Origin of the sequence: Sphingomonas glacialis, assembly GCF_006439055.1 — a bacterium.
Taxonomy (GTDB): domain Bacteria; phylum Pseudomonadota; class Alphaproteobacteria; order Sphingomonadales; family Sphingomonadaceae; genus Sphingomonas; species Sphingomonas glacialis_A.
This window is the reverse complement of the sequence record NZ_RCZC01000004.1, coordinates 112257-169927: the sequence shown is the minus strand read 5'-3', so window position 1 is coordinate 169927 and position 57671 is coordinate 112257. Positions and strand designations below refer to the sequence as shown.

Annotated in this window: 53 protein-coding genes (2 of these 53 cut by a window edge); 26 read left to right on the top strand and 27 right to left on the bottom strand. The window is 63.5% G+C overall.

Annotated elements, in window-relative coordinates; translation table 11 throughout:
- Positions 1 to 610: the 5' portion of an efflux RND transporter periplasmic adaptor subunit gene (locus EAH76_RS15360; protein ID WP_206667883.1), read on the bottom strand. The gene continues 578 nt to the left of window position 1, outside the view; the window shows 610 of its 1188 coding nt (coding positions 1-610); it begins with the start codon at positions 608 to 610; its stop codon lies beyond the left edge, outside the window.
- Between the two features lie 537 nt (positions 611 to 1147).
- On the opposite strand from EAH76_RS15360, the gene EAH76_RS24865 reads away from it, so the two are divergent.
- Positions 1148 to 1384 (top strand): helix-turn-helix domain-containing protein, encoded by a 237-nt coding sequence (locus EAH76_RS24865; RefSeq protein WP_140851160.1) that lies wholly within the window; start codon positions 1148 to 1150, stop codon positions 1382 to 1384.
- A 652-nt stretch (positions 1385 to 2036) separates the two neighbouring features.
- On the top strand, positions 2037 to 4892 hold the full coding sequence (locus EAH76_RS15350; RefSeq protein WP_161989057.1) for a sensor histidine kinase: 2856 nt from the start codon (positions 2037 to 2039) through the stop codon (positions 4890 to 4892).
- Positions 4893 to 4948: 56 nt separating this feature from the next.
- On the opposite strand, the gene EAH76_RS15345 is transcribed toward EAH76_RS15350, so the two are convergent.
- Positions 4949 to 5632, bottom strand: a complete 684-nt coding sequence (locus EAH76_RS15345) for a helix-turn-helix domain-containing protein (RefSeq protein WP_161989056.1) — start codon at positions 5630 to 5632, stop codon at positions 4949 to 4951.
- Between the two features lie 159 nt (positions 5633 to 5791).
- On the opposite strand from EAH76_RS15345, the gene EAH76_RS15340 reads away from it, so the two are divergent.
- The 4 genes from EAH76_RS15340 (at position 5792) to EAH76_RS15325 (ending at position 8582) form a co-directional block, all read left to right on the top strand.
- Positions 5792 to 6412 (top strand): response regulator, encoded by a 621-nt coding sequence (locus EAH76_RS15340; RefSeq protein WP_206667882.1) that lies wholly within the window; start codon positions 5792 to 5794, stop codon positions 6410 to 6412.
- Positions 6413 to 6780: 368 nt separating this feature from the next.
- A complete protein-coding gene (locus EAH76_RS15335) occupies positions 6781 to 7137 on the top strand; it encodes a hypothetical protein (RefSeq protein WP_140851156.1) in 357 nt (118 codons plus the stop codon).
- A gap of 328 nt (positions 7138 to 7465) precedes the next feature.
- On the top strand, positions 7466 to 7795 hold the full coding sequence (locus EAH76_RS15330) for a hypothetical protein (RefSeq protein WP_140851155.1): 330 nt from the start codon (positions 7466 to 7468) through the stop codon (positions 7793 to 7795).
- Between the two features lie 25 nt (positions 7796 to 7820).
- On the top strand, positions 7821 to 8582 hold the full coding sequence (locus EAH76_RS15325) for an ATP-binding protein (RefSeq protein ID WP_140851154.1): 762 nt from the start codon (positions 7821 to 7823) through the stop codon (positions 8580 to 8582).
- A 92-nt stretch (positions 8583 to 8674) separates the two neighbouring features.
- Here the strand turns inward: EAH76_RS15325 and EAH76_RS15320 are convergent, their stop codons facing one another.
- The 10 genes from EAH76_RS15320 to EAH76_RS15275 form a co-directional block, all read right to left on the bottom strand.
- Positions 8675 to 8890 carry a hypothetical protein gene (locus EAH76_RS15320; protein WP_140851153.1) on the bottom strand — a complete coding sequence of 72 codons (216 nt, stop codon included), beginning with the start codon at positions 8888 to 8890 and terminating at the stop codon, positions 8675 to 8677.
- A 99-nt stretch (positions 8891 to 8989) separates the two neighbouring features.
- Positions 8990 to 9364 (bottom strand): DUF302 domain-containing protein, encoded by a 375-nt coding sequence (locus EAH76_RS15315; RefSeq protein ID WP_161989055.1) that lies wholly within the window; start codon positions 9362 to 9364, stop codon positions 8990 to 8992.
- Positions 9365 to 9429: 65 nt separating this feature from the next.
- Positions 9430 to 9690, bottom strand: coding sequence for a hypothetical protein (locus tag EAH76_RS15310; protein WP_140851151.1), 261 nt, complete (start codon positions 9688 to 9690; stop codon positions 9430 to 9432).
- 498 nt (positions 9691 to 10188) lie between these two features.
- On the bottom strand, positions 10189 to 11571 hold the full coding sequence (locus tag EAH76_RS15305) for a dihydrolipoyl dehydrogenase family protein (protein ID WP_140851150.1): 1383 nt from the start codon (positions 11569 to 11571) through the stop codon (positions 10189 to 10191).
- A gap of 68 nt (positions 11572 to 11639) precedes the next feature.
- The gene (gene zwf, locus EAH76_RS15300; RefSeq protein ID WP_140851149.1) at positions 11640 to 13118 is read right to left on the bottom strand and encodes a glucose-6-phosphate dehydrogenase; all 1479 of its coding nucleotides are present in this window, start codon (positions 13116 to 13118) and stop codon (positions 11640 to 11642) included.
- Positions 13115 to 15205: a transketolase gene (gene tkt, locus EAH76_RS15295; RefSeq protein ID WP_140851324.1), complete on the bottom strand. Its 2091-nt coding sequence runs from the start codon at positions 15203 to 15205 to the stop codon at positions 13115 to 13117. Before tkt ends, zwf begins: the two co-directional genes overlap by 4 nt.
- A gap of 264 nt (positions 15206 to 15469) precedes the next feature.
- On the bottom strand, positions 15470 to 15988 hold the full coding sequence (locus tag EAH76_RS15290; protein ID WP_206667881.1) for a hypothetical protein: 519 nt from the start codon (positions 15986 to 15988) through the stop codon (positions 15470 to 15472).
- Positions 15989 to 16340: 352 nt separating this feature from the next.
- Positions 16341 to 16784: a MarR family winged helix-turn-helix transcriptional regulator gene (locus tag EAH76_RS15285; protein WP_140851147.1), complete on the bottom strand. Its 444-nt coding sequence runs from the start codon at positions 16782 to 16784 to the stop codon at positions 16341 to 16343.
- Positions 16785 to 17330: 546 nt separating this feature from the next.
- A complete protein-coding gene (locus EAH76_RS15280) occupies positions 17331 to 18353 on the bottom strand; it encodes a FecR family protein (RefSeq protein ID WP_161989054.1) in 1023 nt (340 codons plus the stop codon).
- Positions 18350 to 18862: an RNA polymerase sigma factor gene (locus tag EAH76_RS15275; protein ID WP_161989053.1), complete on the bottom strand. Its 513-nt coding sequence runs from the start codon at positions 18860 to 18862 to the stop codon at positions 18350 to 18352. Before EAH76_RS15275 ends, EAH76_RS15280 begins: the two co-directional genes overlap by 4 nt.
- Positions 18863 to 19448: 586 nt before the next feature.
- On the opposite strand from EAH76_RS15275, the gene EAH76_RS15270 reads away from it, so the two are divergent.
- The 3 genes from EAH76_RS15270 to EAH76_RS15260 all read left to right on the top strand — a co-directional run bounded on the left by EAH76_RS15270 (position 19449) and on the right by EAH76_RS15260 (position 26481).
- Positions 19449 to 21749 (top strand): TonB-dependent receptor, encoded by a 2301-nt coding sequence (locus EAH76_RS15270; protein ID WP_140851144.1) that lies wholly within the window; start codon positions 19449 to 19451, stop codon positions 21747 to 21749.
- Complete coding sequence (locus EAH76_RS15265; RefSeq protein WP_140851143.1) at positions 21746 to 22495, top strand: hypothetical protein; 750 nt, start codon at positions 21746 to 21748, stop codon at positions 22493 to 22495. Before EAH76_RS15270 ends, EAH76_RS15265 begins: the two co-directional genes overlap by 4 nt.
- A 965-nt stretch (positions 22496 to 23460) precedes the next feature.
- Positions 23461 to 26481 (top strand): sensor histidine kinase, encoded by a 3021-nt coding sequence (locus EAH76_RS15260; RefSeq protein ID WP_161989052.1) that lies wholly within the window; start codon positions 23461 to 23463, stop codon positions 26479 to 26481.
- On the opposite strand, the gene EAH76_RS15255 is transcribed toward EAH76_RS15260, so the two are convergent.
- Positions 26468 to 27100, bottom strand: coding sequence for a response regulator transcription factor (locus EAH76_RS15255; RefSeq protein WP_140851141.1), 633 nt, complete (start codon positions 27098 to 27100; stop codon positions 26468 to 26470). The genes EAH76_RS15260 and EAH76_RS15255 overlap by 14 nt on opposite strands.
- Before the next feature lie 276 nt (positions 27101 to 27376).
- On the opposite strand from EAH76_RS15255, the gene EAH76_RS15250 reads away from it, so the two are divergent.
- Entirely contained in the window at positions 27377 to 28051 is a 675-nt protein-coding gene (locus tag EAH76_RS15250) for an AraC family transcriptional regulator (protein WP_140851140.1), read from the top strand.
- Between the two features lie 95 nt (positions 28052 to 28146).
- Here the strand turns inward: EAH76_RS15250 and EAH76_RS15245 are convergent, their stop codons facing one another.
- Positions 28147 to 29037: an NmrA family NAD(P)-binding protein gene (locus EAH76_RS15245; protein ID WP_140851139.1), complete on the bottom strand. Its 891-nt coding sequence runs from the start codon at positions 29035 to 29037 to the stop codon at positions 28147 to 28149.
- Positions 29038 to 29439: 402 nt separating this feature from the next.
- On the opposite strand from EAH76_RS15245, the gene EAH76_RS15240 reads away from it, so the two are divergent.
- The 11 genes from EAH76_RS15240 to EAH76_RS15190 all read left to right on the top strand — a co-directional run bounded on the left by EAH76_RS15240 (position 29440) and on the right by EAH76_RS15190 (position 40057).
- Positions 29440 to 29982: a carbonic anhydrase gene (locus tag EAH76_RS15240; protein WP_140851138.1), complete on the top strand. Its 543-nt coding sequence runs from the start codon at positions 29440 to 29442 to the stop codon at positions 29980 to 29982.
- Positions 29983 to 30148: 166 nt separating this feature from the next.
- A complete protein-coding gene (locus EAH76_RS15235) occupies positions 30149 to 31054 on the top strand; it encodes a LysR family transcriptional regulator (protein WP_140851137.1) in 906 nt (301 codons plus the stop codon).
- 223 nt (positions 31055 to 31277) lie between these two features.
- Positions 31278 to 32156 (top strand): NAD(P)H-binding protein, encoded by an 879-nt coding sequence (locus tag EAH76_RS15230; protein ID WP_140851136.1) that lies wholly within the window; start codon positions 31278 to 31280, stop codon positions 32154 to 32156.
- A gap of 86 nt (positions 32157 to 32242) precedes the next feature.
- Positions 32243 to 32989 (top strand): SDR family NAD(P)-dependent oxidoreductase, encoded by a 747-nt coding sequence (locus EAH76_RS15225; RefSeq protein ID WP_140851135.1) that lies wholly within the window; start codon positions 32243 to 32245, stop codon positions 32987 to 32989.
- A 129-nt stretch (positions 32990 to 33118) separates the two neighbouring features.
- Positions 33119 to 33568 carry a hypothetical protein gene (locus EAH76_RS15220; RefSeq protein WP_206667880.1) on the top strand — a complete coding sequence of 150 codons (450 nt, stop codon included), beginning with the start codon at positions 33119 to 33121 and terminating at the stop codon, positions 33566 to 33568.
- Between the two features lie 33 nt (positions 33569 to 33601).
- Entirely contained in the window at positions 33602 to 34267 is a 666-nt protein-coding gene (locus tag EAH76_RS15215; RefSeq protein WP_140851134.1) for a glutathione S-transferase family protein, read from the top strand.
- 84 nt (positions 34268 to 34351) lie between these two features.
- Entirely contained in the window at positions 34352 to 35323 is a 972-nt protein-coding gene (locus tag EAH76_RS15210) for an MBL fold metallo-hydrolase (RefSeq protein ID WP_140851133.1), read from the top strand.
- A 431-nt stretch (positions 35324 to 35754) separates the two neighbouring features.
- Entirely contained in the window at positions 35755 to 36063 is a 309-nt protein-coding gene (locus EAH76_RS15205) for a hypothetical protein (protein WP_140851132.1), read from the top strand.
- A 430-nt stretch (positions 36064 to 36493) separates the two neighbouring features.
- Entirely contained in the window at positions 36494 to 37783 is a 1290-nt protein-coding gene (locus EAH76_RS15200) for a glycoside hydrolase family 130 protein (RefSeq protein ID WP_140851131.1), read from the top strand.
- Positions 37784 to 37980: 197 nt separating this feature from the next.
- Positions 37981 to 38877, top strand: a complete 897-nt coding sequence (locus tag EAH76_RS15195) for a hypothetical protein (RefSeq protein ID WP_140851130.1) — start codon at positions 37981 to 37983, stop codon at positions 38875 to 38877.
- 742 nt (positions 38878 to 39619) lie between these two features.
- Positions 39620 to 40057 carry a DUF1304 family protein gene (locus tag EAH76_RS15190; RefSeq protein WP_140851129.1) on the top strand — a complete coding sequence of 146 codons (438 nt, stop codon included), beginning with the start codon at positions 39620 to 39622 and terminating at the stop codon, positions 40055 to 40057.
- A 3-nt stretch (positions 40058 to 40060) separates the two neighbouring features.
- On the opposite strand, the gene EAH76_RS15185 is transcribed toward EAH76_RS15190, so the two are convergent.
- The 9 genes from EAH76_RS15185 to EAH76_RS15145 form a co-directional block, all read right to left on the bottom strand.
- Positions 40061 to 41668 carry an MFS transporter gene (locus EAH76_RS15185; RefSeq protein ID WP_140851128.1) on the bottom strand — a complete coding sequence of 536 codons (1608 nt, stop codon included), beginning with the start codon at positions 41666 to 41668 and terminating at the stop codon, positions 40061 to 40063.
- A 48-nt stretch (positions 41669 to 41716) separates the two neighbouring features.
- Positions 41717 to 42586 (bottom strand): alpha/beta fold hydrolase, encoded by an 870-nt coding sequence (locus tag EAH76_RS15180; protein WP_140851127.1) that lies wholly within the window; start codon positions 42584 to 42586, stop codon positions 41717 to 41719.
- A gap of 317 nt (positions 42587 to 42903) precedes the next feature.
- Complete coding sequence (locus EAH76_RS15175) at positions 42904 to 43299, bottom strand: RidA family protein (RefSeq protein WP_140851126.1); 396 nt, start codon at positions 43297 to 43299, stop codon at positions 42904 to 42906.
- On the bottom strand, positions 43299 to 43754 hold the full coding sequence (locus EAH76_RS15170) for a hypothetical protein (protein ID WP_347233107.1): 456 nt from the start codon (positions 43752 to 43754) through the stop codon (positions 43299 to 43301). Before EAH76_RS15170 ends, EAH76_RS15175 begins: the two co-directional genes overlap by 1 nt.
- Positions 43755 to 43939: 185 nt before the next feature.
- Positions 43940 to 44920, bottom strand: a complete 981-nt coding sequence (locus EAH76_RS15165; protein WP_140851124.1) for a hypothetical protein — start codon at positions 44918 to 44920, stop codon at positions 43940 to 43942.
- A 398-nt stretch (positions 44921 to 45318) separates the two neighbouring features.
- The gene (locus EAH76_RS15160; protein WP_140851123.1) at positions 45319 to 46140 is read right to left on the bottom strand and encodes an alpha/beta fold hydrolase; all 822 of its coding nucleotides are present in this window, start codon (positions 46138 to 46140) and stop codon (positions 45319 to 45321) included.
- 539 nt (positions 46141 to 46679) lie between these two features.
- Entirely contained in the window at positions 46680 to 47270 is a 591-nt protein-coding gene (locus tag EAH76_RS15155) for an arylesterase (RefSeq protein WP_140851122.1), read from the bottom strand.
- A 359-nt stretch (positions 47271 to 47629) separates the two neighbouring features.
- On the bottom strand, positions 47630 to 48160 hold the full coding sequence (locus tag EAH76_RS15150; protein WP_140851121.1) for a DUF6438 domain-containing protein: 531 nt from the start codon (positions 48158 to 48160) through the stop codon (positions 47630 to 47632).
- Entirely contained in the window at positions 48157 to 48582 is a 426-nt protein-coding gene (locus tag EAH76_RS15145; RefSeq protein ID WP_140851120.1) for a hypothetical protein, read from the bottom strand. The genes EAH76_RS15150 and EAH76_RS15145 overlap by 4 nt, the downstream gene beginning before the upstream one ends.
- Positions 48583 to 49018: 436 nt before the next feature.
- On the opposite strand from EAH76_RS15145, the gene EAH76_RS15140 reads away from it, so the two are divergent.
- From EAH76_RS15140 to EAH76_RS23975, 5 genes are all read left to right on the top strand, one after another.
- Positions 49019 to 50527, top strand: a complete 1509-nt coding sequence (locus EAH76_RS15140) for a PAS domain S-box protein (protein WP_140851119.1) — start codon at positions 49019 to 49021, stop codon at positions 50525 to 50527.
- A gap of 121 nt (positions 50528 to 50648) precedes the next feature.
- Entirely contained in the window at positions 50649 to 50906 is a 258-nt protein-coding gene (locus EAH76_RS15135) for a GlsB/YeaQ/YmgE family stress response membrane protein (RefSeq protein ID WP_140851118.1), read from the top strand.
- A 64-nt stretch (positions 50907 to 50970) separates the two neighbouring features.
- Positions 50971 to 51588, top strand: coding sequence for a general stress protein (locus tag EAH76_RS15130; RefSeq protein WP_140851117.1), 618 nt, complete (start codon positions 50971 to 50973; stop codon positions 51586 to 51588).
- Positions 51589 to 51608: 20 nt separating this feature from the next.
- Positions 51609 to 51917: a hypothetical protein gene (locus EAH76_RS15125; RefSeq protein ID WP_140851116.1), complete on the top strand. Its 309-nt coding sequence runs from the start codon at positions 51609 to 51611 to the stop codon at positions 51915 to 51917.
- 151 nt (positions 51918 to 52068) lie between these two features.
- Entirely contained in the window at positions 52069 to 52413 is a 345-nt protein-coding gene (locus tag EAH76_RS23975) for a low affinity iron permease family protein (protein WP_161989051.1), read from the top strand.
- Between the two features lie 177 nt (positions 52414 to 52590).
- On the opposite strand, the gene EAH76_RS15115 is transcribed toward EAH76_RS23975, so the two are convergent.
- From EAH76_RS15115 to EAH76_RS15100, 4 genes are all read right to left on the bottom strand, one after another.
- On the bottom strand, positions 52591 to 53421 hold the full coding sequence (locus EAH76_RS15115; RefSeq protein ID WP_140851114.1) for a class I SAM-dependent methyltransferase: 831 nt from the start codon (positions 53419 to 53421) through the stop codon (positions 52591 to 52593).
- Between the two features lie 77 nt (positions 53422 to 53498).
- The gene (locus EAH76_RS15110; protein ID WP_206667894.1) at positions 53499 to 55043 is read right to left on the bottom strand and encodes an aldehyde dehydrogenase (NADP(+)); all 1545 of its coding nucleotides are present in this window, start codon (positions 55041 to 55043) and stop codon (positions 53499 to 53501) included.
- Between the two features lie 175 nt (positions 55044 to 55218).
- Entirely contained in the window at positions 55219 to 55845 is a 627-nt protein-coding gene (locus EAH76_RS15105) for a response regulator transcription factor (protein ID WP_140851112.1), read from the bottom strand.
- Positions 55842 to 57671, bottom strand: the 3' portion of a protein-coding gene (locus EAH76_RS15100; RefSeq protein ID WP_140851111.1) for a sensor histidine kinase. 84 nt of this gene lie beyond the right edge of the window; 1830 of the gene's 1914 nt are visible here — the last part of the coding sequence; the start codon falls outside the window, past its right edge; its stop codon occupies positions 55842 to 55844. Before EAH76_RS15100 ends, EAH76_RS15105 begins: the two co-directional genes overlap by 4 nt.

Genomic DNA, 57671 nt, shown 5'->3' with positions numbered 1-57671 from the left:
TGCCCCGGGTGATGATCGCCTTCGACACCCTTCCGGCTACGGGCGAGACCACCCGTGTGAACGACAGGTTGAGGCGGGCGGTGTTGAGCGCAGCGCGAGCGGCGCCTACGTCAGCACTAGCCGACGCGGCCTCCGCACCGAGCCGCTCGAACTCGCCCTGGGAGACGGCGTTCTGATCGATCAGCCGCTTGCCGCGGGCGGCGTCAGACTTCGCGAGCACCTGCTTTGCCTCGGCACGCCGAAGCTCGGCCGCCAGCCGTTCGACCTCGTCGCGGTACGGTCGCGGATCGATCTGGAACAGCAGCTGCCCCCTGCCGACCCGAGCGCCCTCGCTGAACGAGATGGCGTCCACGAAGCCGCTGACGCGGGGTCGGATCTCGACGCTGTCGACCGCCTCGAGGCGGCCGGTGAAGTCATCCCACTGTCGAAGTGGCCGCATGATCACGGTCGTCGCCGTCACCGCGGGCGGTGGCGGCGGCGGGGGCGGCGCCGCGGCACCGCATCCCGACAAAAGCGCCGGCCACGCGATCAGGGAGGTCACGCCCGAATAGCGCTGAAGGCTGTTCATCAGCCATGGAGCACGAGCCCGTTCCTTCAGAAATTTTGGCATTCTGGCTTCCCCGGTCATGTAATCGGATCGGAGCCATTGCTGGTTGTCCGGTTACAAGAGGATCGGCCGCCGAGGGGCTATCTACAATTATACGTGCGTGTAGCGGGCTTCCAGGCCTCGTCCCTTCCGACCAATGAAACCCCACCTCAGTTCATTAGATCGATAGCATCCAACCCGTCAGCCAACTTGACCGGCTCATCGAGCAGGTGACGCTATTATCGGCCATCAGTCGCTGGAACTGCTCGCTGGTATATTGGGCGAATTCAACCGTTTGTCGCAACGCTTCGAAAATGGAGGCGAGCGATGGGTATCAGAAAGCGACGATCGAACCGGTGCACACGATCACAACTGCGGTCGCCGGGGAGTCCCCCGGTTGCCAATCGGCATGAGAATGCAATGTTCTGGGAGTATGTTGCTGCCGGGATGAGCAGCAAGGCAGCAGCAGTAAAGGCTGGAACGTCACAACCGGTTGGGGGCCGTTAGTTTCGGGAGGCGGGCGGGATGCCGCCCGCGGAGTTCACGCGCTAGGCGAAACTCTTGTCGGGTAGATATTTGTCCTTGGCAGAACGCGAAGAGATCGCGTTGCTGTTGGTCCAAGGGCACGGCGTGTGCGAGATCGCGCGTCGGCTCGGTCGAGCTCCTTTGACAATCTCCGGCGAGATCCAACGAAACGCGGCGACGCTTAGTGGCATGCCGAGCAGGCGGCGCGCCGTCCCAAGGTTGCCGCGCTCGCGGCCAACGACACGCTACGCCGCTGGGCCGAGGACTGGTTGAGCGGAGCCATTGCCAAACCCGGTGACGTGCCCGTCACCGGCCCCACGGTATCGTGGAAGGGGCGGCGACATGGGCCTCGGCAGAACCGGCGCTGGTCAAAGGCATGGAGCCCGGAGCAGATTGCAAGCCATCTGCACATCGACTTTCCGGACGACGACAGGATGCGCGTCATTCACGAGGCCATTACAGGCGCGCGGGGCAAAGGTAGCCCCTACTCTCTCCGCTTGCGCATCTCTATTTCGATTGCACTCCGCTGGAGCGGATCCGGCGGAACCCGGTCAACAGCTCGGGTATCGCCACCTCGTCAAACCTGAGCGCGGTGATGCCTCCGGCATGCTACCACAGCGCTCAGGCGCTTCGAAAAACGACTAACGCTCGTCTGCAAGGTTCAGGCGACAACTCGCATCGGCTAGGCTAACCCTTCAGCCAGATGATTCAGCATCGTAGCAGTCGGAGACGGGAGTTGAGAGCCATCGGCCCGATCTGTTGCACGCGCCTTGCCACCTTGGCGCTCCTTCTAGTCGGAGCGCCTGCGTCTGCACTCGATCCCACCTTTCGGGTCGATCAGTTCAAGCATACGCGTTGGAGCACGGAAGATGGCGCGCCGAATGCCATTTCTTCGGTTATTCAGTTCCCCGACGGTTTCCTATGGTTGGCGACAAACAACGGCACCTTTCGCTTCGATGGTCTTTCGTTCGAAAGGCTCAAACTGCCAGACTTCCTCGAAGGCAAGGGCATCACGGCCAACATCCGGGCTGCCGACGGCACCCTCTGGCTCGGTTGCCGTGATGGAACCATCGCCGCGTTCAAGGAAGGCCGCTGGAAGGACACCCACATGCCGCGGGGCCCGGGGCCCCGTAATCAGGTGACTAGCCTGATCCAGACCCGTGACGGGAAGATCTGGGCCGCTTTCGGTCGCTCGTCCAACGGTTTGGCTTGGTTTGGGGTCGGCGCCTGGCACATACAAGCTGCGAGCTACGGCCTGCCCAACGGCTTCGTCACGGCGCTTGCGGCGACAGGTGACGGTAGGCTTTGGGTGAGCTTATCAGGCACGGTCCAAGTGCTCGATCGTGGCGCCCCGCGCTTCGTCAGTAGCGGGGACGAGCTACGCGGCTACCCTGCACTCGCCACCGATCAATCAGACCGCGTCTGGATCTCCGATGACCTCGGGACGCGACCGAGCGTCGCTAACCCTGGTCTGCCGTCAAGGATCCGCTTCTACCGGACGCCGGCGTTCAAACGGAAGCCACGATCGTTCTTCGACCGCGATGGAACCCTTTGGGGCTTCACGCCAACGGACGGAATGTTCAGGATACCGAAGCCCCGTCTTGGCGGTCCTTCCGGCGACGATCTTGAGCCGGTCCAACGTTATTCCGGGCACGACGGGCTGGCCTCCGACAGCATCCAAGATGGGTTCGAGGACCTTGAAGGTAACATCTGGGTCGCAACGCCGCTCGGACTCGAGCGCTTCAGAGCGAGCTCGATAGCCATCGAGCCTTCGGTGAAGCCGCGGGCTGAAGACGAGCTGTCGATGCACGTCGACCACGCGGGCGCGGTGTACTTCGCCGGTGCAAACGGCCTCCACCGGGCTAATCCCGGAGCGGCGCCTGCACTGATCCGTCCAGGACTGTTCAACGCCGGATGCACGTCTCCCGTCGGCGAGTGGTGGAGCCCAAGCGGCACGTCAGGGCTCCTGAAATTCTCGCACGGGCGGTTCACCGAAGCGGCCGGGCCCGCGCTGCCCTCCCCGAAATCAAAGCTCTCGGACGGACTATTCGCCTGTTCGTGGTCAAACGAAGGGGCTTTATGGGCGGCGGCTGGTGAGCAAGGCTTCTTCCATCAGAAGGACAGAGTTTGGTTCCCGGCTAGGCTGCAGGACCCGTCCCTCTATCCGGCGGTCAGCCTCTATCCTGATGATCTCGGCCGGGTGCTCGCCTACAATCACTATGGCGATCTGACGAGAATCGATGGACAGAACAGGACGACGCTCATCGCGGGCGGGCGTCATAAACTCGCGAACATCACATCCTTCGCTCCGGTGGGCGACGCTGTCCTCATCGGCAGTGATGCAGGCTTGTCGAAGTGGGCCTCTGGCAAGCTCTTTACGATTTCGCAGGAACGCATTCCCACGATCAGCGGGATCAGCGGAATCGTCAGTTCACAGGGACAGACTTGGCTTCAGACGCGCAACGGCATCGCCCGTGTTCCGACTTCCGACCTCGAACGGGCATTCCTCCGCCGCTCGGCTCCGATACATGTGCAGATGTACGACTTCGCAGATGGCATGCCGAGCCTACCCAACACCTTCGGCTTTCATGGGTTGGCGCTTGGTGGTGACGGGCGGGTGTGGATCGCGACGCGAGGAGGGGTGGCATGGATTGATCCCAAGCGGCTCCCGTTCAATCATCAGTCTCCGCCGATACAGATCCGAAGTCTCCATGCGGGAGGAGTTTCGTTCGACGCGTCTCCGAATCTCAGACTTCCCAGAGGCACACGCGACCTTCAAGTCGATTTCGCCGTGCTCAGCCTCACAAATCCAAAGAGAAACCAAGCCCGGTACCGCCTTGTCGGCGTGGACGCAGGTTGGGTCGATGCCGGTCTCCGGCGGCAGGCGTTTTACACGAACCTCGCGCCGGGGATGTATCGCTTCGAAGTCATCGGTTCGAACAATGACGGCATCTGGAACCGTACCGGTGCGGAGATGAAGATAACCATACCGCCGACGTTCTTTCAGTCGCGATGGTTCACGGCTCTCGTCTCAATCGCCTTAATCCTTCTCGCATGGGCGCTTTACTCCATCCGGGTCCGCCACGTTGCCTCTCAGATCACCTCCAGACTGGCCGAACGCGCCTCGGAGCGAGAGCGCATATCGCGTGAATTGCACGACACACTTCTCCAAGGCGTCCAAGGCATGCTCCTGCGCTTCCACGTTGCGACGATGAGGATACGATCGGAGCCAGAGGCGAAGAGCGAACTCGAAGCGGCGCTGACACGCGGCGAGCAGATTATCGAAACTGCTAGAGAGCGGGTGAAGGGTCTTCGATACCTCGACAGCCCGACAGGCTTTCGCGACGCAGTTGTCGGGGCGGTGGCGGAGCTCGAGATCCCGGCCGGGCTCGACATCGAGATACAGGTCGATCAGGCCACGCCGCCGCCGAACGCCCTTGTGGCGGACGAACTCGCCCGGATCGCATCCGAGGCTCTGAGAAACGCCGTCCTCCACGCCGCAGCTGCCCGGATCTCCGTCCGCCTCACGGCATCATCGAGCTGGATCACTCTGAGGGTCGTCGACGACGGTGTCGGCATCTCCGAAGTCGTCCTCGAACGCGGCGAGAAGCCGGGACACTTCGGCCTCATCGGCATGAGGGAACGTGCCAGTCGGATCGGCGGCAAGTTCGCTATCCAAAGCGCTCCAGACCGGGGCACGGAGGTAAGCGTCACCGTGCCCATTCGACGAGCGCTCAGGGAGCGGGGTCGATGGTGGCGGCTGCTCCTTCGAAGACCTTAAGGAAGCTATGCGACGCCGACGCCGCAAGCGCAGTCCACCCGTTCCAACTCCTCAATTCAGTTGCCGCCCGGCCCGCTCAGCGGCTGCCCGGGAAGCGCCGCGGCGTTCTTCTTCCATCTAAGCGGTGACGCGCCAGTGAAGCGCCTGAAGGTGCGTGTGAGATGGGCTTGGTCCGCAAAGCCGCAGCACCTGGCGATCTGGCTGAGCGAGACGGAGGATCGAAGCAGCAGGTCCTGCGCCAATGCGAGTCGTCGGCCGATCACGAACTGATGTGGGGATTGCCCCGTGGTCCGTTTGAACTCTCGGCAGAAATGCGTCCGGCTAAGATTGATCGCCCTTGCCATGTCGTCGATCGCGATCGGCTCGCCTAGATGCTTATCGATATAGGCGACGATCGTCGCAATCTGCTTCGGCTGCAACCCACCTTTTCCGTCTCGCTGTTCCAAGTCCGTCCCAGTTCGTGTGCAGGCGAAGACCAGCGCGTCGATCCTCCTCAGGCATTCTCGTAGACGCCGAGGGTCTCCGTCGAGTCCGTCACGAACCTCGATCAGAAGGCTCTCCAGGGCCACACGTTCGGCCCGCGCCTCGTCGGTCGGTTCTCCCCGGCCGACATCACCTCGCCAAGTGACGATCCGCCGCGGAATGATCGCCGGGTGCGCCCCGGCGCGAACATCTCCGTATTCGGCGCCGCGCGGCAAGGGATCCAAGTTCTCGTCCAATCCGATTTGTTCGGGCGACATTACGATATGAACCACCGGTCGGCTTAGACCCATCTGGTGGTGGCCAGAGACACCTAAACGGGTATTGCCCGTGGCACATTTGTTCTATTGAGACTGACGTTGATCCTCTGATTGGAGGGGATCTCAGCCGGAGTGGCGCACAGCATGGCAGGCGATCCTATGGCCGCCATACGCATCTTACTTGCGGACGATCATCCGGTTTTGCGCGACGGAGTGTGTGCGCTGATCGGAACCCAGCCGGACATGCAAATCGTAGCCGAAGCCGCGAATGGCTTCGAGGCGGTCGATCGCTACACCGAGCTGCGCCCGGACGTTGCACTCATGGATCTGCAGATGCCGGGTATGAACGGCCTCGCGGCGATAGAGGCGATCCGAAAGGTCGATCCGGGCGCTCGAATCGTCGTGCTCACGACGTACTCCGGAGATGCGCAAGTTCTCAAGGCGCTAAAAGCCGGCGCAGCTGCCTACCTGTTGAAGAGTGCTCTACGCAACGAGATGATCGGCGCGATCCGATCGGTTCATGTCGGACGCCGCCACATCCAAACCGAGGTCGCGCACAGCATCGCCGAGCACGCAGCCGACGAATCCCTGAATGCGCGCGAGATCGAAATCCTTCGGCTGATCGCCGAAGGGGATCCAAACAAGGCGATCGCACTCAAGATGTCGCTCGCCGAAGACACCATCAAAGCGCACATTCGTAACATCTTCACAAAACTCTATGTCAGCGACCGGACTCACGCAGTCACCACAGCCGTACGCCGCGGCATTATCGAGCTCTGAAGTTGAGCATCTGAGCTCCGTCCAGCGCGACGGAATGTGGCCAGCATCGCCGGGATGCTTGTCAACAGCATCAGACAGCCAGGGTTGTGCCGTCGAGGGCGGCCCTACGAACTACTATGGTTCGAATCTTCAATAACAAATGGAGCGATTCATCAATCGAAAAGCTCTCCGCTCGCGTAGATTAGTGGCAGTGGCGCCCGGCCCTCGAACATCGGCGCGAGGCGGTCGTAACCCTTGACGGAGAAGCGCTAGGTGCAGACGGGATCCGCATACCATTGGATAGGTCGGGCGGTCACACTTCGGCTTCTCACGTCTAAGATCCGCGGATGTCGTGCTGGCGCTGACAAACGGATGTTCGGCGGATCGTCATGAAAGAGACCAGTCAGGCAGGAGACGCCACGGCGGATTGGCTCCACGACATTGGCGGCGATCGGGCAAGCCTGAGGCACACGTGTTGGATCGCCAGTCTGCACCTGGCAGCATGCACGCGGTGGTTGAACGAAGCCCCCTGTTCCATCGAGGAGGCGGCCTCGACGCTTGCAGACGTGACGGAGATCCTCCGGGCGGTTCAGTCGAAACTGGCAGGTCGGGACCGGGTCGTCTCCACTGCCCCGGCAACGTTGCCAGACGGGCCTTTCGAAGCAACGCTGCTGGAACTGCATCATCGCCATGCCACCCTCGCGTTCGGGCTCGCCGGCCTTTCGCAGTCGATTGCCGCTCTCTAGAATATCTTGGCTGGTACGGCGGTCCCGCAACGCCACACGAGGTCGCTTATGATCTTGCGCCGGTGTCGTTCGCGTTATCTCACCTAGCCTATTCACTTACTGTCCGCCGGACCTTCCAGCTGCCGAAACGCCAAGTGTCCGTTGTGTCGAGGTAGGAGGTTGAATCAGATGTCACCCGGTCTAGCACACCGGCGATACATCTCGTTGTTCCGCGTCGTACTAAGCGGCTGCGTGTAAGATACCGACGTATAATGGCAGCCGCTCCGCGATAACCGCATGAAACTCCAGGGCGGCGTCCTTCCGGGATCGCCTGCAGAGGAGATCCAGCATGTCCGGCCAATCCACAAACCGTGCAGATACTTTTCCTATCACCAGAATTCTCGCGATCGGAAGCGTCGCTCCGGATGTCCATGCGGACGACGTGCAGCGCACAATGCCCGACGAAGTACGGGACACGGTAGCGCTCTATCTCGATGGGACGATAGACCAATGGTACGCGCGGCATGGCGGCGGCGTCCTGTTCCTCCTCAACCTCAACGACCTCGATGCAGCGGCCCGAGTGCTTGCAACGCTCCCGCTCGCGAAGGCCGGTCTCATGAAGTTCGAACTGACCGCGCTGGGACCGCTGTTCCCGCTGAACGGGTTGCTGCGGTCCTGAGCGGCCGCGCGTGGAGAGTACACTCATGGACGAGCGCCCCGAAGGAACACCGTTTCGCGCGATCCTGCTAGATGCGACGACGCCCACCGATCAGTCATGTGACGTCGAGACTCCGGTCGGCAAGGACGCACGCGAACTAGCCCATGATCTCAACAACGTGTTGCAGATCATCGCCGGCAACCTCCAGCTCATCGCCCTGGATGTGGAGGGGACGCCGGCAGCAGCGAGGATCGTCCGCGCATTCGGCGGTCTCGACCATGGCGTCAGGCTCACTGCCATGCTGCTCGACCGCTGTCGCAAGGAGGGCGGCATAGCGTCGGTCGACGAAGTGGTCGACAGCCGCCGCCTCCTCGACATCGTACCGCTGCTTCAGGACGCCGTCGGCGCTGCGGTGGCGATCGACGTCGACATCCCCACGGACATATGGCCGGTCAAACTCGATTTCGGGCGGCTTCAGAATGCGCTGCTCAATCTCGCCATCAACGCTCGCGATGCCATGCAGGGGCGGGGCCGGATCGTGCTCGCTGCTCGAAACGCACCCGGGGGCCCGTGCCCAAGGGGCGACAGGATGATCATCACTCTCGAGGACAACGGCGAAGGCATCCGCCCCGACTTCGTTGAAAAGATCTTCGCGCCCTTCTTCACCACGAAGGCGACGGGAACAGGGCTCGGGCTGGCCATAGTCCGGGAATTCGGACGGGCATCGCGTGCAGACATCGCAGTCGAGAGCAGTCTGGGCGTAGGCACCGCCTTCCACCTCTCGTTCCCCCGCACCGCGAAGCCCTAACCGCCGCACGATGCGACCACCCAAACCTCACACCGTCCGCGGCGAACTCCGATGGCGGCAGCCTCAAACGTATCGCTCGGTCAGAGTCGGGTTCATCGCGAGACACGGTGGATCGAGATCCGCTCCATGCCGCAGAGGGAGCAGACCTGTCTTAGCCGCTCGAAGCCGTTCGAACCGGCAAGTTCCCGAATGCGCTGATGCGTGTGGGCGGCATCCGCAAGCCTGAGGGTGCGACCAATGCAATCATCGCAGACCGGCTCGGGCGACAGTCGGACGATCAGCTTCTCGACATCATCGCGCTCGGTCATTCGCCTGCGATCCTCCGTCCCGTACGTGGCGGTGGCGGAAAGCTCCTCGAGACGCCCGTCTCGGTCGAGGCGTCCGGCCAAGGTGGCGGCCGCCCTGCATCAAACCCCTTCCGCCGCCGCCCAGCTGGCCAGCTCGGCAAGAACGGCGCTCATCAAGCGAAGCTCGCGTTCGAACTCGCCGAGCCCATGCCGCCCAGCTATCCAGCGCGGATCGTTATAGCCGATGTAGACGAGATCCGCCTCCTCCCAAATGAGGATCTTGAGTGGCAGATCGATGGCCGAGGTGCGAACCTGCTGCATCAGCGGCGTGCCAAGCCTGGGATTGCCGAATACGAGCAGCAACGTCTGCGGCAGTCTAAGTCCGCTGCGCTGTGCGGCCGCGGAGTGATCGATTCTTGCGACCGGCGTGATGCCCCGCCTCTGCATTTCGCCATCGAGCCGCTGCAGGGTCTGCGCGAAGTCGGTATCGCTCACCGAGACGATAAGACCTGGGGCCTGACGACCATGCCGGTCGATACGCTGCAGAGGCGATCCGTTCATCAGACCGCCGACGGCGGGCGCCCGGCGCCATCGATGCTCATCATCCGATCGCCGATTGCTTGTCCGGAGCGAGCCGCCGCGGTCAACTCGGCGACGCCACGCATGGACAAGCCCCGCTGATGCCGCATAGCCGCCAGTTCTGGACCGAGTTCGGTAGAAATCTCATCCATCTCTGCAACAAGGTAGGTCGCCGCAGGCGTCGGCCCCCGTGAAGGCGTCGGATAGGGTCCGGCGGGCACCAATGATACGAAAGGTGTCATCTCACTCTCCTGGGCGCGGAGTTCCGCCACATCGGCGGATCTCGAAAAGGATGTTGAAATCGTTTGATATCAACTGCGGCAACCTTGCATCGCCCGCCCGCGACCGAACATCGACGCTTGGGCGTCCATGCCTCCCGATCGAAAGCCGGGTGCCAATCCACCGACACGATCACGTGTTCGTCGAAAGTGGAACGTTCGACAATTATACGATCGGGTACCCAGCGAACCTTGCCAGTCTGCATGCCCGACCGCGCGTGTAAGGCATTCACGTGCGGTCTGTGACGCAGGACTCAGGCCTGTGACGGGGGGTATCGCTTCATCAGCGGACGTGCGTTTCAAATCGCCTTCGCCGGGGCCCTCCTATCGGCACGCGCGCCTCTTCCAGCTTTTCTCAAACCAGAATGCTACCGCACCACTTTGGGCATCACGGAGACATTACGGTTCCGGAGCCCGACTATGGATTGGACGTCCCTCAAACCCCCAACTTGGAGAGGAAGCTCAGTCCCGCAGCTGCGGCACACCGGCGAACAGCAGGTTCAATCCCTCGGTCATCGTCGGATGAGCCAGGATCGCATCTCGCAGCAAGGTGTAGGGTGCGCCGGCGAGCATCGCCAGCTGAACGGTCGCCACAACCTCACCCGCCCGCTCGCCCATCATCGCGAAGCCGAGAATGCGGTCGTCCTTCCCGATGAGGCATTTCATGAAGCCGCGGCGAGCGGACATCGTTCTCGCCCGAGGAACCACGTCCATCGGGAGTCGGCAGACCCGTACGTGCAGACCCGCTACTTCGGCATCTCGCTCGTTCAATCCGACCCGCGCGAACTCCGGGTCGAGGAAGACGCAGTAGGGAATCAGACGGTCTGCGGTGGTCCGGCTGCCCCCTTCCAATTGGCTCTTGGCCACCCGGAAGTCGTCGAAGGCTGCGTGGGTGAACATCGGCGTGCCGGCCGCCTCGCCCAACGCCCATATACCCGGTGCGGAGGTCCGAAGCGTATCATCGACTTCGATGAATTCACCCCCATTCAGCGCGACGCCAGCGATCTCCAAACCGATCTCCGAAGTCATTGGCTGCCTCCCGGTCGCGACCAGCAGATGCGACCCGGTGAAGATCCGCCCGTCGTCGACGGTCACGGACACGATTCCACCCGACCTGCCCTCGACGAGGCTCGCTCTCGCGCCGGTAGCGACTTCGATCCCCTCCCAGTCGAACAGCTTCTGGATCTCTTCCGCGACATCAGGGTCCTCGCGCTCGCCGAGCCGAAGGCCGGCGTGGATGACGACGACCCTGCTCCCGAGCCTGCTGAACGCCTGCGCCATCTCCATTCCGACGTAGCCACCGCCGATGATCAGAAGCGTCTCCGGCACCTCGTCGAGAAGCAGGGCCTCTACGTGCGTAAGTGGCACCGCCCGCTTCAATCCTGGAATGGCGGGCATCGCCGCTCTCGTTCCCAGGTTGAGGTAGATCCGCGGAGCCGTCAGCCGCCGCCTACCCCCCTCACCTTCGACCTCGATGACTCGAGGCTCAACGAACCTTCCCCACCCGAGAACCAGCTCGAGTCCACTCGCATCGAAAGCCTTCTGGTTGAGCCCGACCATGCCGGACACCACTTCGGCGGTCCGTCTCGCCACAGCTTCCATGTCGATGGACGCCTGTCCCGCGTTCACACCGAAGGCGGCGGCGTCCGCGACCAGGGAAGCCCGCTCCGCGCTTCGGATCAGTGCCTTCGTAGGGATGCAGGCGATGTTGATGCACGATCCGCCGATCAACCCGGCTTCGATCATGGCGACACGCCTGCCCTGCTTGGCCTGATCCATCGCAAGCGACTTACCCGCCTTGCCTCCTCCAAGGATCAGCATGTCGAAGTGCTCAGTGTCGACCATCGTTTCAGCTCCCGTTCCGAAAGTCTTCCCGCTTCCTCAGCGACGTCGGCCGCGCGGCGCCGGCCCGGTCATCCGCGTCGTCCTAGTTCGTGCCAGGCGCGACCGTCCCGTGCCATCATGGCATCGGCCGACATCGGGCCCGAAGAGCCGGTGAGATAGTCCTCGGGTGTGCCCTGAGCGCTCCAGTGTTCGAGAATCGGCTGGACGGCCGCCCAGCCGGCCTCGATCATATCGGCGCGCTGGAACAGCGTCTGGTCCCCGATCAGGACATCGTACAGCAGGGTCTCATATCCCGTACGGCCCGTGATCCCGAAGTGATCCCCGTAGCGGAAGTCCAGACTCGAGCTGGTCACGTCCACCGCCTCGCCCGGTCGCTTGAACTGGAGCTCGAAGCTCATTCCCTCGTCAGGCTGCACCTGGATCGTGAGCCGGTTCGGCGCGATCGCAGAGACATCGGTGTCGCGAAACATCGAGAAGGGCACGTGCTTGAACGTCACGACGATCTCGGTGTCACGTGCCGAGAGCGCCTTGCCCGTCCGCAGGTAGAATGGGACGCCGGCCCAGCGCCAGTTATCGATGCCGAGCTTCAAAGCAGCGAAGGTCTCGGTGCGGCTTCCCGAGGCGACATCGGCTTCGGACAGGTAATCCGCTTCCATGTCGCCGTAGGCGGCGCGATACCGGCCGCGGACCGCATTCAGATCGACCTCGTCCGACCTGGGGCCTCGCACCGCGCGGAGGACCCGCGCCTTCTCGTCGCGGACCGCGTCGGCGTCGAATCCATTCGGCGGTTCCATCGCAACCATGGCGAGAAGCTGGAAGAGATGGTTCGGCACCATATCCCGCATGGCTCCGGTGGCATCGTAGAACTTTCCCCGCGTCCCGACCGAAACCTTCTCCGCCGCCGTAATCTGGACGTGGTCGATGAAGCGATTGTTCCAGACAGCCTCCAGCAGGACATTGGCGAAACGGGTGACCATGATGTTGCGGACCGTCTCCTTCCCAAGGAAATGGTCGATCCGGTAGATCTGACTTTCGTTCGCGCGAGCCAGGAGCCGACGATTAAGGTCACGCGCGGAGGCGAGGTCGCGACCGAACGGCTTCTCCACGATGAGCCGACGATAGCCGTTTCCCTCAACGAGCAGGCCGGCATCACCCAGACGGTCGGCGATCTCGCCGAAGAATTCCGGTGCGGTCGCGAGATAGAATGCGACATTACCCGTCAGATGCGCCGCAAGCGTCTCATAGACGGTGTCGTTCGTGAAATCGCCGGACAAATAGCAGACACGATCCCGAAGGCCGCACCAAGCTCCCGCCCCTTCGCGGGCGATCGTCGCGTCCAACCTATGGCGCAACAGATCGTCGCCACCAGGGTCCCTTCCTATGCCGATGATCCGGAAGTCGTCCGCCAGCCGCCCGTCGGTACGCAGATTCAGGATAGATGGGATGAGCAACCGAGCGGTCAGATTGCCAGTGGCGCCAAAGATGACAAGCGTCGCGCGCGGCGCAGGGTCGATGGGCGCGGACGCCCCCTTCTCGCCGCCGTTCATCGCGAGGATCGATCGAGGACCGCAAGCGCGACGTCGAGAACGTTCTCGCAGGTGAAGCCGAATTCGCGCTGGAGATCCGAGAACTTGGCAGAGGCGCCGAACGAAGACATGGTCACGGTCGCGCCATCGAGCCCGACATAGTCGGACCAGCCCAGCGGTCCGGCCTGCTCGATGGCTACGCGAGCCCGCACCTTCGACGGCAGCACGCTTTCGCGATATGCCGCATCCTGACGGTCGAAGAGGTAGCGGCTGGGCATCGAGACCACGCGCGAACGCACGCCGCCCGCCACCAGGGCTCGATGAGCCTCCAGGGCCAGCGACACTTCGCTCCCGGTGGCGATCAGTATCACCTCTGGAACGTCACCGGCATCCGCCAGGACATAGCCCCCCTCCCGCAATCCGTCAGCGGAAGCCATGGTGACCCGGTCGAGCGTCGGCAGCGCCTGACGCGAAAGGATCATCACCGTTGGCACACGGCTTGATTCCAGCGCCACCTGCCACGCGACTGCGACTTCGTTCGCGTCACCGGGGCGGATCACGTTGAGGCCAGGGATCGCGCGCAACGCTGCCAGATGTTCGATCGGCTGATGGGTGGGTCCATCCTCGCCGACCCCGATCGAATCGTGTGTGAAGACGAAGATCGAAGGGATCTCCATGATCGATGCGAGGCGAATCGGGGTGCGCATGTAGTCGGAAAACACGAGGAAGGCCGAGCCGAACGCCCGCAGGCCGCTAAGCGCCATGCCGTTTACGACGGCGCCCATCGCGTGTTCGCGGACGCCGAAATGGACGTTGCGACCGCCATAGCTCGCTGACTGGAGTGAGCCGGCACCCTCGAACGTGAAGTTCGTCTTGGTCGATGGTGAGACGTCGGCTGCGCCCCCTACAAGCCACGGCAGAGCCCCGGCGATGGCATTCTCCACGCGTCCGCCGGACTCGCGGCTAGCGATGCCCTTGGGGTCGGTTGGAAACACCGGGATGGCCGCCCGCCACGTCTCCGGCAGACCGCCACCCAGCATCGTCTCGAGCTCGATCGCCAGAAGCGGGTGCGCAGCCGCATAGTCGAGTCGCATGGCCTCCCAACCTTCCCTGAGCGGGCGAGACCGCGAGCGCATCTGCTCGGACAGCCCCTCGGCGACACCGGCCGGCACGTGGAAGGCCTCGGACGAATCCCAGCCGTAAGCCGCCTTGGTCGCCGCCACCTCGGCGACGCCCAACGGCTCGCCGTGCGCCTTCTCGCTGTTGGCCTTGGGCGATCCGTAGCCGATGACCGAGCGCACGGTGATGAAGGTCGGCCGGTCATTGGTCTCGCGAAATACGGCGATCGCTTCGAGAAGCGCCTCGGTGTCGTTCGCATCCTCGACGGTCAACGTATTCCAGCCATAGGCACGGAAGCGCGCGGCGACGTCCTCTGTGAAGGCGATGTCGGTGTGCCCTTCGATCGAGATCGTATTGCTGTCGTAGATCCAGCAGAGGTTCGAGAGCCGGAGATGCCCGGCAAGGGACGCGGCCTCGCCGGAAATGCCCTCCATCAGGTCCCCATCGCCACACAGCACGTAGACGTCGTGGTCGAAGATCGGGAAGCCGAACCGATTGAAATGCGCGGCCTGCCAGCGCTCCGCGATCGCCATTCCGACCGAATTGCCACAGCCCTGGCCGAGCGGCCCGGTCGTGGTCTCGACACCGGTCGTCATTCGATACTCGGGATGGCCCGGCGTCTTGGAGCCGAACTGTCTGAAGCTCTGAAGATCCTCCATGCTGATGGCGGGCTTGCCGGTCGGAGCACCGTCCGCACCGAACTCCTCGACGCCTGCGAGATGAAGGAGGCTGTACAGAAGCATCGAGGCATGCCCGATCGAAAGCACGAACCGGTCCCGGTTGGGCCAGAGCGGGGCGGCGGGATCGAAGCGCAACGCGCTCTTCCAGAGCGCGTAGCCGACCGGCGCCATCGCCATCGGCGTGCCGGGGTGCCCCGAGTTCGCCTTCTGCACCGCGTCCATCGCCAGCGTGCGGATCGTGTCGATCGCGAGGCGATCAGGGCTGCCGTCCTCAACCACGGAATTCGGCAAAACGTCGGTGTCGGACATGGAAGTCTCCTGCTGCTCGGCGTTCGATTTCAGGTAGGCGTTCAGTGACGTCGGATTGGTTCTCGGGCGCTCCAGTCCGCCGCGCCGCGACTTGAGGAAGATGCGGCGGGCGGGCATTCGAGCCGATCCTTTGGAAGCGCCCCCCGCCCTTTCATTCGCAATCGCCTCGACTACTTCGAAGTCGACCCGTCTGGTCGGGGGCTGAAGATGAACCCCCCACCGAGCCAGCGTCTGCGGGAGCCGGCGGTTCGGCCCCCGGGGCGATCAATACGCGGGCTGTGCCTGGCCACCACGGCGACCTGCCATACTAGCCAACCGATTGGACTGGCGAACGGCGAGGTATCCAAGACCGAGGAACAGCACGAACACCGCGCCCTGGGCTACGAAGAACGCGGGTTCGGCACCGGTCGGTGCGAGCGCATGGAGCGGCGAGATCTTCTGGAACGACTGCACGACGCCGACGAAGGCGTTGAGGTACAGCGCTAGGACCGCAGTCGCCACATAGGCAAGGCGCCACAGACCGGCCTGGCGGAAGACGAACATCGCCACAAGCGATACCGCAAGAACGATCAGCGAGATCACGCCGACGACATGTGGGGGACCGAAGGCGGCGGAGTGGAATAAGAAGCCCGTCGCACTGGTCGCTATCGTCGTGATCAGGAAGATCGCGTTCCAGGTTGAGAACCAACGTCCGGCGACCAGCCCCCCGAGCCAGATCACACCTGCGGCAATGCCGACGAGGCTGATGACCACGTGGAGGAATGTGAAAGCCGGTACCGACATGCCCATTATCATCGCTTCGCCCTTTCGTAAGCTGCGGCGCGTCGCTGCCGGCCTTCGCAGAAAGGGTGTTCCCGTTTCACTTCGGAGTGCGGCGGACGCGGCGCCTTTCTCGTTTCAGAGTGGGCACGATGCCATTATACTTTCATATCGAACCGACCATCGGGAGGTGCGAGCGCAGATATGGCGCGATAAGCCCAGCGACTTGGAATGCGACCGCGACCGCCCGATCACGCCGCGCAGAGTCCGCACATCGCCGTTCCTGAAAAAGAAGCGCGCCGCCCGTCATTAGGGACTGGAGCGATCGTGCGCGGACCGCGATCGTTCGAAACTACACCCGCGCGCGCCGAAGTAGTTACTTCGGCGCCATACCGAATATCTCGTCACCGACCGCCATGACTGCGGAGGCACCGGTCTCGCCGAGCAGCTTCAACGCCTGCTCCTGCCCGGCACGCCAAGCGGGCACGAGTTCATGCATGAGCTCAAGCCCGGCAGCTGTCACCTTGATCGGTTTCGCGCGCCCGCTTGCGTCCACCTCACCTTCAACAACCAATTCCGAATCCAAGAGGAGCTTGATGTTGCGGGACAGCGTGGACCGATCCTGTTGAGTGAATCGCGCAATTTCCGCCTTGCTTGCCGAGCCCAGCTTGCAGATGGCGGTGAGCAGGACGAACTGAGGGGAACTGATCCCATATGGTCGGAGCGCGTCGTCATACGCGTTGGTGAGCACGCGAGAGATGACGCGGCTGCGGGAGAGCATGCAGTCCGAAACCATCTCTTGGATAACGTCGGCGACCACATCAATCTCCTAGCCTCAACCATATAGTGCATATGCACCTACGATCAATGCTTGGGTGTGGTTGCACTATCGCTAGAGCGTACGAGAAGTCCGACCAGCGAAACCACAGTCCCGATCAAACCCTCATACCATGGCGGCCGAAGCACATCTCAGCCGTCTCGAGGAGCATGCTGCAGGAATTGGCATCCAAGGTTCGCAAAGCGCATAGTTCCTGCCGCGCACTCGCCTCAACCGAGCTTGCTCGATCAAGTCCCAATGCCGAAAGGCACTCGTCGATCATGATGACCGTAGTGACGAGTTGAGCCGTGGGGACCGGGTCCTGGGCCAACCATCGATGGCCTGCTGCGACATGGAGGCGCGCGATCCACCTTATGTGGGCGTCATGATGCTCTCGTTTCAAACCGCTGTCGGCGTGAGGCGCTGCTGTCGGGCACGAGCCGGCAAGGTCCACCGCGACCCGGCTCATGATCGACCTCCCGAAGCGGGCGCGCCGGTGACCGGACAGATGCATATTCCGGTTGATGCTGATGCCATGGTCATGACCATTCACTCCGGCGACCTGCGGCGCTTCGCAGCCGTGATGGACGATATCGTGGTCTGTCCCGAGGGAGATCTCGCTATCCGGACCGGGTACATGAGGCCCAAGGTCTTGGCGAAGGCCTCCGAATCGTTCGCCCGGAAGCGACCGCTGACCCGAAGGTCACCTGCTGCAGGATCGGTCACGACGACGTGCGGCGGCTTGCCGCGGTCCATCATCGCAAGCACCTCCCGCACCGTGATGTCGTGCAGGGAAATGAATCCGTCGCGCCAATTCAGCGCCTCCGCGGCATCCACGGATCGGATTTCGGCCTTCGAGCCGGGTTTCACCCAGTACTCCTGGCCCGGAACGAGATTTGCCCGGTCGGCAGGGTTGCCCGTCGCGTCTATGCGGACCCTCCCCTCCTCCAAGATGACTCTAAGACCGCTGCCTTCACGCGCCACTTCGAACGCCGTTCCCGTAGCGGTCACGGTGCGGTCTGCAGACGCCACTACGAAGGGGCGCGATGGATCGTGCGCAACCTTGAAGAACGCCCGCCCGATCTCGAGGGCCACATCGCGCCGCGCGTCCGTCTCCCGCACCGTAATCCGGGATCCTACGTCGAGCATCACGCGGCTGCCATCGGCGAGCGTGACCTCCGACGGCGACTGGCCGCCGCTGTACGTTCTCGCCACGGCCGCCATATCGACCGAAGTGCCAGTCCTGGGGGCGATCAACCCCCACGAACCGATGCCGACCGTTAGCGCGACCACGGCCGCTGCCGCCGTCGCCCAGGCCGGAATGCGGCGGGTGCGAGAGGGACGCGCCGATAGGGCTTCTGCGCGAAACGATGCGAGCAGCTCGTCCGGCTCGTCGTCGAATGATCCCCACATCAGAGACGCCATCCGCCATTCCTCGGCGTTCGTGCTCGGGCCAGCCAGCCACACCTCGAAGTCCACCCGCTCGGCTTGGGTGAGGCCACGGTCATGGGCGACCAACCAGTCAGCCGCCACGTCGGACACGCTGCGTGTTTCCTCGAACCGCTCGCTCATGACTCGTCGCCCCGGCATTCCGCGACGAGTTGCCTCGTCGCGCGCTGCATGTGTTTCTCAGCCGTGCTGAGGGATATGCCGAGGCGTATCGCGATCTCGGCGAAGGGAAGGCGCTCGAGCCGCCGGAGAACGAAGACCATGCGGGTGCAGTCCGGCATCGCGGCGAGCGACACGCTCGTCTGCCGCAGCTCGTCTCGCGCAATCAAAGCGCGGTCGGCGCCTGAAACGGGTACGACGTGTTCATCGGCGTCGAACGGCACATGGTTGTCGGCGAGCCGCACGACCCTACGGCGGTGCCGATCCCGCAGGACGCTTTCGGCGGTCTGAAAAACGTAACCCGCGAACCGATCGAAATCCTCCAGCTGGCCACGCCGCACGATGCGGAGCGAAACCTCCTGGATCAGGTCGTCGATTTCGCTGCCATCCCTCACGGATCGAGCGAAGTAGCGAATTAGCGGGCCCCTCAGGGCCTCTAGCTGTCGGCCCAGCTCGTCGTCCTCGCGGCTCACCGGTGAGTCTCCCTGTTGGAGATCGACAGCTCCCTCGTCACGGATCGGACACCCCGTCGCCATTATGGCCGACCGGCCAACATCGTGCACCGTAGCACAGGGGCCGATCCGGCGCGCACGGCAATGTCGCGCAAAGGTGACGCGTGCGGGAGCAGCGGAACGAGCGAGAGTGCGCTATTGGCGCGACGTCCACTCTGCGTCATGATCGACCCGGTCAGAAGTCCGCGCGCTCGGACAACCTCGGTCTTGTCGGATGATGGAAGACGAGGACCAGCTAGGTCGGGAAAGGGGGGATGTGCACGATGCGACGCTTGATGGAACGACCGAAGTCTGTCGAACCTGGGCGGCCGGTGCTTTGCGATCGCGACTTCCGCGTGACTGCGACGCGGTATCAGGATTCGAACTGTCTTCATGGCTTCGAGCATCGTGACGCTCCCCTCAAATCCAGGAACGCAGCGATTTTCCAAACCCGTATGGAGCTTCCAAGAAAAATTCGCCCCCCCCGCCGAATGCAACCTAGGTGACGCGCCACCACAGGACGCCAGCGACTGGACCGCGAACGCCCTCCCCTCTCGAACTGGCCGGCATGGCGATCCTGCTCTTCAGCTTCGCGGCCGCCGCGCCCGCCGCAGCGGGACAGCCCGAGGGGGCTACGGATCTGGCCGCTGGCTTGGATCGCATCGCACGGTCGCACCGCGTCAACCTCCTGTTCGACGAGCGGCTCGTCGCGGGCAAGCGCATCTCCGTTCGGGCGACACCCTCGACGATTGAGCGGGAACTTGCCCAGACGCTCAAGGGCACGGGCCTGACCTACCGAAATGCCGGCGGGGGCACCTTCGTGATCATCGCCGACACGACCGGCGACAAAGCCCCAACGCCGGAGGCGCCGCCCCCTCCGGTCCCAGACATTCTGGTGATCGGGCGCTACACGCTGGATACCGACATCCGACGCAGCGCAGACGATGCACAGCCCTATCGCACCGCTGGCCGCCGATCGATCGAGGATGCGCAGCCGGGGTCGGTCGAGGAGTTCCTCAAGACGCGCCTGCCCCAGAATGCTCAAACGTTGTCGCTGAATCAGGCGCCCTTCAGTGCAGGTGGGTCGCCGCGTTCGCAGATCGACCTTCGCGGACTCGGAACGGATCATACGCTCGTGCTCGTCAACGGCAGGCGTCTACCGAGCACGCCGGGACTTGGTGAACTTCTTCAACCTGACGTCAGTGGCATGCCAATCCAGGGCATCGACCGGATCGAGACGCTCGCCAGCACGGCCGGCGGCATATTCGGCATCGGCGCGGATGGCGGCGCCGTGAACATCGTCACCAAGAACGACTTCGACGAGGCGGCTCTCAGCGTGCAGACCGGCCTTTCAGGTCGTGGCGATGCCGCACAGCGGATGATCGACGCCCACATCGGTTGGACCAGCGCCTCGAAACACACGCGGGTCTCCCTTCGCTATACGGACAGGACCGACGAAGGCCTCTCCTTCGGCAGTCGGGACTTCATCGAGAGCAGCCGCACCCTGCGCTATCAGCGGGTCGGCAGCAGGAACTATCTGCCCGTATCGGCTAGCGTGAACGTCGTCAGCGCGACCGGTTCGAACCTTTCGCTTATCCCCGCGCTGGGAGGCCAATCACTTGGGGCCTCGTCGACCTTCCTGCCGCTAGGACCGGCTGCTGCGTCATCGGTCGGCATCGCAGCCCTGCTTACGAACGCCGGCAAGCTCGATCTCACGCTGGCCCAAGATGGCCAGGGTGCCGAGCAGAGCCTCCTGACGCCAGCGGATGCCCATTCCGTCCTTGCAACCGTGCGACAGGACGTTGGCCGTTCGCTGGTCGTCTACGCTGACTATCTGCGTTTCTCTACTACCGGGCGCGCCGTGATCGGCGGGGTCCAGACGACCACCAGCCTGTCGCCCGGACAGCTGGGAAATCCCTTCGCCCAGCCCATCATCATCACCTATCCGGCAGCGGGCTTACTCGGCCAGATACTCTCAAGGTCCACCACCGACCGTCTGACCATCGGCGCGATCGCGCAGCTCGGAAAGGGGTGGGTTGCGAATTTCGATGCCGCCAGCGGACAGGCGACGGTGTTTCAGGTCGAGAGCTACACGCCGGTTTCGGGCTATGCGATCAACGCCTTCGCCGGCGGGACCGCTCTCACCAGCCAACTCGCGAGAGTCGCAGTGACGCCGTTCTTCCAGAACTATGCGACCAATCGCCTTCGGGACCTGAACCTTCGCGTCGCCGGCCCACTCGTGAACCTTCCCGCAGGCCCCCTTTCGATCACCTTGACGGCCGAACTCCGGGACGAACGTGCGCCGGGCGCAGATTACGACAATTATGTCAGCACCCCCGCGCTTCGCTCTTCGACCCACTACCAAAGTGCCCGGCAGACCGTCGGATCGGCGTTCGCCGAAGCGAGGATCCCGATCGTCAGCAATGACGCAAGCAAGTCCGTACTCCGCGGGCTCGAAGCGCAGGTCGCCGTGCGGACGGATCGCTATGAGATCGCCGCTCCAGTGATTGACGCCCAGCTCCTGCAACTCGGAACGTTCGGGAACGAAGTCAGAAGCAAGGGCACCGTCACCGCGGTGACCACCAGTCTGCGCTTCAATCCAACCGACGGGATCACGCTCAGGGGAAGCTATGCCGATGGCTACACTCCTCCGACGCAGTCCCAGATCACGCCGAACGGCTTCAGCTTCGGCTTCTTTCCGTATTCGGACCCCAAGCGCCCGCGCGACAGCTTCGCCTCCTCGATCCAGACCCTCTTCCTCTACGGCGGCCAGCCGGGCTTCGCCCGCAAAAGACGCGGACCTGGTCGGTCGGCGCGATCGCGAAGCCGGCATTCCTCCCCGGCCTGCGTCTTTCACTCGACTTCATGATTCTGCGATCGAACCACGAGATCACGGACTTCTCGGCAGCACAGTTTCAATACTTCGTGACGAATGAGGCCCTCTACCCCGGTCGGATCACGCGAGCCCCACTCTCCGCCTCGGACATCGTTGCCGGCTACACCGTAGGGCGGATCACGAAAGTGGACGCAAGCTACCTCGCAACCGGGAGCACGACGCTCAACGCGCTCGATTTCGCGCTTCAATATGATCGCAGGACCTCCTTCGGTCGTTTGACGGCATACGCCCAGGCGACCTGGGAGCCGAAGCTGCGTCGCGGCGCACTCAACGCATCGTCGTACGATTCCGTCGACTCCCTCAACGGCCCATTGTCCCTTAGAGCGAACGGGGGCGTCGCGTTGTCACGCGGCCCTTGGTCCTTCGGTTTGGATGCGCAGGCCTATAGCTCGTACAGCGTCACCTACTCCTTCCAACCGGGGTCGCTACTCGGCGGTTCCTACCCGATTCAGAACGCCACGAATCTCCTGGAGCAGGCCTCGGCCAAGATCCCTGCGCAGGCATACGTAGACGCTTGGACATCGCTCATCGCCGGCGGTGGCGATTCCACGAGGCGAAAGCCCTCGATCACCTATCGCTTCGGAATCAAGAACCTCCTGGACAAGATGCCGCCGATCGTGGTGCCGCCCTTGTCAGCATCGTTCGATGGCATTGGCTACAGTCCGCTCGGTGATCCGAGGGGACGTCGCTTCGAATTGCAGATCACCGCACGGTACTGAGCGGGGGCGAGCTATCTCGCGTTCAGGAGGTGCGACAAATCGAGCAGCACCTGTTCGATCTCAGTCAAATCCCGCCAGGTCTCGCCAAGAGTGCCGGTCACCTCCGCCCCGAGGATGCGCCCGCATACGACCTCGCTTCGTCCGTCACCTATCTCGGTCGATATGCCGCCTAACGCGGTGACGATCTCCGCGATGGCTCGAAGCGAGTGGGCCGCGTCCTCCTGTGCTGGCGGTTGAGATGCCAGCCAGCGAGCGCACGCCGAAAGGTGGATTTGGGCGATCCACGCAAGATGCGCCCGATCGCTCGCTATAGCGTTGGGTGGCGTATCGGCAGACCTGCCGACCGACGGGCCTACGGCGGGTGGCAGTGCAGACTTCATGGGTCGAGATCGTCGCGAATCCTCGCAATCGCAGCGCTCCATCCCCCATGTTGGTCCGTCAGCACTTTGATCCGACGCATTCCAAAACTCCCAGAATCTTGAGCGGATCGCGACAGGATGGTGATCCCTTTGCGCGTTTGAAAAGGTGCCATGTGCCTCCGGCATGAATAGCAGAAGTTCCAAGTCGACGTGACGGAGCCTTTGTACACCGATCATCGAGCGACTTATTGATGGTACGTGGCCCCGAGTTTTGAAGGATCGTGCTCATCTTCGGATGATAACTGGCGCTTCGGCCCATTGTATCGGGCGATATCAGCCCCCAAAATCGTTGCAATCCATTGGGATAACTAGGAAATTCTAAGGTCGCGGCCCAGAGGCGCTCGCAGTGGGCGCGCCAGCGCACTCTGCAATCAACGGGATGCGACCGGAATTACGTCGTTGACCAAACATGCGACTCCATTGACCATGGGGACGCCAGTCGAAGGACTGAGGCAATAGAATTAGTGATCAGGACCGACGGAAACAGGGGCAACAACGATGCGAAGGATACTCGTACTTCTATTCGCCCTGCTGTCGGTATCTTGGATGTCACCGGCTGCCGCCCTTGATCCGTCAAGGAGGCTCACGCAGTTCAAGCATACAGCCTGGACCGTCGATGACGGCGCTCCCTCCAACATCCTCGCTCTGGCGCAAACGGCCGACGGCTATCTCTGGATCGGCTCGTTAGATGGCCTTTTCCGGTTCGACGGGGTCACGTTCGAGCGCGTCGAGTTGAAAGGTGGCGAGACCTCGATCTGGTCACTGCTCGCCGCCCGAGATGGCGGCCTCTGGATAGGACACGCATCCGGCAGGATCACCGTCCTCAATCATGGCTTGGAGACCGACGCATCTCTGCCGAGCAGCAAGTTTCCGGTGATAAAGCTCGTTCAGGATCGCAGCGGAGACGTCTGGGCCCAGCTTGGTACCTTCTTTCACGGTCTAGCGCGGTTCCATCAAGGCAAATGGACAGAGATCGACGCACGTTGGGGACTGAACTCCAGAGGGTATTTCGACACACTCGCGACTGCGGATGGGCGCATTCTAGTTGTCGACCGCATCGGCATCCATGTTCTCAATCCGGGGAGCCACAGGTTCGTCGAGACCGACATAAAGCCCGGCGAGAAGACGTCATTCGGCTTGGCTACCTCAAGGAGCGGAGAAATCTGGGCATCCGAGACGGATGTGGGCGTCCGCAAGATTTCAACGCCGGTCGCTGACCAGAAATTGCACTTGGTCGGAACGCCGATCCAAGGGACTATTGGGATGGTCTTGCAACGCGTCATCTTCGACCGCGACGGCAATCTATGGGGCGTCGCGAAAGGCGCGGGCGTATATCGGATAACGCCGCAGATCCTGGCCCAAGGCGCAGCGGGAACGCTTCCTGCCAAGACCACTGTCGAGCGCTTCGCCACCACTGACGGCCTTTCGTCCAACTCGGCGTTGCCGATCTTCGAGGATCGCGAGGGCACGATCTGGGTCGGGACGGTCCGGGGTCTCGACCGCTTCCGGGCAACGAACGTCGCCGTGGAACAGCACCTTCCCCCAACGACGGAAGGGCACCTCACCGCCGTCGATCACCGGGGGACGATCTATGTACTGGACAGCAACAACCTCTACCGAATGCATGCCGACGGATCACCGGAGCGTCTTCTTACAAACCTGAAGGGGCCACAAACGCTCTGCGAAAGCAACGACGGCACGATGTGGCTCACGACCTACGACGAGATGTACAAGTCGACGGGAGGTCCGTTCACGCACGTCCCTCGCGTCGGTGGCACCCACAACTCCTATCTCGACTGCGTGGCAGATCCTCACGGCGGTCTCTGGTTCATGCGGGTCGCGAATGGTTTCCTGCACTACGCCCGAGATGGAACCACCACGGACTACCCTCCGCCAAGCGGTGTCAAAAGCGAGGGGCCAAACATCGTCACTTTCGATCGTCAGGGCCGGATGATCGCTTCTATGGGTCACAGCTCCCTTGTGAGGATCGACTCCTTGAGGATCCATCCCCTGTGGAACGTGAAGGTCGACCCGAAGAGGCGGATCGTCTCGCTATATCAGGGTGCGCGCGATCTGCTCATCGGTACTGCGGGCGGTCTGGCTCGAATGAGGGACGACCACATCGCGCAGCTCGGCGCAAGATTCCCGTGGCTTCAAAGCGCGACCGGTATTGTCGAAACGCCCCAAGGCGACACCTGGCTATTCGCAAAGAAGGGCGTCGCGCGCGTCAGGACCGCAGCGCTCGCGCAGGCTTTCGAGACGAAATCGGCTGTTCTTCCACATGAGCTTTTCGATTTCAGGGACGGCCTGGACGGCGTCTCGCGGGTTGGCGAATCCCCGAGTTCGGTGTTGCGCGCCGCCGATGGGAAGCTCTGGTTCCGCGCTGAGGACAATCTCTTCGTAATCGATCCAGCACGCCTGGTCCGCAATACCCTGCCGCCGCCTGTTTCGATAAGCGCGATCCTGTACTCTGGCCACAGGATCCGAGATCCGCAGAACGTTTCGCTGCCGAAGGCTACTTCGGCTGTGCAGATCAACTATTCCGCTCTCAGCCTCGCTGTGCCGGAGCGTGTCCAGTTCCGTTACAGGCTAGAAGGCGTCGACGCCGACTGGGTGGACCCGGGAAGCAGGCGCCAGGCGTTCTACAGCAACCTCAAGCCCGGCACGTACCACTTCCGCGTGATCGCCTCGAACAACGACGGGATTTGGAACCGGACCGGCGCCTCCCTGGAATTCACCATCCCCCCCACCTTCCTCCAGTCGTGGTGGTTCGTGGCGCTCTGCATTCTGACGATGATAATATTTCTGTGGTTCTTCTATCAGATGAGGCTTCGGCAGATCGCCGCCCGCGTCCGAGCTGGCATGGAGGTCCGCCTGGCGGAACGCGAACGCATCGCGCGCGAACTCCACGACACGATGCTGCAAGGCATCCAGGGCGTGATCATGCGATTCCAGTCCGTCGCGGACAAGGTTCCCGAAGATGGTCAGGTCAAGGGGCTTCTGGAGGATGCACTCGATCGCGCGGACGCGATGCTGGTCGACGGCAGGGAGCGCGTCCTCCAGCTCCGATCCGAGGGCGGCGAAGACGACCTCGAGAAGGTGTTCTCCGATCTTGGAACGCGCTCGACGCTGGATCGTCCCATGGACTTCAAGGTTACAGTGCTCGGACATCCCCGGGCTCTTGAACCGGCTGTGCGGGAGGAGACGGCGCGCATAGGTGATCAGGCGATCGCCAACGCGTTCCAACACTCCGGTGGGTCAGCGGTCAGGGTCATCATCAGCTATAGCGAGGACGCGCTGGGGGTCACCGTCAGCGACAATGGCGTGGGAATGCCGGATGGACGCGATAAGACGGCGATCGCAGAGGGTCATTTCGGTGTCCTGGGCATGCGGGAACGGGCAGAACGGATAGGCGCGACGCTGAACCTCTTCGCACGACGGGCGGGAGGCACAGAAATGACGCTGAATGTTCCCGCCAGACTCGCCTACAAGAATGCGGCGGGCGAGGGCTCAGTCTGGATACGCGTGCGCGATCGGTTGGGCTTCGACGGCTTCAGAGCTCGATGATCCCCCGCCGCGCGGCGGTCGTCACCGCATGCGTCCTATCGGTGACATAGAGCTTGGCGAAGATGTTGCGGATGTGTGCCTTCACGGTGTCCTCGGCCAATGAGAGTTTCGCCGCGATCTCCTTGTTCGCGTTGCCGGCCGCTATCAGACGAAGAACCTGAAGCTCCCGGGCGTTCAAAGGATCCTCCGTGGCGTGCTCCGCCATCCCCTGCGCCACCTCGGCCTGGACATGTCTGCGACCCGCGTGGACGGTCCTGATCGCATCGACCAGATCGCTCCGCATCGCGCTCTTCAACAAGTAGGCTGAAGCGCCCGCCTTCAATGCCTGCAGAGCCTGGGCGTCGCCCGAATACGTGGTCAGTACCACGATCTGGGCCGAGGGATTACCCCTTCGGATAGCCTCGATGGCCTCAACGCCACCGATGCCCGGCATCTGCAGATCCATCAGCGTGACGTCCGGTCGGAGAGATGCGTACATCTCCACCGCCTGCCGACCGTTCTCCGCCTCACCGACGACCTCCATGTCCGACCGGCCGTTGATCACTGCGGCGACGCCATCGCGAAGCATGGGGTGATCATCTGCAATGAGAACGCGGATCTTCCTGCTGATTTCCGCCATCGGCAACAGACCCCGCTCCCAAAGCGTCGATTACACACGCCCATCCAGCGAAAACGCGAAATGGCGAATCGCAACCGGCTAGGCAAGAACGACAAAACCGCCGTTGGCAAGACACGTAGGGGCTATAGCAGAGACGACAAGGCGTGTCTTAACGATCATCCGCCCCCACCCTAGCTTCCCGCATCAGGTCACCGAACGTGAACCCGGCGGCAGTCTCGCCGAAGCCTGGGCATCGCGGGATTGGACCTGCCGTCCGGGTAAGGAAGCGGTACCGCCATGCAGCGAATGGAGTCTTCAGTACACGCCCGTCATATCCACTTCTCGACACGGGTGGCACCGCCATCCAGCCTGAGCGGACATCCCGTGGTTCGACCCGCCGCCCCAGGGCAACAAGTTGCAACCCCCATCACCATCGACCAGACGTCGAAAAGAGCCATCGCGGCCCTTCTCGCTCGTGCCCGCACGGCGCTGGATGGTGACGTGAGCGAAGCTCGCGAATGTCTCGACCGGATGGCTCAGATGATGGAGATCATCCCACCGGTGCCAACTTCGGTCGACCTGTCGCATTCCATCCCGTCGAGCCGGGCTGAAACTGGCGGTCTACCGTTGTGGCAGGTGCGTCGGGTTCGGGCCTTCGTGGACGCCAACTTGGCTGAGACGGTGTCGATCGGACAATTGGCCCGATTGGTGGACCTCAGCTCGAGCCACTTCTCCCGAGCCTTCAAGAGAAGCACGGGAGATACGCCGTATGAATTCATCATGCGGCGGCGGGCCGAGCGCGCTCGGATCCTGATGCTCGGAACGTCGGATTCGCTCAGTCAGATCGCACGCAAGTGCGGTTTCGCGGACCAGGCGCATCTTACACGCCTGTTCAAACGCTTCCTCGGACAGACCCCCATGCGATGGAAGCGCGCGCACGTCGATCCAGACCAGGCGTCACGGACGCCTTAAATCCAAACGCGCTAAGGGCGGACCGTCAAACGACGGCCCGCCCCCCAGGATCCGATCGACATCCTACGACGCCAATCCGCTCGTCTCATTCGCCGTTAGGCGGCGGTCGTCCGCGGATAGGTGAGCTCGAAGGCGGAGCGATTGGCGTTGATGAACTCCTCGACGGTCGTCAACGGCCCACCGATGATCGACACGCCGGTCGTGTCAGTCCCGGCCAGAAGGCCTTCCTGCTGGTCGATCGTCACCGCCTCGAAGTGCTTGCGCATCGCCGTCGCGTCCTGGAGGCCGAAGGCTTCGAGGAAGGTGGAAACTGTGACGTGCTCGTACTTCAGATCCTTGCCGAGGACACGCGAGACTTCCGCGGCGAGTTCCTCATGGCTGTACTCGACCGGGCCGTGGAGCGGGAGCGCCTGACCAGCCCAACGCGTCGGGTCCGTCATGATGCCGGCCACGATCTTGGCCGTGTCCCCCGCGGCGAGCGGCGCGAAGCGGTTGTCCTTGTTGTAGGGCATCAGGTAGCGGCCGTATTTGATCTGCGGCGCGATGTAGAGCAGCCACTCGGCGAAGAACGTCACGCGCAGATGCACCGAGGGGATGCCCGACCAGTTGAAGATCTGCTCGGACAGCCAGTGGTTCTGGGAGGCCTTGCTGCGCGCGTACGGACGCGACTGCTTGTGCGACATGTTGACGATCAGTTCGAGCTTCTGCTCCTTCGCCGCCTGGGCGAAGATCACAGCTGCTTCGACGAGGCCCTCCGCGAGCGGATAGCAGAAGTATGCAAGCTGGACGCCCTCCATGGCGAGACGAATGTCGCGAAGGCTGCCCATGTCGCCGAGGAAGACCTCAGCGCCGATGTCGCGGAGCTTCTGTGCCCGCGCGTCGTCCTTGCGGACGAACGCCCTAACGGCGAAACCCTTCTCGAGAAGCCGCTCGACCGTGGGTCGACCCGTATCACCTGCAGCGGCGGTCACCAAAACCTTCTTCACTTCAAATTCCTTCTGTTGTGTCACACGTTGCCCGTTCGAATGCCGCGACCTGTGCGTTCCAGCCGTGTCTCGTCGTTCGATCTTCCGCGTCCGCCGGCAGTTCGAACCTGCGTCCGCCGACGAAATACACGGTGGAGTTCGCCACTCGGCGCGTTTCCGAACACTCAAATGGTGTATATGCATCATAGTTCAAGGGGCGGTGAAAACGGTCGAGCGAAATTCTAGCCGAATTCCTTGGGGCAGCGCGTTGAGGGCTCGCGAGATACACTCGTATAATTGCCTGAGGCATGCCGCACGGGCATCCCGGTGCCACCGAGAGGGCGATCCGTCGCCACTTCAGGACAAAGATCGAGAGGGGCGTCGCGCAGCGTGACGTCGAATGCCAACACCGCGGAGGATACAATGGATTTCATCGAAACGATCACGCAGCAGAATGCGGCGTTCGCGAGCAACGGCTTCAACGCCGACCTCAAGATCATCCCGAACACCAAGACGATCATCATTGGCTGCCTGGATCCGCGCGTGGATCCGATGGACGTGCTCGGCCTGAAGCCGGGTGATGCGGCGATCTACCGCAACATCGGCGGCCGCATCAATCCGGCGCTGGTCGAGACGATGATCCTCCTCCCGATCGTCACCAAGGCGGTCGGGCAGGACATGGGACCCGGCTGGAACCTCGTCGTCCTGCACCATACCGATTGCGGCATCAAAGGCTGCTACAAGCACGCGCCGGATCTCCTCGCCACCCATCTGGGCGTTTCACGCGAGGAGCTCGACGAGATGGCCGTCCTCGACCCCCGCAAGGCGGTCGCGATGGACGTCGCCGCTTACAAGGCCAATCCCGATCTCGCCGGCGGCTTCATGATCTCGGGCCTCGTCTACGACGTCGAGACGGGGCTGATCGAGACGATCGTGCCGCCAAGCCTGCTGCGCGCGGACGCTTGATCCCGCGAGCCAAGGGCGCTTCCGCCCCGGTGCGCGCGTAGAACAAGTCATGGCAAGGGGGCGGCCACCGGCGGCCGCCCCCTCACCTCGCGTATGACGTGGAATTCGAACTCTCCCCGTCGTCGCCCGACTGGCGCAAGACCGGCAGCAAGGATACGATCCACGCGTGAAGGACATCTCGGCACTCAGGCTGTACGTGCGCGTCGCACGCCTCGGCAGTTTCTCCGCCGCCGCCCGGGAGTGCGGCCTCGCCCAGTCGCAGGCATCCCGGATCATCGCCGATCTCGAGGCCGACTTAGGAGCGCGTCTGCTATCCAGAACGACGCGCGCGGTTGTGCCCACCGAGGCCGGCGCAGAATTCCTCGCCAGGATCGAACCCATATTGCTGCTGCTCGAAGAAGCCGAGCAGAGCGTGCGCGAAGATGGCGAACTGCACGGACTGCTCAGGGTTGGAATGCCGGCGAGCTTCGGCAACCGCGTCGTGCTTCCAGCCCTCTCCGGCTTCGTCGAGCGACATCCCCGCCTCACCGTTCAGGTCATGCTCGAAGACAAGGTCCAGGACATGGTGCGGGAGGCTGTCGACGTCGGCATCCGCATCGGCGAACTGCCGGACGCCACTGGCACCACCAAGTTGCTCGCGACGGTTCAGCGGGTGATAGTGGCCGCCCCGCGATATCTCGAGGCACGTGGTGCGCCCTCGACCCCGCATGACCTGGTCGAGCACCGCATCATCGGGGGACCTGCGGCTGCGCAGAGCATGGCGTGGACCTTCGAGCGCGACGGCACGAAGCAGAAGATCGAGTTGCAGCCGAACATCCTAGTCAACGACACGTCGGGCGCTGTTGTGGCGGCGACCTCGTCACTTGGGATCACCTCCACCACGCTGTGGGCCTGCGAACGCGAACTCGATGCAGGTTATCTGGTCCGTGTCCTCCCCGACTGGTGGCTCTCACCCCTTCCGGTCCACGCATACTTCCCCATGGGCCGCGCAACGCGAAAGGCCGCGAGAGCCTTCGTCGATTTCCTGATCGATGAGCTCCACCGTCGACCAGGGTCCACCCCGGCGCAATAGCGTCGCAGCCAGCGCGACTGATGCTGGATCAGCATAGGTAATAGAAAAAACGGACTGCTACCGGGCGCCCCCCGGAAGGCCGATCTTCCGTGTGTCAGCAAGACGGTCCCACGGTCCCAGACCACCGGCCGCCCGGCTGCCAGACGATACCAACATATAAATGACATCGGCCTGGAAATCGCCAAGTTGATGCCATGCAGCCCCAAGAACAGGACGTTTTGTCATGAGCAAGAAGGTATTAATCTCGGGCGCAACTGGTGATACCGGCCGCGCCGCCGTCAAGGAGGCGATCCGCCTCGGACTCGACGTACGCGCAATGGTCCACAGCAGGGACGCCCGCTCGGAGGCGCTCGAAGCCCTCGGCGCGGAAGTGGTCCTTGGCGACCTCCTCGAAATCAACACGGTCCGCGACGCCATGCAGGGTGTCGAGGCAGCGTACTTCGTCTGGCCAGTCCAGCCCGGCCTGCTGGTGGCGACGGTCAACTTCGCGCAGGCGGCCAAGGAGACTGGTGTCAAGGTGATCATCAACCTGTCGCAGCGCTCCGCCGATCGCGAATCCAGTAGCGACTCCTGCCGCGACACGTACATCTCGGAGCAGGTGTTCAACTGGTCCGGCGTGCCGGTGGTCCATCTCCGCCCGACGTACTTCCTCGAGTGGCTGCTCTACCCATGGCAGCTCCCCTTCATCCAGCAGGGCGTATTGCGGATGCCGGTCGGTAAGGGACGCCATTCGCCGATCGCGGCCGATGACCAGGGTCGGGCGATCGCGGCTCTCCTCAAGGCCCCGGAAGGCCACATCGGCGAGACGATCCCGCTGTCGGGGCCGGTCGAGATGAACCATGAGCGGATGGCCGAAGAACTGTCCGAAGCGCTCGGTCGCAAGATCGTGTTCGAGGACATCCCAATCGACGAGTATGTCGCATCGATCACCGAGATGGGCGTCCCGCCATACATCGTTCAGCATCTGGGCGGCGCCATGCTCGACTACCAGAACGGGCACATGGCGGGGGCCGACGACAACGTCGCCATGCTCACCGGCCGGCGCTCGATGACGGTTGGCGAGTTCGCCAAGCTCCACGCCGACAAGCTCAACGCCGCCTGACCTGCACCGGCGCCGAACCCTCGGGGTCGGCGCCGGCACGCTCGATGACTCACCGAAATACCCAATCACATGAAAGGAAGACGACCATGGACATCAAGGGATCAGTAGCACTCGTGACCGGCGCCAACGGCGGCATCGGTAGTGCATTCGTACACGACCTGCTCGAGCGCGGCGCGACGAAGGTCTACGTGGCGGCGCGCGACCAGAAGTCGCTCGCCGACCTGCTCGCAGGCGGTGACCCGCGACTTGTGCCGATCACGCTGGACGTGACCGACCCCGCGCAGGTCGCCCAGGCCGCGATCGACGCGCCCGACGTAACCTTCCTCATCAACAACGCCGGATACGCGGCCTTCGCGGGATCGATTTCGGCACCAGACATGGACGACGCCCGCCGCGAGATGGATGTGAACTACTTCGGCACGCTGGCGATGACCCGCGCGTTCGCCCCTGCGCTCGCGGCTTCCGGCGGTGGTGCGATCCTCAACATGCTGTCGATGCTGGCGCTCGTCAGCCTTCCCGCCGCCGCGACGTACGCCGCGTCCAAGGCGGCAGGCCTGTCCCTCACCCGCAGCATCCGCGCCGAGCTCAGCGCACAGGGCACCGTCGTCCTGGGCGTCCTGGCGGTTCAGACCGAGACCGCCATGGGCGTGAAGCTGCCCGAGCCGCGCATGCAGCCTTCGGAAGTCGTGGCTGACGCGCTCGATGCCGTCCAGGCCGGCCGGAATGACGAAGTCGTGGCTGGTGCGCAGACGCGCGGCATCCACGACGCGTTCACGGCGGACCCGAAGGCGGTGCAGGCGAAGATGTCGACCGTGCTGCCCAAGGCGGCCTGAGTTGGCAGTGGGTTCGGTCGGGAAGACAAGCCTCCCGCTCCGGACCCGCCTCGCCTGTTTTCCCGGCGCCCATCAGAAGCATTGCAACCCGCAGCGCCGCAACGGCGAGGCCTCGCAAGGAACACCAAAATGAACGCGAAGACCGACCGTTCGGGGCGACCAAGCCGCAATGTGTTTACCGTCGCGAGTTGGGGCATCCTCGCCGCCCTCGCGATCGCCGGCACCCCGACAATGGCCACCGCTCAGTCCAGCCGCGCTGTCGCTCCCCCGGAGGCCGCGGTCCCGACCACCCGCATCCTCGCGATCGGGACGCTCACCTCCAAGGCGAATGCCACGAACCTAAAGGTGACCCTCCAGTCCGAAGTTCGCGATACGGTCCAACTCTACCTGGCGGGCAAGCTCGACCAGTGGTTCGTGAAGCAGGACGATACGGGCGTCGTATTTATCCTGAACGTCACCGACGTAACTCAAGCCCGCGCGATGCTCGAAGGACTGCCACTTGGCCAGGCGGGTCTGATGTCGTTCCAACTCACGCCGCTGGGGCCGCTTCGGCCGCTGGGCGTGCTGCTCGGCAAGTAACAACTCTGCATCAGACCCTGGTGAGGAAACGCAATGGCCTACGAACTCTTCTGGATAAGCGGGAGCCACTATGCGTGGCGCGTGATGCTCGCGCTCGAATACAAGGGCATCCCCTACGTGTCCCACCACCTCAATCCCTCGCGAGGCGAGCATAAGTCTCCCACCTATCTCGCGCTCAATCCCCGCGGAAAGGTGCCGACGCTGCGCGACGGCGAGACTGTCGTGACAGAGTCTCTGGCGATCATGGCGTATCTCGAAAGCGCCAGCCCGCGCATGCCCCTGTTCGGCCGGACGCCAGCGGAAACCGGCCTGATCTGGCAGCGCATCTCCGAGTTCACCAGCTACACCCAGGGGCCGATCGAGCAAGGAATCGTCTTCCCCTACAAGGAAGGTGGAAGCGTCATGGATCTCGAGCGGTCACGTGCGGCCGCGGCGGTAGCGCTACGTCAGCTCGCCTGGATGGAACAGGCGTTGTCGAGGACGGCCTTCCTGGCCGGGGACGAGGTGACGGCGGCGGACATGGTTGCGCTTCCGACGATGGGAATGCTCGCGCAGCTGGGCCGACGCCCCCGAGCTCAGGAGATCGGACTCGGGTTCGAGCAGTTCTCCCACAGCCTACCGTCGATCGCGGCGTGGATGCAGCGCGCCGAGCAGATACCCGGTTACGACGCGGCGTATCCGCCCAGCTGGCGGGCGTAGCACCCGCGCGCGGCCACCCGGCAAACAGGCGACGGACCCGATCGGAGTCGGGTCCGGAGCGAACGACTCAGAGAAGGCGCGCAGATGGACAAGAACTCGCTCCGCGCCGTCGATCGGCTGGAGATCACCGTCCTGATCGACAACAGAACCGACAGCCTCTCGAGCGTGCCGCCGGAGGTGACGCTCGAATGGAACGTACTGCACCAGGCGGGAATGAACGAGATGACCGGCAGCTGCCAATGCTGCGCGAACCACGGTCTCGCCCTCATCGTCAGAGCCGAGATCGGGGCGGAGCGGCGGACCATGCTCTTCGACGCCGGCCCGGTCGACTTCGCGGTCGAGTACAACGGAACCCGGATCGGCGTGCCGTTCAAGGAGATCGACGCAGCCATGCTTTCGCACGGTCACTGGGACCATGCGGGCGGTCTGCCGATGGCACTCGAGCTGATCGGGGGGACAAACGTCCCGGTCTATCTGCATCCTGGCATGTTCCGGCAGCGCGCATTTCACCTCCCCGGTGGCGACCTTCTTCCCATCCGGGACATTCCCGGCCCCGCCGAGCTTAGGTCGAAGGGGGGCGATCCCATCGTGATCGACCACTCGACGACGGCGCTCGATGATATGTTCTTCGTGTCAGGAGAGATCCCGCGCGTCACGCCCTACGAGACGGGGCTTCCCGGCCATATGCGTCGAACGGAGCATGGCGACGGCTGGGAACTGGATCCCCTGATCGTGGATGAGCGGTACCTGGCAGTTAACGTCCGCGACAAAGGGCTGGTGATCTTCTCGGCATGCTCGCACGCCGGCATCGTCAACGTGCTCCACGCGGCGCGGCGCGACATGCCGGATGTCCCGGTTCACGCGGTCATCGGCGGCTACCACCTGTCGGGCGCGAACGAAGCGATCATCGACAAGACCGTCGCCGACTTCGAGCAGTTCGACGTGGACCTTATCCTGCCCGGGCACTGCACCGGTTGGCGGGCGGTGAACGCGCTCGAGCGCGCCTTCGGCCCGAAGGTCGTCCCGATCGCCGTGGGCATGAAGATAAGTCTTTGATCGGTCGTGGCGGCTCTTGCGGGAAAATGATGTCTGTCTGGTCTCGTGCCAATTCGCGCTGGTTTAATGGCTCATGACGAAAAGGTCCCGCCGCCGTCACAACTGACCCCACCCGTGCCGAAGGTATCGGCGCCTATGCCATCCTCGCCGCCGAAGAAATATAAGCGCACCATGGCCAAAGAGGACGACAGGGACCGACCCAACCACATTGGGCAGGAGGGATGGTCCCCCCAGCCCGACCCGTGAAGCCCCAGATACCGAAAGTCGCGGCGTCGCGACCGCGGCCCACACAGAGGCTTGCCAAGTGACGCGATACGCGGCGAACTAAGGCCATCGCGCTCGCCAAAATCCGCAGTTCGAAACGAAAATCATAAAGTCACCCGTCCACAAGTCGTTATTCGACACGACGGCGTGCGAGAGGCAGAACAACGATGAGCATCGATCTGACGAACATCACTCCCGGCAAATCGCTGGCGATCTCCGTCTCCGGCACCGACTACGTTCGCCGGTCGGCGGAGGCAGGTGTCGAAGTGGGCATACTGGCACCCACCAAGCTCCAGAACGACGTAGCGGCAGGTCGCGAGACGGTAACCGGCGCGCTGAAGAGGGTCTCATCTGACACGCTCGAGGCCATCGAGGCGGCGTTGAAGAAGGCGAACTCCGCTGCATCCCTGGACACCTACGCGCCCGGGAACGGATGGCGCGACTCCGCAGGGACGATCTTCACGCTCATCGCGTGAACCTATCCGGAGCCCGCCAAGGCGGCGAAAATCAACAGCGTATAGACGCGCTTCGGACAGGTTCAGTCCCTCGTCTGCGCGCGATACCAGGAGCGCGATCTGCATTAATCGTAGCCTCCCCCGCCGTGTATGATCCGATCCTCTGCGCGACATACGGCTAGAATATCTCGAGGGGTATCACGGACGACTTCACCTTCTCATCGCTCGATCCTAGCCCGCGCGCTGATCCGTCAGGGGACGTTCCGGCACATGACCGGTGCCCTAACCGTCCGATCGGGAATCCAGTTGGCGGCAACTCATAATCAATTCGCTAGGTGCAGCCTCCCTCTCCGGGCGAACTGGAAGGGATCGTTCAACTGAGAGATCGCGCGTCGATCTGAAAGTCGGTATCCATGGCTCTGCCTAATAGGTGGCCACGGAGCCCGTTCCCATGTCCGACGATCTCTTCAAGTTTTCGAATTTGCACCTCCGCCCAGATCCGTCGCGTACGGTGATCAAGCCGTTCAGCGTGGAATATCCCGAGCCCTTCCGCGACACCGAGCATCCTCGCATGCGCCGAGTCGTGCAACGCGTGCTATCGCTAGACGAGACGTCGTGTCGCGGCGAGAGCAAGACAATGGTGGCCTCCCTCTCCGAACGCCATCGGAACGTCGAGGCTATGCTGCTGCGACGCTTCTTGGAAGTATGCGACTGCCTTCCCGACGAAGTCACCGCAGACCCCGAGCAGCAGCTTCTGATAGGTGCCTATCTCAGCGCCGAATATTCGTTCGAAGCGGCCGCACTGTTCAATCCGAGCATCGTGATGCGAATGAACCAAGACGGTGCGCCGTCCGATGGGCTGAACTTCATCCTCTCGCTTCGCGGCATCGGCGAAGGACACGTCTCGTCGGTGACATTCCGCACTGGCAGCTGGAGCGCGAGTGACGGCTTCAATGTTGACGATCCGAGTCCTTGGGTCACTTCGCCGCTCATCCAAGACGCCGGCGAAAGCGGCAAGGGCGTCACCAGAGTGATCTGCGAGGGCAGCCTGGAGCCGTCCGAAAGCGTTCTCTTCCCGGTCACCGCGAGCCAACGGCAGGGGATCGAAGACTTGCGCATGGTGAGGTTCATCGAGGAGGACGGCACGCCGAGTTTCCTTGGAACCTACACGGCGTACGACGGTCGCGACTCCCGATGCGAGCTGTTCCGCGGTACCGGCATCAACACCTTCGAAATGACCACACTTCAGGGATCGGTGCCCTCCAGCAAAGGGATGGCACTTTTCCCCCGCCGGGTCGACGGCCGCTTCAACATGATCGGGCGGCAGGACAATGAGAACCTCTGGCTGATAGAATCGGATGAGATCACGACCTGGAACGGCGGGACCAAGCTGATCGGCCCGCGTTTTCCGTGGGAGTTCGTCCAAATGGGAAATTGCGGATCGCCAATCGAGCTAAACGAGGGGTGGCTGCTCCTCACCCACGGCGTGGGCATGATGCGGAACTACTGCATGGGCGCGTGCCTGCTGGACAAGGCCGATCCTGAAAAGGTGCTGGCCCGCACACCCGAGCCGATCCTGCGCCCCAGCCCCAGCGAGCGCAGCGGCTACGTCCCGAACGTCGTCTATAGCTGCGGCGCGATCGTCCACGACCGCACACTGCTCCTGCCGTTCGGCGTGGCCGACAATTTTGCCAGCTTCGCCAGTTGCACGGTCGATGATCTACTCAGCAGGATGAGCTGACGATCGCAATTTGACTCCAGCGACCACGTGGCGGCGAACTTCGTGGCGCGCGCCAGTCCTGACACCGACCTATCGTCGAGGAAGATTTCGCGGCGCGTGGGAATGCGAATTACACATGCACATCCTTCCGTATAATATCCATTAGGTAACTCATCTGTCACTCTCGAGCATCTTCCAAGCTACGCGCGGAACCAGGTATGTTCGACGTGATCGCAATCACCCCACTTCTTCTAGCTGTCCTTGGTCTTGGCGCTTTCGCGCCCGAGACCGAGCCAGCCCCCCATACGCAACAATTCCACTCCAGACTGGGCGAGTGTCGGGTGACCGCCTTCGGACCCATCCGGAACGGCAGAACCGACACTTCCGCGTCTGCCATCAGGAAATCGGGCAACGCATTCCTCGTCGAGCGCGGACGATCCTCCGTGCTGATTGCTCCGATCTCGATGGGCGCCACCGAGCGCGTATCCATGATGTCCGGCCATGCAGTCCCGCAGGCGATCGTCCTAACGTCATTGGAGACATTGCAGCCCGGAGCATTAATGGAAGGGGGGAAGCCCGCTTATCCAAACACTTCTGTGTTCGTGGATCGCGCCCTCGTGGACGATCCGCCCACACCGAGCGAAGCGAAGGCCACGGCACGCTTGGTGTTGGCGGCCTATCATCGGATAGGGCGGCTTCGCCTCGTCGAGCCAGACGCCGATCTTCTGCCCGGCGTCAGAATCGCGATATCGCCTTACAAGGCACGTTCGGAGAGCCGGGTACGGATAAGCTGCGGTCAGGTCACGTTGATGGTTCTTCCAGCCCGAGAGGTGGCCTTCCAGGCTACGAATGACGGAATGGACAGGCGCGACGACCGGTTGCCGCACACATTGGCTTCCGACGCCTACGTACTCGCGTTGACGGACGGCGCCTTCCCCGGGATCGGGCGCATCTACATCGGACATGACGGTTACCACTGGGGCACCGTCGCCGCCCGCGCCCTCGGCGGAGTGCCGCGGCGCCGTGGAGAGGTCTTCGTGGAGGCGGCGGACGAAGGAGCGCCCACGCCTGCCCCAACACCTGTTGCCAGCCAACCGCCGGGCGGCGAGCCATAATGCTCGGTCTGATCCCGCCGAGGCGAGTGATGGCATCGCGCTGGCAATGATTTCGGCGGACAGTAATCGTACAGCGGCGTATCGTGGACGGGCCATGATCCAGTCCAGGCTTCTCGCTGATCGAGGGTCCTCGCCGTTCGACTCTGTCCTCACCTTGCTACACAAACGCCGCGAGACGGGGCGTCCACTACGCCACAATTCGGTGACCGTATCGGGTCACTACTCTTTACTGCGAAATCTCTGACAATACACGCTCAGACATCGTCAGAGTCCTGCGGTGGGAAGCCAGATCTGCCGATGGCAGCCATCAATCGGCTTCTAAAAGCGTCCTTCAGAACCATCTCTCAACGCTCGGCAGATGGCGGGGGGATAGAACACGACCCAGGCCAGGCGCGGATATGGCTTTTCCGCTCGAATGGTCTGCTCTGGTCGGTTCGTTCCGCAGAAGACGGACGCGAGTTGTACGTCGATCCTGTCCACGCGAATCTCCCGCCCCTGCCCGCGCGGCGAATGGCCGTTCCGGCGGAACGAGGCGTCGATGGCGGTTCAACCAGGCAGGAGATGCCGCTTCACTGGCGGTCGCGGAAATTACGCCTGTTCACGACCATCGGGGCGCGAGCAAGGTCGACCGCGAAGAGAGACCGACAGCGTCCGCGGGCAATGGGCGATACAAAAGTATAATGGCGTCCGGATCGTCTATCGATAGCCGGTAGGCAGATCCGCGTGCCTGCAGGAGACTCTCATGACCAACGCCGCCCGACTTCTGACCTGCATCATGATCGCCACCTACTTCGGCTTCTTCATGGTCGAGGCGGTGCTCTGGACCGTCCCTTGGGTGAACGCGATCCTGCTTCCTCAACTCAACCCCGACCTGCGCTACGCCCCGCACATGCAGGTCGAGATCCTTCGGGCGCTCTTCCTGAACCAGGGCGCCTATAATCTGCTGCTCGCCGTCGGCGGACTTCTCGGCCTCCGCCTCTGGGCGCACGGCGACGTGCGCGCCGGTCGGATATTGCTCCGATTCATCGCGCTATTCGCGATCGGCGCCGCCATCACACTGCTTGCCACCACACATGCCTATCTCCTTGGCGCCGTTCAGCTCCTAGTGCCTGCAGCGCTGCTGCCTCTGCTTCGCCGCGAGCTCGCGACCTCCTGCGCAGCCGGTTCACCCGCCGAATGACGGCTATTCGAACTCGGGAATGATCTCGTCGGACTCCGTCCCCCTCCGGGACGGTGCGACCGCCTCAATCAGCCACAAGCTCGACATCGCGCCGGCCAGCGCGATAACCGCCGCCACAGCGAACAGCGTCTGGTAGCCCGCGGCAAAGCCGGCGTGCGCGAGCGCAACCGATGTGCCGGGCAGGCGCGCGGCTGCCGACAGATCGCCGGACGCGATGAACGTGCTTGCCGAGGAGAGATCACGACCGCGGGGCCCGATCGGAGCCGCATCGAGGAAAGCGCTGATCCGTTCGAAAAGAATGGCGCCGAGCCCGGCGAAGCCGAGGACTATGCCGGCGAAGCGGACCGTGCCGCCCACCCCCGCCGCCATCCCGGCCCGGGCCGGCGGGATGACACTAAGGCCGACCTTTGCGGTCTCGCCGTTTAGGATACCCGCACCGATCCCGGCGATCGCCATCGCGATCAGCATGGGCCCTGGGGCGAACGCGGATGCCAGCGCGGAAAGCGCGAAGAGCCCGATGCTCACGAAGGTGAGCCCAAGCGCGAGTAGCGCGCGCCCGGTCATCCAGTGCGTCAGATACCGTGCGACCAGGCGCGGCACGATAAACAACGGCAGCGCCATCGGCACCATCATGAGGCCAGCCGTCGTCGGCGACACGTTCATCCCCCCTTGGAAGTACAGCGGTATGTACGTCAGCATCGTCAGGAGCGCCGCTGCGTACGTCAGACCAGCGAGATTGGCCCCGACGTAGGTCGGCAGACGGAAGAAGCTGAGGTCGAGCATCGGACGGGCCTGATGCGTCTCGACCAAGCCGAACACGATAAACAGGATGACCGAGACCGATAGCGTGGCCACCACCAGAGGATCCGACCAGCCGCGATGATTGCCCGAGATCAGCGCGAACGTGAGCAGGAAGAGCGCAGCGGCGAAGGATCCCGCGCCGGCGACATCGACCTTGGCGCTGTCGGGATCACGGGATTCAGGAACGGCACGCACGCTCAGCGCTATCATGACGATTCCGACCGGCACGTTGACGTAGAAGGCCCATTCCCAGCCGAGCGTCTGGGTGAGGACGCCGCCCACGAGCGGACCAAGCGTGATCGCGATGCCGATGACGGAACCCCAGAATGCGAACGCGGGCGCTCGCTCGGCGCCTTGGAATTCCTTCGATAGAAGTGCGAGCGCGGCGCTCAGCAGCAGCGCGGCCCCCACCCCCTGCATGGCACGGGCGGCGTTCAGGATCACAGCCGTCGGAGCTGCGCCACAGAGGAAGGAGGCGAGCGTGAAGACGGCAAGCCCCACGACGAGGATCCGTTTGCGTCCGTAGCGGTCGGCGAGCGCCCCCGCAGGCATCACGAGGGCAGCAAACGTCAAGGTGTAGGCACTGATCACCCACTCGATCGCCGCGAAATCCGCGTGGAGCGCCCGCCCGATGGAAGGCAGAGAGACCGCCACGATGTTGCCGTCCAGATTGATCATGAACGATGGGACGGACACGCACAGTAGAAGCAGCCGCTTCGATTGAGCTCCGCCGCGTACCTCGGATGGTCTCTTGTCGGTGCGGTCGCTCGTGCGGGCGGCCGACACGGCCGCGGAAAGGTCTTCGGGCATCGTCCGCGCTCCAATGTCTTCTCCGCAGACGCGGCGAAGGTCCGGTGATCAAGCAAGCATCTCCCTGGCGACGAGACCAGGGAGGTCGGCCTGCAACCAGTGTCCTGCGCGGAGGAGTGAAAACGAGGCGTTCCGAAAGTGCGAGGCGCGATCGCGCCCGACGTCGGTGGTTACGTACGGGTCATATTCACCCCAGATTACCTTCACCGGCATCTCCAACGTCTTGAGCTCCGGCAGATGCTTCGAGTTGCGCGCTAGTTCGGCATAGAACTCAGAAGCCAGCGAAATGAACGCGGGCCCGCTGCTGGGCTCTTCGATGAAATTGTCCGCGATGACCCGTCCCACGCCGACGTTGAACCGATCACGCTGGTCGGTCGGCTGAGCCGAACTGAACCGGTTCTTCTGCCATGCCAGCAGCCAGCCGAACTGCGCAGGGCTTTGCGCGATGGCCCGCGCCAGCGGCGCCATACTCTGATTTGCGAACAGGCTAACCATCTCAGGCCACGTCACGGGAAAGGCATCGTCGTAACCCGAGTTTAGGATGACCAGCTCAGCGACGTGATCGGGATGCGCAAGCGTATAGTTGATCGCCGTCGGACCCGACGAATCATGCGCGACCGGCACGAATTTTCCAAGCCCGAGTTCATCGACCACGGCTGCCAGATCACGCAGCTGGTCTTGAAAGGTATACGTCGCCCCCAGCGGCTTCTCGGACTGGCCGAACCCAAGGAAGTCGAAGGTCACCACCCGCCGTCCCGCAGCGGTTAGGAACGGCACCAGAGCATCGTATATATGCAGGTTGTCGGGGAAGCCGTGCATCAGAACGAACGTCGGCGCCGCACCGGCATAGTCCCGGACGTAGAGCTTGCCCTGATCGCGCGATACTAGATGCTCGCTATAGGCGGCCCTGGCGGTCATGATTTACCCTTTTCCAAGAAGGAAAGCCTTCGACCGCATAACGCCGGCCGTATCGAGAATCCTCCGTTGGGGTCTGGTGCGCAAGTATACTGGCGTATCGTGCGACACGGGCAGCTTGCCATTGCCGAGCAATTATTCCTGGCGCTTCGCGCCGTTGCCAGAGTCCTCGATCCGCGCCAGGGCCGGGTCGACGACGCTGGCTCATGTCCACGATGTTGCCCGCGTTGTGATCTCTAACGATTTTGATCGCGACGGGAGCGCGGCCAGACCGAGAAGTCTGCCTACCCGCTGCCTCACGCGCGTCGTGGACGGCGAGACTAGGGCAGCAACGCTATCGCGTCGATCTCGACGAGTAGGCCGTGATGAAGCTCCGGCACTGGGACCACCGTGCGAGCGGGTCGGATGTCACCCAACATCGTGGCATAGACTGCGTTGAAACGCGACCAGTGATCGACCCCAACGATATAGACGGTGATTTTCACGAGGTTCGCCGGAACCGCTCCGGCGCCCTTTACTACCGCGAGTACGTTTGTGATCGCCTGGCGTGCTTGATCATCAAACGACGCGTCGGCGAGCTTCGCTCCGTCCGCATCGATAGGCAGCTGCCCAGATACGTACAGGAGACCTCCCGCGGCGATCGCCTGACTGTAATGTCCGGCGGGCGTCGGCGCTGCAGTGGTCAGGATCGTTCTCGCAAGCTGCGGATCGCTCATTACCATCCTCCAAAATGAGGCCATATGGCTGTCCAAAGATTAGCCGAGCCGTTGACGACGTGGTAGCGGTCATGCTGCGCACCGGTGGCGCAGGAATGGTTGGGCAGATTGCGGGCCCTCCTGCCGATCGCAAGGTCGGGCGGCATGCCTAGAGAGCCGGGACGGATTGTCATGATGCCGGGTTCTAAGCTGCACTCCGAAACGATTACGTTCCTATAAGGATTGGCGGACAGGTCGCAGACGAGGCCGTAGCCCTGATCAACCTCATGCTTCGCGGCGCCGCAATCGCGCGCCATCGCCATCCAGCCCGCATCGGCCAGAATCCATCCCTTGTTATGCTGGTGGCTGATGCCGGTCGCGAGCACCGACAGCGCGATATCCTCGATGCAACAAACGCCGATGCCGGCCATCGCCAAATCGAAGAAGCCAAATATTCCTGCCCGCACCTCGACCACGCCACTAGGATCCTCTGCTGCACGCGGCACGACATGCCAAAGCACGGAACGGCCGCGTCCCGACAGGGGTCGGTTTCTCTCACACCGGATCGGCCAGCAGAGTTTAGCGTGGTCCGGGTCGCTGCGCATCGTGCACAATCGAACAAAATGCCGCACCGGGGTCCGGAGTGGCTGCCGTTCCACCGTCAGAACCAGACGTCGCCGGGTGACAGCGAAATCGCACGCCGCTCCTCCAGGTCATCGACGTATTCCTGCCAACGGTCACGCCCCATCCGAAGCGAGCAGTATCCCGCGGCCATCGCCGAGAACGCCCTCAGGACGACCTCGAGGTCGTCGATGAAACCATCGACGAGCTTGGGGACGGACCGCCCGTAGGCGAGATAGATGGCATCGCGATAATTCGCCTTCCCCCGGTACCTGGAGGCCTCGTGGAGAAACGAGATGCTTCTCTTGCCGAGCGCGCCATCCCGCAGTTCGCGGGCGGCCTTGGTGCGAAAGCTGTCCACCCCGAGCGCGCGAAAGTCGGTGGACTGCCGAACGCGCTGCTCGACGTTCCACTGCTCCCATCCGGCCGTGCCGGACAGATACTCCGCGTGGCAGCCCCACGCCTGCTCGAGGGTGGTCGGGACGGTAGTCAGCGAGTGCGTGCCGCGAGCCTTGGGCGCGATCAACTCCTGCTTCACCCGCGCCGCAACCAGACTGCCGAGGCGATCCGCGAACGGCGGCATCGCGAGCCCCGTCACGGCGAACTGCCTGTCCCATTGCGTCGCGGTGGCGGCATGCGTCTCCGGGAAAGACCCGTCGTTGGCCGCGATCATAGCCGAGGCGGCGCCGTACACGCCGTAGTACCAAGTCACGATCCCGACCCGCGCGACGTCGGCCTTGTTCGGCACGGTGGCCAGCGCTTTGAGCGCCGCTATCTGATTAAGGGAGAAGAGCAGCTGCTCGAGGACGGAATTCAGCTGCCTTTCGGGCAGATCCTTGCGCTGCACCTTCTGATAGAATGTCCGTGCGGATCGGAAATCCACACTCAGTTCGGTCACGAGGATCGCCTGCGCCCGCATCCAGTTGAGCGTCGATGGCAGTGCGAACACGGCGTCCGGGATGTCGCGGGGCGCCTCGGTCAGCGTGCCGTGTTCGCGCATGCGCGAATAGAGCGAGGTCATTCCGGGCACGCCTTCTGCAAAAACAGACTTTCTATCCGCTACCTGTCAGATTCCAAGCGCTTCGCGAACAGCGATCGGCGTGATCGGAACGGCCTCGGCCGCAGATCCACGACCACCTCGAGCGCGTTGGCTCTCGCCTGACCAACGCTCGTCCCCGGCTCGCCGAGCCCCACAGAAGCGCGAACACCCTCGACGAACCCTGTCTGCAGCTCGATAACATCACCCGTTTAGGCAAAGGGGGCCTCGAGGTCATCGAGTCCGCCCCTTCGCTCGCGCGTCCCCGAGCGACCCTCCACCTTTACGGGCAAAGCTCCAGCGAATGCTGCGGAGGCGCACCTGACGTGCTCGATCAGCAGAAGAGAGGCAGGCCGGGTGCGTGCCCGACCTGCCGATCCACTTCAGCTCTTGAGGAATGCAAGCAGATCCGCGTTCACCTTGTCCGCATGCGTGACGCACATGCCGTGCGGGGCGCCCGGATAGACCTTGAGTTCCGCCTTCGGCAGCAGCTTGATCTGCTTGCGAGCGGCGATGTCGATCGGAACGATCTGATCGTCCTCCCCGTGCAGGATCAGCGTCGGGATCGTCATCTTCTTGAGATCGTCCGTGAAGTCGGTCTCGGAGAAGGCCTTGATGCAGTCGTACTCACCCTTGAAGCCGCCCATCATGCCCTGCTGCACGAACGAGCCGATCTGGCCCTGCGAGACCTTCGCGCCGGGCCGGTTGTAGCCGAAGAAAGGGTGCGCAAGCCCCTCGAAGAAGGCCGGGCGATCGCCGAGGAAGCCGGCCCGCAAACCGTCGAACACGCTCATCGGCGCGGCATTCGGATTGGTCGGCGTCTGGAGCATCTGGGGCGGCACGGCTCCGATGAGGACTGCCTTCTTCACTCGCGCGGTGCCATGACGACCGACGTAGCGGGCGACTTCGCCACCACCCGTCGAATGGCCGACCATGGTCGCACCCTCGACGTTCAGCGTCTCCAGCAGCGTCGCGAGGTCGTCGGCATAGGTGTCCATGTCGTTGCCGTTCCACGTCTGCTCCGAGCGGCCATGGCTGCGGCGATCATGGGCGATCACGCGGAACCCGTGCATGCCAAGGAAGAACATCTGGGCATCCCATGCGTCGGCCGTTAGCGGCCAGCCGTGCGAGAAGGTCACCACGGGGCCGGTTCCCCAGTCCTTGTAGAAGATCTTCGTGCCGTCCTTCATCGTTGCCGTCGTCATTGGATCGGTTCCTTTCGTGGGTATCCTGGGAATGGAGTGGCGGCCGGATTGGGCGTGCGCTGCCCAGGGCGCGGCCAGGACCGCCGCGACGCCCGTTGCCGTTGCAAGAACCTCCCGGCGGGAAGTCTTTGATCCGATGGTTTCGCTTCTCTCGGTCAAATCAGCCTCCCTTGCCGTGCGGGATCCGCGAGGAATCGCACAGTCGTCCGAACCTCGAGGCCGGAGCGGCTCGTGGTGGCGCTCACCACGATGTCCGTCGACGCGGACAGCGGCAATTATACCTCAGTGTGAAACGAGGAGGGGCGCAGCGAGGTCGAACGAAGGATCAATGACCGCAGACAGATGGGATCTTGCCCTCGCGGACACCTCGGGCCCGCGCACCAGAGCACGAGATAGCCAGTCGAGCTGCCGCCTTGCCGCCGCCGACCGGCCTACCAACTGAAAATCCCGACCAAGCAGCTTCGCTGGCTCGTCTACGACGGGGTTCCCGGCGCGTCCCGGAACTATCGGTTGCCCCTCAATCTAAAGCGCATGTGCGGCTAGGCGGCCGCACGCGCGGTTGCGATCAACGCCGCTTGTACATGTGGCAGAATCGACCGCGCGACCACCTCGATGGCTTTGGCATTGGGATGTACGCGGTCCGCGAGGGTGTAGCCGTTGCGCCCCGCCACCCCGGCGAGGAAAGACGGATAGAGTGGAACCGCGTGACGATCGGCGACGTCCGGGTGGACCGCGTTGAAGCGGCGCGCGGTATCGCCAAGAAAGGGCGGCGCAACCATGCCGGCCAGCAGCACCGGGATGCTGCAACGCCCGAGTTCCGCCACGATCCAATCGAGGTTGTCGCGCATCCGCACCGGGTCCTGTCCACGCAGCATATCGTTCGCGCCGAGTTCCACGATTGCCAGGTCAGGCCTGGCCGTCAGGCTGGCGAGGACCCGCGGTAGACGTGCGCGACCGCTCGTCGTCGTGTCACCCGACACGCCGGCGTTCCACACCTGCGCAGCAGGCGCGGTATGCTGGAGGAGGATCTCCAATCGCGCCGGGAACGCCTCTTCCCGACGAAGGCCATAGCCCGCCGTCAGGCTGTCGCCGAAGGCGAAGACGAACGGGGTGCCGGCGCCGCCGGTCATCGACCGGAACGCCTGGGTCTATGGACTGCAGTGAAGGGCCGACGACGGCGACCGCTGGCGAGCACAAGCGGCGGCATTCTGTTCGGACCGCGCGCCACCCGAGCGGAAATCATAAGCATTTCAGGCTCCTGGATACCTTTTATGACATAGGTATTTGAGCTGAATTTCGCTAGGTGACCGGACGCGCGCCTGGCAAACTGACCAAGGCTCGGTGGGATTGCCCGGCGGCTCGAAAACGGCTTCTGGACTTCCTTCCCGGACGTACCCGTCTGTTCAACCGTCGAAGAATCTCAGTCTGGTTCGGTATTGTCGGATCCAACTGAACCGAACGAAACGGCTGATTCAGGAATGGCCTGCCCTCACCCGCGGGAGAAGCCGGGCCGTGTCAGCTGCCGAGCGAACTCATCGATCTTGAGGTGCTCGGCCGCTCCCTGCAGGACCGCGTTCAAGGCGTCGTTGCGTTCCGATCGGCATCCGCGATCATGCTCCAGCGTCGTAACCGTGCCATCCGACGTGGTCCAAACGATCCTATAGTGCTGCTGGTCGCTGATGCGCGTCGTGCAGGCGGTCTCAGCAGTGGTGCCAGCCGCCGGGCGATAGGAGGCCAGCTGCGTGGCGAAGGCCCGATAGGCCGCGGCGTCGAGCGTCAGCGACTTCCGGCCGAGCGTCGCCGTGTGGCGGAGGCCATCGAACGTCACCTGTCCATGGGAGGTGATCGCGGCATTGTAGACGGGACAGAAGCCGAAGCATGGGCCGACCTCATAGGAGATAGTCTCCGCGGCGACCGGTGCGACCTCCGTCCTCGGCGCACCGTCGCGGCCCGCGCACGCTGAGAGGCTCAAAAGGGAGGCCGCAGCGATCACGGCGGCGCTGGAGTGGCGGTTGATCAACGGACGCCCTTCGGAAGCGAGTAGACAGGGCAGTAGCGATAGGCGGTCTTCGGTCCCTTCGTCGCCACCGAGAACGTCAACGCATCCTGGATGTCGATCGTCTGCCGCTCGACGACGCGAGGCGCGGAGCCGACGCCGGCATCGACGCACGACTGTTTCACGACGTAACTGCTGCCGCGACGGCTGAGGATCCTCGCACGGCAGGCATGCGTGTGCGCGTCACTGATGCCGACTCCATCGTACTTCCGGATCGCCGCGTTCGGAGCGTCGCCGCACGCCGTGCCCTTGGCAACGTAGATGCCCGGCTTTAAACGATAGACGCCGCCGGGTGGTGAACTCCGGTCGACACTCGCCGAAGCGCTCGCCGACAGTGTTCCGACCGCGACCGCGATCACCAATACACGCAGCTTGGCGCCATCCATTATCATTTCGTCATCCCTCTAGATTGGCCTTCGTCATAGAGCCTGGGCCATGAACCGCCCACAACGTTACCAGCTCGGCATTGCAACAACAGCACGCGGTTCTGTCGCAAGCAGTCCTGAGGCAACCGCGTGTTGAAAAGGATCCGGCCCGCCCACGAGCCGCGATGACTATCTGAAGATCCTGGCGTGAATGGCACGACCTGCCCGTCCTCGTCGTTGATCGTGCTGAGCAGATGGACATGTTCGCAACGCAGTCGTTTTTCGCCTCGCGCTGAAACAAGTTCGACGCACCGATGCCGCGTGGCCGTCGCGCGGAGCAGTGCCAACCGATCATCGAAAAGCGGTCGCCGAACTATCAAGTCGCTGAGGTGTTCTACCGCGTTCAAGGCGGGTCATCCGGTCAGGTCCGCCGGTGACAGTCGAGGGAGCGGTGACGATGGCTAAGGCGAAAGCGGGCGCTGCAGATGCCGACGAACAGCCTGATAGGGAGCAGCTCCATCGCATCGTCGAGGGACTTAGCGACGGCGTTGTGCTGATCGAGCCCGATGGCCGCATAACCTGGGCCAACAACGCTGCGCTGACCATGCACGGCTGCGCGGAAGTGGCCGAGCTCGGCGCCACCGTGAAGGACTACCAGGACCGTTTCGACCTGCAGCTGCGCGACGGCCAGCCGCTTCCCAAGACCGCTTATCCCATGGACCGGCTGTGTCGCGGGGAATCCTTCGAGGATGTGGTGCTTGAAGTGCGCAGGGCCGGTCAGGCCGAACCCGACCCCGACTGGGTGCATCGCGAGCGCGGCTTCGTCCTTGACCGCGATGGCGAAGCGGATTGCCTGGTGCTCATCATCTGCGACGCGACCGAGGCGTTCGAGGCGGAGGAGCGCTTCGAGAGCATGTTCAACGCCAACCCCGCCCCCGCGCTCATCGTCCGACTGGCCGACCTGCGCTATGTCCGCGTCAACGAGGGTTTCCTGGAACTCTCGGGCTGGGAGCGCGACCAGATCGTCGGGCGTTCGATCTACGAGTTCGACATTCTCGGGCAGGCGGCCGAGCGCGATAAGGCAAAGGTCCGCCTGTCGCAGGGCGATACGATACCGCAGATGGAGGCGGACCTGCCGCTGCCCAACGACAACAGTAAGCTCGTGCTTCTAGCCGGGCATCCGGCCGAGATGCCCAACAACGAGCCGTGCATGATCTTCACTTTTGCCGACCTCGAGCCACGCCGACGCGCCGAGATGGCACTGCGCCAGAGCGAGGAGCGCTTCGCCACTGCATTCCGCCTCGCGCCGGTGCCGATGCTGCTGACCAGCCTCGACGGACACCGCATCCTCAACGTCAACCACGCGTTCCTCGAACTGACCGACTGGGGGCACGACAGCGTAGTCGGGCGCAAGCCCGCTGAGATCGAATTGTTCGAGAGTTCGGGGACTAGGCGGGAGATCGAGAAGAAGGTGTCGGAGAGCGGTTCGTTCCGCGGCTACGAATTGCAGGTGAAGACGCGCACCGGCACGCTCGTCACCTGTCTCGCATCCGCCGATACCGTCAGCATCAACGGCCAGTACTGCATCCTCGCCGCGTTCCAAGACATAAGCGAACGCAAGCGAACCGAACTCGATCTGATCGCAGCGATCGAGGGCGCAATGCAGGACTCGAGCTGGCTCAGCCAGAAGATTATGGACAGGATGGCAGCGCTGCGCGGCGGGCAACCGAAGCCTGGTCCATCAGGGCCCTCCGTGGAGCTCACCCCGCGCGAACGCGAGGTGCTGGCACTGATCACCCGTGGCAAGACCGACGACGCGATCGCGGACGCGCTGTCGCTAAAGCGCAACACGGTGCGCAACCACGTGGCGCGGCTCTACGCCAAGATCGGTGTCCACAATCGTGCGGAGGCAGTCATCTGGGCACGCGACCGGGGGCATCAACTCGGACTCGATACCGCGATCTAAACAGACGAATTGATACAGAGGCACCCATAGAACGGGTGCCTCCGCATCTTTGGTGCACCCGTCCGCTCCCCTAACTTCTCGATCATCCGGACGACGCGTCCGGTCTGAGAGGAGAAGGTCAATGTCCATTCTCGCATGGATCATCCTGGGTCTCGTCGCCGGCTTCATCGGTAGCAAGATCGTGAACAAGAGTGGCGAGGGCGTGCTGCTCGACATCGTGCTCGGCGTCGTCGGCGCTGTTGTCAGCGGCTTCCTGTTCAACACCCTCGGCGCGGCAGGTGTCACGGGGCTGAACATCTACAGCCTCGTCGTCGCGGTCATCGGCGCGATCGTCGTTCTGGTCCTGTATCACCTGGTGGTCCGGGGCACTGCCCGCTGAATATCCGTCTTCAAACGAAATGACGATCCGGGCGGCTGTCGCCCGGACATAGGAGAGAAGCACCATGACACAGACAATCACCGGCCTATTCGACCATTACGACGACGCCCGCCGCGCAGTGCAGGATCTGGAGGCGGCAGGAGTCGCGCACCGCGACATCAGCATCGTCGGTCATGACAAGGGCGAGCACGTGGGCAAGGAGCGTGTAGGCGATGTCGCGGACCCCGCCGCCGAGGATGCGGGCAAGGGCGCCGGGATCGGCGCCACCGTCGGCGGCGTCGGTGGTCTGCTTGCCGGGCTCGGCCTGCTTGCCATCCCCGGTATCGGTCCGGTCGTGGCAGCCGGATGGCTGGCGGCGACCGCAGCCGGAGCGGTCGGCGGCGGCTTGATCGGCGGCGCGACGGGTGGCCTCATCGGTGCGCTGACCCACGCCGGCGTCCCCGAGAACGACGCGCATGTCTATGCCGAGGGCGTCCGCCGTGGCGGTACGCTCGTCACCGCCAAAGTGAACGAGCCTCTGGTGTCGACGGCGCGCAACATCCTCGCAGACGATCGGACGGTGAACGTCGCTGAACGTCGCAACGCATACGAGACGCAGGGCTGGAGCAACTTCGACGAAGCGGCTCCCGCCTACACCGACAGCGACATCGCCACAGAGCGCGCGCGCTACGACCGCGTCTGAACCAAAAAGAAGGACTGCACATGCGTATCACCACAGCAATGCTGCTCGGGGCTGCCATCCTGGCGACGCCCGCGTTCGCTCAGACCGCGCCGGCAAAGAACAACGCCGCGATCAAGACCGCCCATACCATAGACGATGGCGGTTCGCGGCGGGGCGCCAACTCGTTCACACAGGCCCAGGCGCGTGAACACATCGCCAAGTCCGGCTTCACCGACGTGTCGGCTCTGACGAAGGACCAGCACGGGGTGTGGCGCGGTACCGCGAAGAAGGGCGGAAACACCGTCCATGTCGGGCTCGACTTCAAGGGCAACGTGTCCACCGGCAAGTGACCTAAGCGCGGTGGCGACGCGCGGCTTCGCCGCGCGCCGCCACCTACCCCGCTCGTCCCGACTCAGGGATCAAGGCCGATCGCCTGGAGATCCCGCACGGCCAAGGCGGCACCGAGGAGACCGAAATGTCGAAGACCCTGTACAATTTCGGGTGCAAGGTGTCCGCATTGGGGGCCAATCTCGCCGGCCACCCATTTGCGATCTTCACGGTAGCCGTTGCTGCGCGGCATGGTTCATCGTCGGCGGTACGGCCGCCGAAAACACGCTGACGCTCGTCCTGTCGGTCCTAGCCATCACGCTCACGCAGATGGTGCTTAACCAGCAGCGGCTGAACGAACGCGCGCTCCACATGAAGATCGACGAACTGGTATTCGCGATGAAGGGGGCTCGCGATGAGATCGCAGGCATCGAAGGCAAGACCGAAGAGGAGCTGGAGGCGCTTCGTCGAAGCGGCGACATCGCCGACGATGTCCTCAAGGCGCGTCACAAGGATTAGTCTGGGTCCGATTATCCGCAAGCCGATCGTCGGACGCGATACGCAGCGGACGCGGATCACCGGCATCGAAGAGAGACCATTTCACGCGGGTTCTGGCGTGCGGTCGACCAGTCCGATGATGTACGCGAGGCGCGTGGCCTCTTAAGACCGGCATCAGCCAGCTTCCAGCCGCAACGCTCAGCGTCGAAGCAGCACCGCCTCCAGGATCGCGGCCCGACGTTCCTCCAGGTTGTAGAGCAGGTTCCGACTCATGACGGAGAAATCGGGGCCCATGGCAAGGGATAGGCCAAGCATCGATTTGACAGGCGAGTTCATCGCGGAGGCGGCCCGCGCCAACGACCAGGCAATGCTTTCTTCGGTGCGGTCGATCCAGGATTGGACCGCGAACCCCTGATCGATAACGACATCCCTGAATTGCTGCTTGGTAAGCAGAAAACTGGTGTCCGGGCCAGCAGACCATGGCACGGGGAAGTGGATCGGGCTCACCTCCCCGGCGACCACATCGTAGCTCGCGAACCGCCCCCCGGGTTTGAGAACGCGCGCCACCTCACGGTACAGCCCCGGGCGGTCGGAGATGTTCATCGCGACGTGCTGGGTCCACACGATGTCGAAGCTGCCGTCGGCGAAAGGGAGCGAAAGCGCATTGCCGACCTGGTAGCGAACCCGGTCGGACAGCCCCATGCGCTCCGCGAGGTAGCCAGCGACCTCCACGTAGGACGGGCTGAGGTCGACGCCTTCGACGCTGCAGCCGAACGCATCCGCGAGGTAGCGGGACGGTCCGCCGAGACCGGAGCCGATGTCGAGCACCACGTCGCCGGCGGCGGGGGCCACCGCCTTTGCCAGATCGATCGTCGCGATCAGGCCGCGGGAGTGGAACTGGTCAAGCGCTGCCAGATCCTCGGAAGTGATGCGGCCCTCGTCCAGACCCAGGTCGGCCAGCGCCTTAGACACGCTTCCGGTCAGGCCTTTGCGATCATAGTGCCCTACTACTGCGATGGGATCGGTCATGTCTGTATCCAAGCGGCGCACGGATCAGTGTCCTGGGGAAGAAAATATGCAACGGCAAATGGAGGCACTCAGCCAGCTCACCCGCCGTCGACCATCCTTGGCACTCCGTCGGGGTTAGCATCCTTCAGCGCGGCTGGAAGCAACGCATCCGGCATTCCCTGGTAACTCACCGGCCGAAGGAATCGGGCGATCGCGAGACTCCCGACCGACGTCCACCGGCTGTCGGAGGTCGATGGGAACGGCCCGCCGTGGACCATTGCGTGTCCGACCTCGACCCCCGTCGGGAAGCCGTTGACGATGATGCGACCGGCCTTGCGCTCCAATAGCGGAAGCAGGCGCGCGGCAGCCTCAACATCCTCCCCGCCGATCTGCATGGTCGCCGTCAGCTGGCCTTCCAGCCTGGTCATCACCTCGACAATCGACGCCTCATCCGGGCACTTCACCACGAGGGCGGCAGCGCCGAAGATTTCGCCCTGCAGCTCCTCCGAAGCCAGGAAGTCCGCCGGTGTCGTGCTGAAGAGGCCGGCCCGGCCCTGGTTGAAGTGCCCGCGCAGACCGCGAGCGAGCGTCGTCACGGCCGGGTGCGCGGCCATCCTCTCGACGCCCGCCTCGTACGCCTCGTGAATGTCCGCCGTCAGCATCGTCGCCGCGGACGTCGGCATGAGTAGCTTCGCCGAGGCCAGGAGGAATCGCTCGAGCGCCGGACTTTCGACCGCGATGATCAAGCCCGCGTTCGTGCAGAGCTGCCCCCCGCCGAGCGTGAGGGATTCAATGAATTCCGCGGCGATCTGTTCGGCCCGCTCCTCGAGCGCCCCCGGAAGGAGGATGACCGGATTGACCGAACTCATCTCGGCATAGACCGGTATCGGCTCGGGCCGCCCCTGCGCGATCGCCAACAGCGCCATTCCGCCACGCCTGGATCCCGTGAACGCCACCGCCTTCATCCGCGGATCCGCGACGAGCTCGCGTCCGATGTCGAGGCCGCTATCGAAGATGAGCGAGAACACGCCCGCTGGAAGTCCCACCTGCGCGACGGCCTCATTGACCGCACGCCCCATCATCTCCGACGTTCCGGGGTGCGCGGGATGGGCCTTCGCAACAACGGGCGCGCCCGCCGCGAGGGCCGATGCCGTGTCGCCGCCGGCAACCGAGAAGGCCAGCGGGAAGTTCGAGGCGCCGAAGACGGCGACCGGGCCCAGCGGTATGTTGCGCATCCGAATGTCGACGCGCGGCGGCTGGCGCTGTGGAAGGGCCAGATCCACGCGGGCGCCGACATAGCCGCCGTCGCGCACAACGTCCGCGAACATCCTGAGCTGACGGATGGTTCGCATGCGCTCTCCCTCCAGACGGTTCTGGGGCAGGCCGGTCTCGAGGACGCATCGGTCGACGAGCGCGTCGCCCAGAGCCTCGACGCGCTCGGCGATAGCGTCGAGCAGCGCCGCGCGGATGGCGGGAGCCGTCTCGCGAAAGTCGTCGAATACATCCGACGCCAGGGCGCAGGCCGATTCGAGGTCCGAGGGCGTCGCGCCGCCGAAGATCGGCTGCAGCGGGTGCCCTGTGTTCGGGTCGATCGCGGACAGGCTACCGCCTCTCCCATTCACGGCCTGGCCACCGATGAACATGCTTCCGGTAATGGTCACTTGAGCGGTCTCCGGATCGCCGGAACGCCGCGCGGGACAAGATCGTCCCGACCGGCGGCACTGGCGTCTGAGCTCGGACCATCGCGGGCTGGAGGACTCAAACCAAGTATCCGTTCGTATAGCAGCTAGCCTGCGTCGAAGCCTCGCCGCTCAGTTCTCAGCGGCTGGCGTCGGCTAGCGCCGATGCGGAACGCACCAGATCGGGCAGCGTGCGCACGCCCATCTTGCGCATCATGGTGCCACGGTGGACCTTTACCGTGATCTCGCTGAGGTTGAGATGGCCCGCGACCTGCTTGTTCATCAGCCCCTTGCAAACCAGCGTCATGACCTCGCGCTCCCGGCTCGTCAGGCTCGCGTATCGCTCATTCAAGTCCCGCATCTCGGTCTCGGCCTCGTAGCGCGCACGGTCCCGCTCCAGCGCGGCGCGCACGCTCTCGAACAGCTGCTCGTCCTCGAAGGGCTTGACCAGGAAGTCGACGGCACCGGCCTTGAGGCCGCGTATCGACGACGTCACGTCGGGTTCGCCGGTCATCAGTACGACCGGCATCAGGATACCGATCTGCTCCAACTCCGCCTGGAGATCGAGGCCGTTGCCCCCGGGGAAGCGGATGTCCAGCAGGAGGCACCCGCAGGCCTCGGGCACCCACGCGTCCAGGAATTCCTGCGGGGACGCGAAGCCCGCGGCAGCGATGTCGGCGGACTGCAGCAGATTGCAGAGACCGTCGCGAAGCGCGTCATCGTCATCGATCACGTGGACGATGGGTGTGGTGACTGCAGTCGTCATGTCGTTGGTTCCAAGTCGAAAATTGGGAGGCTGAACCGCATGCAGGCTCCGCCCCCGGGAGCATCGTCGGCCCAGATCCTGCCACCGTGACGGCCGACGATCGAGGAGCAGACGGAGAGACCGAGGCCCATTCCATCGGACTTGGTCGTCACGAACGCGGTGAAGAGATTGCCGATGATGTCGGGAGCGATCCCCGGGCCGCAATCGCTGACGGATATCAGCGCGCGCCCTTCCGCCGGCACGCACTCGACGCGGAGCCAGCGGTCCCCCACCCCCGTCTCCTCCATCGCCTGGAGTCCATTGATCACGAGGTTGATGATGACCTGCTGGATCTGCACCCGGTCGGCTTCCACGAACACCGAACGCGCAGCGATCTCGCTCGAGAGCTCGCTCTCATGCCGCTTTATCTCGTTCCGAAGCAGTTCGAGCGTCTCGCGCACCAGCGTGCACATGTCGAACGACTGAACCACCGGTGCCTGCTTCTTCGCAAGTGCGCGGATACCCTGGATGACCGTCCCGGCACGTCGGGTCTCCTCGACGATGGCCTCGAGCGAGCGCACCGCTTGGTCGATCTGCGGTTCGGGCCGCCTGATCCACCGCAGGCTGGCCTGCGCGTTCGATAGGATCCCCGCCAGCGGCTGGTTCACCTCATGGGCGATCGATGCAGTCAGCTCTCCAAGGGCGGTGAGGCGCGTCGCATGGGCGAGATCCACCTGCGTCGCCTGCAGAGCCGCCTGGGCCTCGTTGCGAGCGGTCAGATCCGAGACCGCGACGAAGATGCTGTCGCGCGCCGAGGACTCCGGTGGAAACGCAGTGGAGAAGAGTACGTCGAGCTTGGTTCCGTCGAGCTTGCACAGCGACACCTCGGTGACGAACCTCGGCACGTTCGCGATCGCGGCGCAGATGGAATCGGCGAAGCTGCCTTCGCTCTCCACGGGCCACACGCGACTGACCGGGCCGATTATGTCCTGCTTGGTGGCCGCACCGAACATCTCCAACGTAGCGTCGTTGACATCGATGACCCGGGTGAGGTCGATCGCCTCGCGAATGAAGCCCGGGTTATCGATCATGTAGCGACGCATGTCGGTGACCCCCGACCGGTAGAGGGCGCTGGTACGGACCTTGACGGCCGAGAAGTCGCACTCCCAGATCGAAACCCCCGTAGCCTGGAAGATGTGCCGCGAGCGCGCCGCGCTGCGCCGGATCTCGAGGTCCGCCTCGTGTCGCGCCGTGATGTCGTTGGCAGTCGTGAGCACACCCGTCGGCTTATGCCGGTCGTCGCGCAGCAGGAGGCACCTGCAGTGGACGATCAAGTTGCGGCCATCCCTCGACCGGGTGACGATCTCCCCCTGCCAGAGTCCGTCGTCCGCGAATTCTGGGTGGTCGACGGAAGGCAACGCGACATCGGTGGTCATCAGCTCACTTGCCAGCCGACCCAAGGCCTGATCGGGATCCCAGCCATAGAGATCGGTGGCGCCCTTGTTCCAATAGATCACCACACCTTCGAGATCGGTCACCACGACGATGTCATGCGCCTGGTCCAGCGCAGTCGTGTAACCCCGCAGCGTCTCCGAAGCGGTCAGTCCCTTCCACGCGAAGATGGCGACCGAGACGATCGCGGTCATGCCGACGCACGAACGGACGAGTGGCTCTCCGGGCCGCTCGAACCCATGTGCCGTCAGATAGCCGATGACGACCAGCGTCGCACAGATGACGGCCGCCGCTAGGACCCAAGACTTTCGCTGCGCCCTCGCCGCAAGTAGGATCACCACGCCGTAGCCGACACCTACCGCGAAGACCTGCCGGCCCCACACGTCGATCGCGAA

What these genes read in the sequence shown, in the direction of transcription:
- EAH76_RS15345 (WP_161989056.1), bottom strand. Translation starts at nt 5,632, where the DNA reads ATGTCGCCCGAACAAATCGGATTGGACGAGAACTTGGATCCCTTGCCG.
- EAH76_RS15340 (WP_206667882.1), top strand. Translation starts at nt 5,792, where the DNA reads ATGGCCGCCATACGCATCTTACTTGCGGACGATCATCCGGTTTTGCGC.
- EAH76_RS15335 (WP_140851156.1), top strand. Translation starts at nt 6,781, where the DNA reads ATGAAAGAGACCAGTCAGGCAGGAGACGCCACGGCGGATTGGCTCCAC.
- EAH76_RS15330 (WP_140851155.1), top strand. Translation starts at nt 7,466, where the DNA reads ATGTCCGGCCAATCCACAAACCGTGCAGATACTTTTCCTATCACCAGA.
- EAH76_RS15325 (WP_140851154.1), top strand. Translation starts at nt 7,821, where the DNA reads ATGGACGAGCGCCCCGAAGGAACACCGTTTCGCGCGATCCTGCTAGAT.
- EAH76_RS15320 (WP_140851153.1), bottom strand. Translation starts at nt 8,890, where the DNA reads ATGACCGAGCGCGATGATGTCGAGAAGCTGATCGTCCGACTGTCGCCC.
- EAH76_RS15310 (WP_140851151.1), bottom strand. Translation starts at nt 9,690, where the DNA reads ATGACACCTTTCGTATCATTGGTGCCCGCCGGACCCTATCCGACGCCT.
- EAH76_RS15305 (WP_140851150.1), bottom strand. Translation starts at nt 11,571, where the DNA reads ATGGTCGACACTGAGCACTTCGACATGCTGATCCTTGGAGGAGGCAAG.
- zwf (WP_140851149.1), bottom strand. Translation starts at nt 13,118, where the DNA reads ATGAACGGCGGCGAGAAGGGGGCGTCCGCGCCCATCGACCCTGCGCCG.
- tkt (WP_140851324.1), bottom strand. Translation starts at nt 15,205, where the DNA reads ATGTCCGACACCGACGTTTTGCCGAATTCCGTGGTTGAGGACGGCAGC.
- EAH76_RS15290 (WP_206667881.1), bottom strand. Translation starts at nt 15,988, where the DNA reads ATGTCGGTACCGGCTTTCACATTCCTCCACGTGGTCATCAGCCTCGTC.
- EAH76_RS15280 (WP_161989054.1), bottom strand. Translation starts at nt 18,353, where the DNA reads ATGAGCGAGCGGTTCGAGGAAACACGCAGCGTGTCCGACGTGGCGGCT.
- EAH76_RS15270 (WP_140851144.1), top strand. Translation starts at nt 19,449, where the DNA reads ATGGCGATCCTGCTCTTCAGCTTCGCGGCCGCCGCGCCCGCCGCAGCG.
- EAH76_RS15265 (WP_140851143.1), top strand. Translation starts at nt 21,746, where the DNA reads ATGATTCTGCGATCGAACCACGAGATCACGGACTTCTCGGCAGCACAG.
- EAH76_RS15260 (WP_161989052.1), top strand. Translation starts at nt 23,461, where the DNA reads ATGTCACCGGCTGCCGCCCTTGATCCGTCAAGGAGGCTCACGCAGTTC.
- EAH76_RS15255 (WP_140851141.1), bottom strand. Translation starts at nt 27,100, where the DNA reads ATGGCGGAAATCAGCAGGAAGATCCGCGTTCTCATTGCAGATGATCAC.
- EAH76_RS15250 (WP_140851140.1), top strand. Translation starts at nt 27,377, where the DNA reads ATGCAGCGAATGGAGTCTTCAGTACACGCCCGTCATATCCACTTCTCG.
- EAH76_RS15240 (WP_140851138.1), top strand. Translation starts at nt 29,440, where the DNA reads ATGGATTTCATCGAAACGATCACGCAGCAGAATGCGGCGTTCGCGAGC.
- EAH76_RS15230 (WP_140851136.1), top strand. Translation starts at nt 31,278, where the DNA reads ATGAGCAAGAAGGTATTAATCTCGGGCGCAACTGGTGATACCGGCCGC.
- EAH76_RS15225 (WP_140851135.1), top strand. Translation starts at nt 32,243, where the DNA reads ATGGACATCAAGGGATCAGTAGCACTCGTGACCGGCGCCAACGGCGGC.
- EAH76_RS15220 (WP_206667880.1), top strand. Translation starts at nt 33,119, where the DNA reads ATGAACGCGAAGACCGACCGTTCGGGGCGACCAAGCCGCAATGTGTTT.
- EAH76_RS15215 (WP_140851134.1), top strand. Translation starts at nt 33,602, where the DNA reads ATGGCCTACGAACTCTTCTGGATAAGCGGGAGCCACTATGCGTGGCGC.
- EAH76_RS15210 (WP_140851133.1), top strand. Translation starts at nt 34,352, where the DNA reads ATGGACAAGAACTCGCTCCGCGCCGTCGATCGGCTGGAGATCACCGTC.
- EAH76_RS15205 (WP_140851132.1), top strand. Translation starts at nt 35,755, where the DNA reads ATGAGCATCGATCTGACGAACATCACTCCCGGCAAATCGCTGGCGATC.
- EAH76_RS15200 (WP_140851131.1), top strand. Translation starts at nt 36,494, where the DNA reads ATGTCCGACGATCTCTTCAAGTTTTCGAATTTGCACCTCCGCCCAGAT.
- EAH76_RS15195 (WP_140851130.1), top strand. Translation starts at nt 37,981, where the DNA reads ATGTTCGACGTGATCGCAATCACCCCACTTCTTCTAGCTGTCCTTGGT.
- EAH76_RS15190 (WP_140851129.1), top strand. Translation starts at nt 39,620, where the DNA reads ATGACCAACGCCGCCCGACTTCTGACCTGCATCATGATCGCCACCTAC.
- EAH76_RS15185 (WP_140851128.1), bottom strand. Translation starts at nt 41,668, where the DNA reads ATGCCCGAAGACCTTTCCGCGGCCGTGTCGGCCGCCCGCACGAGCGAC.
- EAH76_RS15180 (WP_140851127.1), bottom strand. Translation starts at nt 42,586, where the DNA reads ATGACCGCCAGGGCCGCCTATAGCGAGCATCTAGTATCGCGCGATCAG.
- EAH76_RS15175 (WP_140851126.1), bottom strand. Translation starts at nt 43,299, where the DNA reads ATGAGCGATCCGCAGCTTGCGAGAACGATCCTGACCACTGCAGCGCCG.
- EAH76_RS15165 (WP_140851124.1), bottom strand. Translation starts at nt 44,920, where the DNA reads ATGACCTCGCTCTATTCGCGCATGCGCGAACACGGCACGCTGACCGAG.
- EAH76_RS15160 (WP_140851123.1), bottom strand. Translation starts at nt 46,140, where the DNA reads ATGACGACGGCAACGATGAAGGACGGCACGAAGATCTTCTACAAGGAC.
- EAH76_RS15155 (WP_140851122.1), bottom strand. Translation starts at nt 47,270, where the DNA reads ATGACCGGCGGCGCCGGCACCCCGTTCGTCTTCGCCTTCGGCGACAGC.
- EAH76_RS15145 (WP_140851120.1), bottom strand. Translation starts at nt 48,582, where the DNA reads ATGGATGGCGCCAAGCTGCGTGTATTGGTGATCGCGGTCGCGGTCGGA.
- EAH76_RS15140 (WP_140851119.1), top strand. Translation starts at nt 49,019, where the DNA reads ATGGCTAAGGCGAAAGCGGGCGCTGCAGATGCCGACGAACAGCCTGAT.
- EAH76_RS15135 (WP_140851118.1), top strand. Translation starts at nt 50,649, where the DNA reads ATGTCCATTCTCGCATGGATCATCCTGGGTCTCGTCGCCGGCTTCATC.
- EAH76_RS15130 (WP_140851117.1), top strand. Translation starts at nt 50,971, where the DNA reads ATGACACAGACAATCACCGGCCTATTCGACCATTACGACGACGCCCGC.
- EAH76_RS15125 (WP_140851116.1), top strand. Translation starts at nt 51,609, where the DNA reads ATGCGTATCACCACAGCAATGCTGCTCGGGGCTGCCATCCTGGCGACG.
- EAH76_RS15115 (WP_140851114.1), bottom strand. Translation starts at nt 53,421, where the DNA reads ATGACCGATCCCATCGCAGTAGTAGGGCACTATGATCGCAAAGGCCTG.
- EAH76_RS15110 (WP_206667894.1), bottom strand. Translation starts at nt 55,043, where the DNA reads ATGTTCATCGGTGGCCAGGCCGTGAATGGGAGAGGCGGTAGCCTGTCC.
- EAH76_RS15105 (WP_140851112.1), bottom strand. Translation starts at nt 55,845, where the DNA reads ATGACGACTGCAGTCACCACACCCATCGTCCACGTGATCGATGACGAT.